The organism is Mycobacterium triplex, from assembly GCF_000689255.1.
GTDB classification, from domain to species: domain Bacteria; phylum Actinomycetota; class Actinomycetes; order Mycobacteriales; family Mycobacteriaceae; genus Mycobacterium; species Mycobacterium triplex.
In genome coordinates this window covers 1-55,366 of the sequence record NZ_HG964446.1, presented here as the reverse complement: position 1 = coordinate 55,366, position 55,366 = coordinate 1, and the positions used below count along the sequence as shown (strand labels likewise).

The following is a 55,366-nucleotide window of genomic DNA, read 5'->3' as shown; positions in this document are numbered from 1 at the left end:
GAGCTGGGCCTCGGGAAGCTGGTAGGTGCCCTCGTATTCGATCGGGTTCTGGGTGGCGGCGACGATGAACGGATCCGGCAGTGGCCGGGTTTCGCCGTCCACGCTGACCTGCCGCTCCTCCATGGCTTCGAGCAGCGCGGCCTGCGTTTTGGGTGGGGTGCGGTTGATCTCGTCTGCCAGTAGGAGATTGGTGAATACCGGGCCGGGCCGAAACGCGAACGCGGCGGTGCGCGCGTCGTACACCAATGATCCGGTGACGTCGCCGGGCATCAGGTCCGGCGTGAACTGCACCCGCTTGAATTCCAGTTGCAAAGCCGCGGACAATGCCCGGACGAGCAGCGTCTTCGCTACTCCCGGAACACCTTCCAGTAGCACGTGCCCGCGACACAACAGCGCGATCACCAGGCCGCTGATCACCCCCTCCTGTCCGACGACGGCTTTGGCGAGTTCACCGCGCAACGCCAGCAGCGCATCTCGCGCGGAGTCGGCTTGCGCGGGCTGTGTGGTGGGAGACTGTGTCACGAGTTGGTGACCTGCCTTTCGATTTCGTCGAGCGCACGAGCGAGTTGGAGCAAGTCGTTGTCGGTTCCCGGCGGTGGGCCGAACAGGTGGTAGGAAACGAATCCCGCGTCGACCCCCGTGCGTTGGGCCACGGACATCACCACCGCTTGCGGCTGCGCGCCGGTGCCCAAGCCGAGCCGGGGCAGCAGCCGCTGCAGTGTCGCGGTGCGCAGCGCGGCCGCGGCGCGATCGCGTGCCCGGCGGGATCGGTACAGCCGGCCGCGGCCCTCGACGGTCTCCGAGGCGCGCACCACGACGGGCAAATCCTCGGCCACCAGCGGACCGGGCCGGCGAGCCTTCCACAGGGCAACCAGCAGCACCACGATGCACAGTTGCCAGACGATCCAGTTCACGTTGTCGGGAATCAGATCGAAAATCGATGTGGCGGTGGTGTTTTCACCCTCGACATGATGCGGCGCGTACCAGATCAGGCGGGGCCGGGCGCCCGCGAGATTCATCGCGAGCGCGGCATTGCCCGCCTGCGCCAGGGAGCCGTTGGTCATGAAGTCACTGCTGCCGACCGCGGTGATGGTGCGCCCGTGGTCGCGGAAGCGGATCAGCACCCCGTCGTAGCAGCGGGTGATCACCCGGCTGTCTTTGACGTCGAAGGTGTCGCTCGGGCCGAATCGAACCGATCCGGCTCGAGTGGCTTCGCGCAGCGTGCAATTCGGTTCGCTGTCAAAAGGACTGGCGCCGGAGATGCGAACGCCGGGCAGCAGTGCCTCGCGGGTGCGCGCGGTCGGTTCGATCAGCAGGAAATCGCCGGGCGCCTGGTCCAGCCGCTCCAGCATGTCCTCGGACAGATACTGGCTCTGCGCCACCATGATCAGCGTGTCGGGGCGAGCCGCATGTTCGACGTCGGCGAGACTGTCGGCCACGACAACGTCGACCCCGCCGTCGCGCAGCAGGGTCACCAGCGCGTGAGCGCCGTCGGTTCCGGTGGACTCCGCGTCCATGCGGGCGCCGGGTCGCGGCGCGGTCAGGTAGGCGCCGACCCAGGCGACGAGCGCGAGCGCGACCAGGGTGAGCACTATCGCGCGCCACGATCGCCATCTTCCGGTGGTCGCGACGGCGCGCTGGGATGCGGTGGTGGCCATCACCGCACCTGCGCCCATGATTCGACCGGGGTGGAGTGCCCGGGCACCGAGGCCCCGGCCGGTGCCCGCATCCGCAAATGATCGTCCAGGTCGGCGATCATCTGATAGGCGGACTGGGTCCCGGGTACCTCGCCATAGGTGACATCGTTGAACGCCGTTGCCGCCTTGGACAATTCGTCGCTCAGATGGGGCAACACCTCGCCGGCGTCTCGGGCCAGCTCGTTGGCGGTGCGGCCGGGCGCCGGGTTCAGCACACCGGTCTCTTCGAGCTGGCGGGCGATGGCGCGCAGCCGGTGCCGAATCGCCGCGGTCCAATTCCCTTCAGCTGCATAGCGTTGGGCGGTCTCACGGTGTTGGGCCGCGGTGAGCTGGGCGGCTTCGAACAATTGATAGTCGCCACTGCGCCTGCTGCGCATGGTTCGCCGCGCGATGTGGATGGCGACGATCACGGCGACGACCAGCAGGGTGAGCAGCACCGCCGTGGTCAACCAGCCACCCGGTAGCGACGCGGTCTGCTGCAGCAGCCGGTACAGCAGCTCGTTGACCCAATCGAGCAGCTGTTGTGTCGCGGAGGCCTTGGTATAGATCGGCTTGCTGAGCTCGTCGGTTGCGGCCTGATGCGCGGCATCGCGGTCGATGTCGATGGAAGGCACTGTCGTCCCCGCTCAGCCCGCCAATGGCCGGGTCAGCCAAAGGTTGTCGGTCGAGGCGGCCGCGTACGGTCCGCTCGCCGCACCGGATTGCAGCACCAGATCGAATGCCTCGGCACGGATTCGGCGGTCGGTGTAGAGCAGCACGATGACGCCCGCGTTGAACGGTGCCGTGATGATCTGGCCGATCGCGGATCCGACGGACGTGATCACCGTGCCTACTAGCAGCATTCCGGTGGACGGCATGCCGGCCAGCATCACCTGGCCGACGATGCTGAACGGTGCGCTGATCGCGCCGGAGACCACACCCGCGACGATGAACGTCAGCACCCGGATGCCCAGCACCCGCCAGAAGCCATTACGAAGCAGCGCAAAGGATCTGGTGATCGCGTCGAAGACCGGCAGTCGCTCCAGCACGATCAGCACGGGTGCAAACAGCACGACCATGTACAGGTACACCAGCAACGCGCTCAAAGCGAAGAAGAGCGGGACACCAATCAGCACCGCCGCGGCCCCGTTGCCGATGGCCGCGATCAGCGCGATGACGACCGCGGCCAGCCCGAACAGCACGGCCACGACGGCGGCTTCCAGCAGTGCCAGCCCGAGCAACGGCAGCAGCCGCCCGCGGATCTTGGCCCAGGTTTCGCCGATCGTGATCGGGGATCCGAACACCGCCCGTCCGACGATCACGGTGAGCATTCCGGACAGCAGCATGCTGCCCAGCCAGGTGACCAGCGCGCCGACACCCACCGATCCGAACCACGCGCCGACCACTCCCCAGTTCATGACTTCCGAGGATCGATCGCTGGTGAGCCCGCCGAGCGCCGCGATCGGCCCGACGGTGGCGATCAACGAAACGATCTGCATGACCACGACGACTATCGCGGTCACCCCCAGCGTGGCCTTCGGGTTGGTGCGGATATAGCCGACCGCGCCGTTGAAGATGTCGCTGAGGCTCAACGGCCGCAGCGGGATGATTCCTGGTTTGCTCGCGCCCGGGGCCAGCTGGGGCGGCCCGTACCGCGGGCCGGCTGCTGGGCCGTAGCCGGGTGGCACGCCGAACCCGGGTGGCGGTCCGTACCCGGGTGGCGGTCCGTACCCGGGCGCCGGTCCGTACCCGGGTGGCGGTCCGTACCCGGGCGCCGGGCCGTACCCGGGTGGCGGGCCGTACCCGGGCGCCGGGCCGTACCCAGGCGGGGGGCCGTACCCAGGCGGGGGGCCATATCCGGGCGGTGGACCGGCGTAGGCGGGCGGCGGGCCATAGGCCGGCGGATAGGCGTCGGGCGGGGGCCCGCCCTGTGGAGGGCCAACCGGATAGCCAGGCGGTTGCGCGCTCACCGGGTCCAGCAGCCGTCGTCGTACGTCATGGGCTCCATCCTGTCGACGGTCGGGGCTTTTCTCAATCTCGTCCAGTTTCGGGTCCCGTCCCCGCTGGCCTGCACAGTCTCCGCGCCGTCCGGGGCGTAGCGTCTTTGAGCATGGCGGAACTCAAAGCCCGGCTGCGGGCGGACCTCACCGGGGCGATGAAGACCCAGGATAAGTTGCGGACCGCGACCCTGCGCATGTTGCTGGCCGCTATCCAAACCGAGGAAGTCTCCGGCAAGGAAGCCAGGGAACTCTCCGATGACGAAATCCTGAAGGTATTCGCCCGGGAGTCGCGCAAGCGTGGTGAGGCCGCGGAGATCTACACCCAGAACGGCCGTGGTGAGCTTGCCGCCAACGAGCACGCCGAGGCGCGGATCATCGACGAGTATCTGCCCACCCCGCTCACCGAGGCCGAGTTAGCCGACGTGGTCGACACCGCCATCGCCCAGGTTGCTGAGGCGATCGGCGAGCGCCCCAGCATGAAACAGATGGGGCAGGTCATGAAGGCGGCGACCGCGATCGCGGCCGGAAAGGCCGACGGCTCCCGACTGTCGGCGGCGGTCAAAGACCGGCTTTAGCCGTCGTTTGCGTCCTCGGGCCGGGGGTACCCGGTCTGGCATGACCAAGTTCGGCTACACCTTGATGACCGAGCAGAACGGTCCCAAAGAGCTTGTCGAGTATGGAGTTTCGGCTGAACAGTGCGGGTTCGACTTCGAGGTCTGCAGCGACCACTTCAACCCGTGGCTGATGTCGCAAGGGCACGCGCCCAACGCCTGGGCGGTGCTGGGTGCGGTGGCGCACGCGACCGAGCGGGTCGACCTCTACACCTATGTGACCTGCCCGACGATGCGGTATCACCCGGCGATCGTCGCCCAGCAGGCCGCGACCGTGCAGATTCTCGCCGACGGGCGGTTTACGCTCGGATTGGGCAGCGGAGAGAACCTCAACGAACACGTCGTCGGCAAGGGCTGGCCCACCGTCGAACGCCGCCAGGACATGCTGCGCGAAGCCATCAAAATCATTCGCGAGTTGTTCGGCGGCCGACTGGTGAACTGGCGCGGCGACTACTTCGAGGTGGCCTCCGCGCGATTATGGGATGTTCCCGACGTACCGGTCGGCCTGGGTGTGGCCATCAGCGGCCCAAAGAGTGTCGAGAAATTCGCCAAACTCGCCGACCATCTGATCGCGGTGCAGCCCGACAAGGACCTGGTGGACTCCTGGCACGCCGCCCGGCAGGCCGCCTACGGAGCCGGAGGCGGGCGAGTGGTCGGACAGATACCGGTGTGCTGGGACCCCGACCGGGACGCCGCGATCGAACGCGCGCACGACCAGTTCCGGTGGTTCGGCGGTGGCTGGGCGGTCAACGCCGACCTGCCGACGCCGGCCGGTTTCGCCGGCGCCACCCAATTCGTGCGTCCCGAAGACGTCGCCGATGCCATCCCGTGCGGGCCGGACCTGGACGCGATCGTGGACGCCGTGCGGCCCTACTGGGAAGCCGGCTTCACCGATATCGCGCTGATCCAGATCGGCGGGCAGACACAGGATCTGTTCCTCAAAGAAGCGGCCGAACCATTGCTGACCGCACTGCGGGCGGCATCGTCTTAGACACGCGTTTGATGAGTTCCGGCAAGGGTATTCGGGCGACATCACGCAAGGGAGCCGCCCAGATCGTGAAGGAGAACACGATGGCAAACGAACTGCAAGGCAAGACAATCGCCATCCTGGCGGCTGACGGCGTGGAAAAGGTAGAACTCGAGCAGCCGCGCGTGGTGCTCAAGCAAGCGGGCGCCCGCGTCGAAGTCCTCTCGTTGAAGGCCGGCGAAATCCAGGCGCGCGAACACGACCTCGAACCCGCCGGACGATTCAGCGTCGACCGTGCGGTGTCGGACGCCTCGGTGGAGGAGTTCGACGGACTGGTACTGCCGGGCGGCACGGTGAACCCCGACAAACTCCGGAACGACGCGACGGCGGTCGCGTTCGTTCGCGACTTCGTCGGATCGGGAAAGCCGGTCGCGGCGATCTGCCACGGACCGTGGACGCTGGTCGAGGCCGGGGTCGCGGCCGGGCGGACACTCACCTCCTATCCGAGCATCCGAACCGACCTGCGCAATGCCGGCGCGAACGTCGTCGACGAGGAAGTCGTCGTCGACGGTAACTTGATCACCAGTCGTTCGCCGTCGGACCTGCCGGCGTTCTGCTCGACGATCATCAAGCAATTCGCGCACGCAACAACGAGTTAAGCCTTCGCCGGGTGACGTTGGCGTTTCAACGCAATAGTTTGTGGGCATTATCCACAAACGCCGTGATCGCCACGGTGACCACCCGAAAGGCCCGCCGTTGACGAGCACGTACCCCGTTACCGCCGACGTTTTAGCTGAGCCAACTGTGTACCAGCCTCAAGAGGATTCCCGATTACTGGTCCGCGCAATGCAATACAGCGGATTGATCCCAGGTCGTCGGGTCCTGGATCTGTGTACCGGAAGCGGGTTCGCGGCGATTGCCGCGGCCGAAATGGGTTGTGCCAGTGTGACGGCATTCGATATTTGCCCGCACGCGGTGAACTCCACCCAGGGCAACGCGATCGTAGCGGGAGTCGACATCGACGTTCGGGAAGGCTCGTGGATCGGCGCCCTGAGCTGCGCGCCGTTCGAGGTGGTGGTGGCCAACCCGCCCTACGTGCCGACCCCGCCGCAGGACAACATCGACATGGTATCGCCGGGTGTGGGCCCGTCATGGGCGTGGAATGCCGGCACCGACGGCCGGCGGGTGCTGGACCCGCTTTGCGCATCGGCGTCAAACCTGTTGTGCAACGGCGGGTCCATGCTGCTGGCGCAGTCGGCCTTGGCCGGTATCTATCGTTCGCTGGACTACCTGCGATCCACCGGGTTGGACGCCGAAATCGTTGCCTCCGAACGAATCCCATTCGGCCCGGTGCTTACCCAACGGGCGAGCTGGCTGGAGGAGATCGGCCTGGTGCAGCCCGGCTGCCGGGTAGAGGAGCTGGTGGTGATCCGGGCGGACAAGCGATGACCCGAACCCGGGTGCGCGTGGTACCCAAGGGCCCCGTTCTGGTACCCGGCCCGGTGCGTATCGAGGTCGACGACGGCCGGGTGGTGGAATCCGACCGGTTCATGGTTGCCATCTGCACCTGCGGCCGGAGCAGAGAATACCCGCTGTGCGACACCAGTCACCGGCGCTGCCGGCGCGTCGAAGGCGTTGGCCCAGCGCCTAATTGAGGCTAATTGAGCGGACGCCGCAACGACGTCCGGCCCTGCTTCCAGGCCGTCATGATGTGGTCCGCCAGGCGATCCTCGACAACCGTGAGGGCGCGCATCCCAAAAATGATGTCGCGGTTCAGTTCCGGTTCGCGGGCAACCAGATCGCCGACCACGTCGAGGCGTACCACCTGTTCGTGGACCGCGTCGGCCTCGACGTGTTCGCGGTAGAACTCGACGCACGCCGCGGGCGCGCCCATCCGCTCGAGCGCCTGCGCCATGCGCCGGGAGCCCGGCGATGACGTGATTTCCGTGGCGGTGAAGTGCCCGATGGCCGCACCACGCAGCCGGCGGTGCAGCCCGAACAGCGACATCAGGTTGACCACCGCCAGCGCTTCGGCGGGCACCTCGTCGAGGTAGCCCAGATAGGTCGAGTCCAGATCGGCTGCCGTCAACAGATCCGCGAACAGCTGTTGGTGTAGTCGGTGCCCCTGCCCGGCGCCGTACTCGTCGAACTCGACCGCCACGAAGGCCGCTTTGGCGCCGCCGGTCAGCCGGGGGATGGCCCAGGCATGCGGGTCGCCCTCCTTGAGGTGGTACATCGATCGATGCACGAAGTATTCGCGCATCTGCTCCCAGGTTCCGGTATCGCGCAGGTAGTACGACGGCCCGGTGCCATCGATGGGTTCGACAGAAATCGCGTCCATCTCCGCGGCCGCGGTGCGGTTCGGCTCGATTCGGCCGACATCGCGGCGCACACCCGCCAAAAAGGCACGCTCGAGTTCGGCGCGCAGCCGCAGCAGGTCGGGGTTCCACTCCCAGGTGGGATCCACGCCCGCAAAGCCCCGGTAGTGCAGCTCGTAGCACATGCACAGAGCCAGTTGCAGGTCGAGGCCGTAGGGGTCCGAATCGCCCACGGATGCGCCGACACGCGCCAGGTGGTCCCCGGAAGGCGGCCCCGCCAACGCGCGACGCACCGCCGTCGACAACGGTCCATGTGCTGCCGGCAGGGCGGGTTCAACGCTGATCGACGCTCGAGTCACGTCGTTGTAGATACCACGAAGGGGCGCACCGCAAACGGTTTCAGCCGCATCGGCTCGGCGCTTTCTAGCGGCCACCGGACCAGTCATCGGCGCCTGCGGGTGCGGCCGGTAGCCGGAAGGTGATGTCCACGACGGTTCCGGTTGGGCTGCTGTCGATTTCCATCGCGTCGCTGATCGCGCGCATCAGGATCAGGCCACGTCCGCTGTTGCCCGGGTTGATGGCCGGCGGTTTCCAGGAGCCGCGGTCGGTGATGCGCGCGCGGACTTCGCCGTCAACGGTTTTGACCTCGAGCAGGGTTGTCCCGAGGCCGTGCCCACGATAGGCGTGTTCGACGCAGTTGGTGCACCCTTCGTTGACGACCAGCACGATGTCGTCGATGAGTTCGCCCGGGACGTCCGCGGCCCGCAGCCAGTCGGCCAGCCGATGCCGAATGCTGGCCAATTCGTCTGCGACTGCATGTGTTTCGACCCGCAACGGCACCTGCTGGTGCCGGTAGATCACCATGGCCACGTCATCGTCGTATCCCGCCGTCGGGGCCAGCTCACGAAGTACCACATCCGCGACAGCGTCCAGTGGCAACGTCCTCGTCTCTACCAAAACATCTGCGGCCCGGGATATTCCGTCGTCGAGCGACTCGTGTTTGCGTTCGACCAATCCGTCGGTGAACACCATCAGTGTGGAGCCGGACGGCAGCCGGCGGGAGACTTGCGGGCGGGGCACGTCGCGCAGGACCGCGAGTGGCACCGACCGCGCATCGCTGAGCACGGTGGTGCCCGACGGACCGGCGAGTACCGCGGGCATATGACCGGCATTGCTGTACTCCAAGATTCCGGATTCGGTGTCCAGGATCGCCAGAAAAACGGTGGTGCAGTAAGCATTCGGGATGAGCGACGCCGCCAGGTCGAGTTGCTCGAGCAACAGTGCGGGCCGGGTGCCGTTGATCAGCAGCGCGCGCGCCGAGCTGCGCAACTGACCCATGATCGCCGCGGCAGGCAGGCCCCGCCCCACACAGTCGCCGACGACGATGCCGATGCGGTGATCACCGATCCGCAGTACGTCGTACCAGTCGCCGCCGATCTCCAACGGCGGGACGGCGGGTTCGTAGCGCATCGCGAACCCCGGCGGCGGCTCGATCGGCGGCAGCATCGCGCGCTGCAATGTCAGCGATGTCTCGCGCGCACTTTCGAACTGGCGCACATGCTGCATGGCCAAACTGAGGTGACCGATGAGCACCGTGACCAGCAGCCGATCCTCCGCGCTGAGCCAGCGCGGCGCACCGAGTTCCAACCACAGGGCAAGGTCTCCGGTGCCCGAGAGCACCGCGACCAACCCCTGCGCCTTGCCGGGTTTGTTCGGCCGCTCAACGGTTTTGGCCGTCAGCGGCAGCTGCTGGCGGGCATCCTGAAAGGTGTCACGCAGCCAGGGATCCAGTCCGCGCCAGGTTGTCACGGCGGGTTCACCCGCCACCTGAACGGTCGGTTCGCCGTCGCCGCCCGGCCAGGTCACGGCGATTACCCGCTGTACGCCGATCGCCGTGCGGCATTCGTCGAGGGTGATCGCCAGCAGCTCGGCAACACTTTTGGCGACCGCGACGGCGGTGGCCAGACGTAAGACAGCACTCTCGCGAGCCGCGAATGCCCGTTCCGCGGTGACATCGCGAATCGTGCCCACGTAGACGGCTTGGGTGGCGTCGGATTCTCTGACGGCATTGATGCTCACCATCACCCAGGCAAGGTGGCCGTCGCGATGCCGAATCGGTGTTTCGTACTGGGTGCCGCCCTCACTGCGGACTCGGGATTGGTGTTCTCGCGCGGTCTTCTTGTCGACCAGCCACGGGTGCGGCCACCGGTAGGGCAAGCCCTCGGCGGGATAGCCGAGGATCTCGATGAACGCGTTGTTCATCTCGATGATCGAGCCTTCATGGTCGGCGACGAAGAAGCCCTCCTGCAACGAATTCACCAGGGCGGTACGGAATTTGTCCCGGTCGGCGAGATCGTCGGCGCGAGCGCGCTGCTCGGCGTAGCGCTTGGTGCCGTCGAGGAACCCCCGGGTCGCGACGTCGAGCGGGGCCAGCGTCTGCAGCAGGAATTCCAGTGCGACCGGTGCGTCGATCCGAATGTCCTTGGAGAGCTTGAGGACCATGTGGACGTGTTGCTCGATGATGTCGAGCATGCTGATTTGTTCCTGCAATGCGCGGCGGCCGAGCTCGTGGCCGACGGCCAGGATGTTGTCGTCGCGCGCCTCCAGATAGGTCCGCAGCGCGGCGAGATATTGGGCGTGAAAGTCGTCTGTGTCGGTCATGTCGAGGCCCCGCGGTGACGCGCTGTGAGCACCATGGCGTCGTCGGTTTCCTTCGCGTGTTTGGTCAGAATGTGGTCGGCGATCACCGTGGCCGAAGCGGCGAAATCGATATGGTCTAGATGATCCTCCGCGATGCCGTCGCTGGCTAGCACGATCAGGTCGCCGACCCGCAGTGAAACCACCTGAGCAGGCCTGATTTCCGGGATGCGATAGCCGACGATGCCGGCGGCGAGTCGCGCACTGGATCGGATGCGGACACCGGTCGCGTCCTTGGACACGAGGTTGGCTCTGACGTTTCCCACCCCGGTCCAGGTGAGTGTTCTGGCCTCGAAATCCACCCGCGCCAAGGTCATCGCGACGCCTCTGGTCCCGGCCAACACTCGGTGGCACAGCTGGATCAAGACTTCGAGCCGTTCGCCGGAGGCCCGCTGGACCGCATCGACGGCCCGCATCGCGGCGCTCGCGGCGGCAGGACCGTGACCGAGGCCGTCGATCACCCCGAACACGGCGGCGTCGTCCAGCGCGACCGCGATCTTTCGATCGCCGCTGGTGTTCTCGCCGGGCAGTGGGCGCCCCGCGTTCGCCCACTCGATCGGCCCTAGTCGACCGTTTTCACGCACGCCCCGGTACCCATTTCCACATCTCGATGACCGTTCCCTTGCCGAGTGCGGATTCCACGATCAGCCGGTCCATCAAACGGCGTGCCCCGGGCAGGCCCATACCCAGCCCGCGACCGGTGGAGTACCCGTCCTCCATCGCGCGCTCGATGTCGGCGATGCCCGGACCGTCGTCCTCGGCGCGGACGACCAGCGCCTGACGGTTCTCGCGGTCCGCGACCATGACCCGTACCGTGCCGCGGCCCGCGTAGCTGGTGATGTTTCTGGCGATCTCGGAGATGGCCGTGGAGATCATCGTTACGTCGGTCAGCGAAAACCCGAGGTCGAGTGCGAGCTGATGTCCGGCCTTGCGGGCTTCGACGATGTCGTCGGAATTATTGATGTCGACGACAACGTCAGCCGCCACCGTCGCGCCCGATCATCGGTTTCCCCACTCCCCGTTGGCGATTCAGGAGCGCAAGGCCCTCCTCAAGATCCAACGCGGTGTTCATGTCGTCGAACGCGAGACCCAGTTGAACCATCGCAAAGGCCACTTCCGGCTGCAGCCCCACGATCACGGTGTCGGCGCCGCGCAGCCGTGTCATGTGTGCGATCGTGCGCAGCGACCGGGCCGCGAACGAATCCATCACGTCGATGGCAGTGACATCCACGATGATGCCCTGCGCGCGGAATTGGCTGACCCGCTCCATCAGGTCGTAGCGCAGCCGTTCGGCGTCCGAGTCGGTGAGTGCGGCCTGCACCGAAGCGATAAGAATCGATCCCTGTTTCAGAATGGGTACTGGCATACGGCGCCCGTGCTCGTTGCGCTCACCCGGTCAGCTCGCCGGTACGCGTGACTTCGTAGCCGAGCAGCCGCTCGGCTTCTTCGATACCACCCTGCAGGTCACCGACGGCGTTCATCTTCGACAGATCCAGTCCGATCGTCACCAGCGTCAGGGCGATCTCCGAGGACAGGCCGGTGATGATCACGCTCGCACCCATCAGGCCGGACGCATCGACCGTCTGCACCAGGTGGTTGGCCACGGTGGAGTCGATGGTCGGTACACCGGTGATGTCGATGACGACGACTTTCGCGCGGTTGGCGCGGATGGCTCTCAGCAGCTGCTCGGTGACCTGCCGGGCGCGCTGGCTGTCCAGCACACCGATGATCGGCAGAATCAGCAGCTGCTCGCGCACCTGCAGCACCGGCGTGGACAGCTCGCGAATAGCCTCCTGCTGCTGGCGAATGATGCGTTCGCGTTCCTGCACGAAGCTCACGCCCACGGTGTTGGCGATGCGGTTGGCCGCGGGCTCGTAGGCGTCCAGCACCCGGTTCAGCATGTCGAACTCGGTTTGGTACTTCTCGAACAGCGAGCGCGCCAGCACGTCACGCAGCAGCAGCACGATGCCGAGCACCTCATCGGTTTCCACACCCCGCGGGATGATGCGTTCGGACAGGTCGCGAGCGTAGTCCTGCAGCGCCTCGACGCTACCGGTCTCGAGCACCTCGACGTAGTTGTCGTACACCGCGGTCGCCTCGGAGAAAATCTCCTCGGGCGTCATCGCGGTCAGCAGCTCCGCCTCGGTGATGCGGCGGGCCCATTCCTCGCGCAGGTTGGTGCGATTCTGCCGGAGATGCTGCACCAACTGCGGAAGCAGACCTTCGCTCGAGATGCTTGCCGTGGTGCCGGTGCTGCTGGAATCTGACATCTGGCCTCCCGGGTGCCGAGTCGCGCTCCGCAGTGCGCAGGGTCTATGGGGAGACTAGCGTGATTGGACGCGGGGCAGGTATTGAGGTCTTCTTCTTCTCGCAGTTCGCAAGGCAGGTTAGGCTTGCACCACACTTAAGACCCGGACGAAGGATCGCCATTGTCAGCTCCTGATTCGATTACCACGTTGGTTGCGGACCACGATGGGGTCTCCGTGGTCAGTGTCAGCGGTGAAATCGATTTGGTCACCGCTCCGGCCCTGGAGCAAGCCATTGGTGCAGTCGTTGCGGAAGGGCCGACGGCGCTAGTCATCGACCTGTCCGCGGTGGAGTTCCTCGGCTCGGTCGGGCTGAAGATCCTGGCGGCGACGTACGAGAAACTCGGCAAGACCGCGGAGTTCGGCGTGGTCGCGCGGGGTCCGGCGACCAGACGCCCGATTCACCTGACCGGTCTGGACAAGACGTTCCCGCTGTACCCGACGCTGGATGACGCGTTGACCGCCGTGCGAGACGGCAAGCTCAACAGCTGACGTCGCGCGATCGCCGCACATGGATGTCGACCACCCGGAAGACGACCAGCGATGGGACCGCGATACGCGCGGCGAGAGCGAAACCGAGCGGCTGGACCGCAACTGGAACAGCCTGTTGCAGGAACTGCGCGTGGTGCAGACCGGCGTCCAACTGCTGACCGGTTTCCTGCTGACGCTGCCGTTCCAACAACGCTTCGACGTTCTCAGTAGCGAGATGCGGGCGGTGTTTCTGGCGACGGTGGGCTGTTCGGTGGGCGCAACGGTGCTGCTGATCACTCCCGTCGGCATTCATCGCCTGCTGTTCCGGCGACATCGCCTGCAGGTACTGGTGTCGGCCGCACACCGGTGTGCCTATGCGGGGCTGGCGCTGCTCGGGCTGGCGCTGACCGGGGTGACGGTCATCGTCTTCGTCGCGGTGGCCGGGACCACGGCGGGGCTGATCGCGGGAGCCTGTGCGCTCGCGCTGTTCACCTGCTTTTGGTAGCTGCTGCCGCTTTCGCTGCGCACCCACGGCGATTAGTCAGCGACCGGGCGCCAGCGTGCCGATGCGGGTGGACTCCAGCTGATCGAGCAGGCCCTGCGGGTCGGCGAAGATCGGAGACGCGCCGGCCGCTTGCAGTTCGGCATCGGCGATGCCGCCGCTGCACACCCCGATGCATGGCACTTCAGCAGCCTTGGCGGCGTGGGCATCCCAGACGCTGTCGCCGACGAATACCGCGTCCCCCGACGTCACCCCCGCTCGATCCAGTGCTACTTGCACGATGCCCGGCTCGGGTTTGGCGGTGTCGACGTCGCGCGACGACGTCGTTGCCGCGATCACGTCGTCACACTCGAGCACCTTACGCAGCATCTCGAGTTCGTCCTCGGGCGCCGAACTGGCCAGGACTACCTGCAGGCCCAGATCGGCGACGCGGTGCAGCAACTCCCGGGCACCCGGTAGCGGCGCCAGCAGGGGCGAGGTCTCCCGGTAGTAGCGGCTGTGCGCATCGCTGAGCCGGTCCCGGAACTCCTCAGGGGCGTCGCCGGAAAGGGTGCGCACCAATTTTGAGCCGTCCATACCGATGCAGCGATGGATCTTCCATGCCGCGACCGCGATGTCTTCGGCGTCAAAGGCTCGTTGCCACGCATACACGTGCAGATAGTTCGAATCGACCAGGGTTCCGTCCACGTCGAACAGGACAGCGGGAGCATTCATCGCTGCGGCATACCCGTCCGCCGGCCGCCTGACACGGCGTCGGGCGGTTACCCGTGTGCTGCCGGTTTGCCCGGCTTTGAACCAGGGGCACCCTGGCGCCGTGAATAGTTTTAATACTCAACACGTTTCGTGAGGAGTCGAGATGAATTACCCGGTTGACCATGCCCGCACCACGCGTCAGCACGCTGGCGAAACGCTGAAAAACACCGCGAATATCCCCGGCTTGATCGCGGTCGTGGTCGGGGTTGTTGCACTCGGCGTCGGCGTGTACGAGTTGGCCGCGGGCGACGTACGCATCGGCTTGGTCGCGGCGATTCTTGCAGCCGGCTCCGGCGTTGCGGGCCTGGGCTGGCTGAACTTCGCGCATCGCCGGGTCCGTCAGGCGGAACTGCAGCTCGTAGCGATGGGCTCGAAGGCTCCAGCGCCGCCGCCGAGCAGCTGATCGTGTTCGCTCGGCCGCTGCAGACACCGAATTGTCGTACGTGCAATTTTCTTAGGTTTGACACGGTGTGGGGCGTCGCAGAACGGGGTACCGCCTGTGCCACGGGGGAGTACATCGGACGTGCGTCATCCCGCCACTTCTGCAGGAAGGTATGCCCATGAAGACCGCAAGCGATTACGACGCACGTCGCATGTCCGACGGCGAAAGCCAGGACCCGGCCGAGTTGCGCGAGCTGGACCCGAGTTTGCCGGGGGCGTCCACGGCCGTCGTCGACGAGGACCCCAACGACGTGCACTTCTTCGAGCTGCCCGGCGCGGACCTGTCCGGAGAGGAATTGGCCGTGACGGTGATCCCGCAACAGTCCGACGAGTTCACCTGCTCGAGTTGCTTCCTGGTTCAGCACCGACACCGAATGGTGCTGTCCAGCTCGGGGCGTCCAATTTGCACCGATTGTGCGTAGCGCGGCGGGAAATACAATCGAAGGATGCACGGCGTCCTAGTCTTCGACGGCCGGTGCGGGGTGTGCACTCGGGCGGTCAACGCGTTGGTTCGGTGGGATCGGACGGGGATGCTCCGCATCGAACCGATGCAGAGCCCCGGGATGGCCGATCGGCTCGGCGTCACCGACGACCGAATGCTCGAATCCGCTTGGTGGGTCGATTCTTCCGGCGCGATCTTGGCCGGGGCGCACGCAATGAATGCCGCGCTGTCCGCGGCGCTGGGCACCCGTGTCCCGCTGTGGATCTATCGGATCCCCGGCGTCGGCGCCGCGCAGAACGCCATCTACCGCTGGGTGGCGGCGCATCGCTACCGCTTCCGCGGTGCGACGCCGCTGTGCGAGGCCGAGCCCGAGCGTTGCTCCTAGCCGAAATACATTCTGGGCGCTGGGTTTTCGATCCGATGCGGTCCGTAATCTAATTCTGTGCCCATTCCCGACCGCAGACGCGGCACTGTCGGGTGACCGTCGACCACTCCGGCTCGCCCTCGACGGGCTGACGAACAAGATGGGTGGACTCGTCGCCGCAGCCGGGGCAGGCGCAGTGCGCGAGATACGGCTCGACGGGTTGGCCGTTCATCAGGTACAGGTTTTCCGCCCGCGCGAACGGCACGATCGCCAGCTGTTCCGGGCGGGGGCCGGCTTGGGGAGTGTCGAACCACAAGAGGCCACAGACCACCATCGCCACCGCCCCGAAGATGGCCACGATGACCAGCGGGATGTTCCACGGCCAGTTCGGCGGGATCGGGCTGAGCGCGAAAAACAGCGTCACCGCCGAGACCAGGAAGCTGATGATGGTGCCGGGTTTGGCGAATCCGTAGCCGCCGACCTGCAGCGCCTCCCAGACGTCGAGTTCCTGTTGCCGTTGCGCGATCTCTAAAAGAGTTGGGTGGTAAGGGAATTCGTTGTTCGCGTGCTGACGGATCCCATGCTGCCCGGAGATCGGCCTGACCGACGCCATGCGCGCCAAGTTTAGTGCGCGGTGCGTTCCCCGGCGAGGCGACGATCGCTGAACCCGGCCGACGGCCATGCTTGAGCGAGCCGATCGTGACCCGCCGTGTTAGCCGGACCGATCGACCCCGTGACTGCTGCGGAATGACCCGAGCAAACACCCGAAATCATCAGCACGCACGCCGGGGAACGCTCTGGCGGAAAACTATCGGCTGATACAGGCCGTATTCCAATAATTCCTCAGCGCTGACTCAGCGACGAATCTGTAGCCTCGGGCGCCGTGAGCAACACCGATTAGTACCGCTGATTGACGACGATTTTCCCTCTCCGCGGAGCCGGATCGATTCGCGACGGTCCGCTCGGTGGCCGGCACAACGACCCGTGTGAAGCACCCGCCGACGCGGCCGCAGGCGCGCGCTTCACGACATCCAGTACGGAGACCGCTGATGAACCCAATGCACACTGACCGTTGCGCCGCTGTCTTTCAGGGCGGCGATACCGGTGCCCGGTCATTCCCACACCCGTCCGACGCCACCACCCTCCGTAAGTCGGCGAGGGAACCATGCTGAATTTCGCGGCGTTACCGCCGGAAGTCAATTCGGCCAGAATGTATTCCGGCCCCGGGTCGGGACCATTGCTGGCGGCTGCCGCCACCTGGTACGCGCTGGCCGCCGAAATGCGATTGGCAGCAACAGCTTACGGCTCGGTGATCGGGGACCTGATCAGCGCAGGCTGGTGCGGTCCGTCATCGACGTCGATGTTCGCTGCGGCCGCGCCCTATATCGCGTGGCTCAACACCACTGCCGCGCAGGCCGAGCAGACCGGCATGCAGGCCAACGCGGCCGCGACGGCTTTCGAGGCTGCGTTCGCGATGACCGTGCCCCCGCCTGTCGTGGCGGCCAACCGCACTTTGCTGGCGAACTTGGTGGCTACCAACATCTTCGGCCAAAACACGCCGGCGATCGCGGCCGCCGAAGCCCAGTACGCCGAAATGTGGGCCCAGGATGCCGGAGCGATGAATGGCTACGCCATGGCGTCGAACTCCGCGGCACAGCTGACGCCGTTCACTTCGCCGCGGACCACCACCACCCCCGACGCGGTGGCCGAACAAAATGAGGCCGTCTCGCATGCGGTCAACGCGGCGGCCGCGGCACCCCAAGGATCTTTGACTGACTACCTGACGGGTCTGTTGGACGGGTCGAACAGCAGCGCGCTGGGAAGCTTTCTGGGGAGCACCTTTCTCAGCAACTCGGTCATCACCGGTTCGCTTGGCGGCGGTCCGTTCAACCCGCAAACCATCCTGGCATCGGCGGTGGGTGTGGGTGCTTTGGGTTCGAGCGCCACCATCATGTCGGGACTGGAGGAGTTCGGCTTCGGCGCCGAAGGCGCCGGGACTGCCGCCCTGGCATCCAACACCGTCTCGTTGGCCGGCGGGTCCGGCGCATCGGCCCGGGTAGGGAACGCGCATCTGGTGGGGTCGATGTCGGTGCCCCCGAGCTGGGTCACCGCCTCCAACATCACTGCAGCTCAAGCGGCGGCGCCGGTCACCGGGCTCAGTGACATCGGATCGTCCGCGGCGGGCGGGCCGGGCGGTGTCGCAGGACCGTTGGGCGCCGGCGGCCGCCGGTTACGCCGCTCCATCCCCAGGTACGGGATTCGACCCGTCGTCATCCCGCGTCCGCCGGCGGCCGGTTAATTCAGGAGAAATGTGATGTTGAATTTTGGGGCGTTACCGCCGGAAGTCAACTCGGCGAAGATGTACGCCGGCCCTGGGGCGGGATCAATGCTGGCGGCCGCGGCCGCATGGAATGCCATGGCTACTGAATTGCGTTCCGCGGCAACCAGTTACGATGCAGTAATCAACTCGCTGGTTAGTGAGGGCTGGCTGGGCCCGGCTTCGGTGAAGATGGCGGCGGCGGTCCAACCCTATGTCGAGTGGCTGGAGACCACCGCGGCGGCGGCTGAGCAAGCCGGCGCGCAGGCCAACGCGGCGGCCGCCGCATATGAGGCGGCGATTGCCGCGACAGTGCCCCCGCCGGTCGTCGCGGCCAACCGCAGCTTGCAGGCAAACCTGGTGGCGAGCAACATCTTCGGTCAAAACACCGGGGCGATCGCGACCACCGAAGCCCAGTATGGCGAGATGTGGGCACAGGATGCCTCGGCAATGACCAGCTACAGCAGCGCGTCGCGCGCCGCCAGCGAGATGACGCCGTTCAGCCAACCGCAGTCCGACACCACCGTGGGCGGGAGGGCCCGGCAGGCCGAGGCGGTCGACAACGCCCTGGCGGCGCCTGCTGCGACTCAGGCGACCAGTATCTGGGATTGGCTTGGCCTTTCGCCCAATTCGAATACGTCCACCGAGGGCCTTGCCGGCATTATGAACCTTTTCAGCAACTCCAACGAGAATCTGATCGGGGCCTTCCTCAACAACGCCTCCGTCTCGGGCCTGTCCAACGCTTTCACCACCAACGGGATCCTGAACCCGACGGCATTTGTCGATTCATGGGTGACGATCAACGGCCTGGGTGCAGTCGGCGCAAGCACGTCGGGGCTGGAGGACTTGGCCGCGGGTCTTGCCAGTGCACCCGCGCTGGCGTCCGCGACGACGAGTTTGCCCGGCGCGGGAGCATCGGCGGCCTTGGGCCAGGCCAGCTTGGTGGGAACCCTTTCCGCCCCGGCGAGTTGGGCCGGCGCCGGCGGTACGGTCAGCACGGTTGCCACGACGACTCGGATCGGGGCCGGGGCATACCACGGCTTTGGCGCCGCCACCCCGATGGTGATGGAAGAGGTAGGGGCAGTGGGCATGCCCGGGGTCCCGCTGGCCGGCATTCCCGGTCCTCACGAAGACGAATTCGCCGACCCCATCTACGGGTTCCGCCCCCGCGTCATCGGGCGCCCTCCGGCCGCAGGTTAGGGGACAGATGAAAGCCGTACCGCGTCTGGTAACCGTCGTCGCCGTGGTCGGCCTGGCCGCACCCGCTCACGCCGACTCGTCTGACGATGCGTTTCTCGCCGCGCTCAGCAACGCGGGCATCACCTATCAGAGCCCGGACCGTGCGATCAAGGCGGGCCAAAAGGTTTGCGATTTGGCTAGCTCAGGGACCGCGCAGCTCGACATCGTCCGGGACATCAAAGATCTCAACCCGGCCTTCACCATGGCCAAAGCCGCTCGGTTCGCCCACGCTGCCGCTAGTGCTTACTGCCCCGAACTTCTCGACACCGGCGGCAGCGGAAATTAGGCAGCGGACCCTGATAGCTCGGTCAGCTGGTGCGGGGACCGGCATCGCGCGAGGCCTCGTCGACCGCGTCCGATTCCGTCGCCTCGGCGTCTTGCTCCGCGCCGGGATGCTGGCCCGGCCGCTGCGGCAGCACGATCAGCAGGACGATGATGACGCCGGCGAGCACCGCAGAGGCCAGCGGGCGGCTCAGGTTGAGGCCGCCGTGGTCGACGGGTTTGTCGAGGAAATCGCCGACGGTCGCGCCGAGGGGCCGAGTCAGGATGAAAGCCAGCCAGAACAGGGTGACGCGCGAAATGCTCGTCCAGAAGTACAGGCCCGCGACCACGAGCAACGCGACGCCGAACACCAGTGCCCCGCCCTCGTAGCCGAGGCCGCCGTCGTCGGCGAGCCAATCGCCGAGCGCCGTGCCCAGGGTCTGGGAAAAGGTGATGGTGGCCCAGTAGAACGCTTCGACTTTCGGCGTCGAGACGGTATTCACCGACACCGATCCCTGCGACCAATACCAGAGCCCGAGGGTGGCCAGCAGGAAGAACAGCAGTAGCAGCGATCCGCCCGCGTAGCCGATCCCGAGCGAGCGGTCGGCGAAGTCGGCCAGCACGGTGCCGAACGTCGTCGACGCGACAATGGTGAGCCAGTACAGGATTGCGTGATAGCGCCTGGCCAAAATCTGCGCGACGACCAGCGCCACCAGCGTGCCGCCGAACAGCGCCACACCGGCCAGATATCCCCAATCCAGCGTCATCGTGACGGTGTCGCCGCCCGTCTCGCCCAGCGTCGTCGCCAACACCTTGATGACCCAAAAGCCAAGGGTGACCGCCGGAACCTTGCTCAACGCATGCTTCGTCATCTCGCTCATGGGTGATCACCTGTCGATGTGCGGACCGTGTCTGCCGCGCGGCGTCTGCCGGCGCTGTATTCATCCTCGCCCAGCCGAGTTGAGAGGACGCTGAGAGCGCGATCCTAAGCGCTTTCTCAGCGTTCTTTTGCCACCGTGGTCCGATGGGGCTCGACCAGGCGCAAGATGATTGCCAGGGGTCTTGTGGCCTAGCGCCGACAAAGAAGGAGTCGAGCGGGTGAAGGTGCTGGTCGTCGAGGACGAGCCGCGGCTGGCGGCGACGCTGACGATGGGTTTGCGCGCCGAGGGATGTGTGGTGACGACTGCCGACAACGGCCACGATGGGCTGTGGGAGGCTACCGAGAACCGTTTTGACGCAATCATTTTGGACATCATGCTGCCGGGTATCAGCGGCTACGAGGTGGTGCGCCGGATGCGTGCGGCGCAGGTGTGGACACCGGTGTTGATGTTGTCTGCCAAAGACGGCGACTATGAGCAGGCGGACGCGTTCGACTTGGGCGCCGACGACTATCTGACCAAACCGTTTTCGTTCATCGTGCTGGTCGCGCGGCTGCGGGCGCTGGTTCGCCGCGGCGCCCCGCACCGTCCGGTCGTGTTGACCGCGGGCACCTTGTCGCTGGATCCGGCGCGGCGCATCGTGCGCCGCAACGACGACTTGATCGCGTTGACACCGCGCGAGTACGGGCTGCTGCACTATCTGATGCGCAACAAGGGCACCGTGGTGAGTAAGACCGATATCTTGCACAACGTCTGGGACCCGCACTTCTCCGGTGACGACAACCTCGTCGAGGTCTACGTCTTCTATGTGCGGCGCAAGATCGATTTCCCGTTCGGCACCAACACAATTGCGACAGTACGGGGCGTCGGCTACCGGCTGGACGCCGAGGACGACGCCGGCGTCGAGGCGTCCAGCGGGAGCTGAACGATCACCGCGGTGCCGCCGCCGGGACGGTCGTCGATCCGCACGCTACCGCCGTGCGCGGCCACGATTTCGAACACGATGGCCAGTCCGAGTCCCGTGCCCCCGCCGCTGCGGGAGCGGTCGGCGTCCAGTCGCACGAACCGCTCGAACACCCTTTGCCGGTCGGCCGGTGCGATCCCGGGGCCGTCGTCGGCCACGGTCAGGCAGGCTTGACCGGCCTCGGGTCGCACGGTCACCTCCACCCGCGACGTCGCATGTCGCGCCGCATTGTCGAGAAGGTTGCGCAGCACGCGCGCCAGCGCGCCCGCGTCACCGACTAGCCGCGTCGGGGCGAGTTCGGCGTGCACGTCCAGCGCCGTCTCGCGCCGCAGCCGGGTGACCTCGGTGACGACCAGATCGTCGATGTCGGTGTCCGCGTGACGAAGCGCCAATCCTCGTTCGTCGGCGCGGGCCAACAACAACAGGTCTTCCACCAGGGTCTGCATCCGTCGCGCTTCCGGCAGCAGGGTGTCGACAGCGAGTGAATCGTCGAGCAGTTCGGGGTGAGCGACGCCGACCTCGAGCGCCGAGATCACGGTGGACAGCGGGCTGCGCAGCTCATGGGAGGCGTCGGCGATGAACCGGCGCTGGGCGGCTTGGCTGGATTCGAGACGGGAAAGCATCTGGTTCATTGTCGTTGCCAGCGTGAAGATTTCGTCACGCTGGGGTGGTTCTGGCACCCGCTCCGCAAGGTCGGAAGCGCTGATGTCGGCAACGCGGGAGCGAATCGCCTCCACCGACCTCAGCGACCGTCGCACCAGCAGGTAGGTGGCCACGCCCGCCGCCGCGATCACCAACGGCGCGGCCGCGGCCAGGCCGATCGCCACCGCGAACACGGTGGTCTCCACGTCCTCGGTGCCGGCGCCGACAAGCACGAGGTAACGTCCGGTCGGCGTGTCGAGCGCCTGCCCCGATACCCGGACCTCGCGCATCCGCACCGCGGCGCCCGTGATCCCGATCCGGGGAGTGCTTCCGAGCGCGTCGAGTGCCACCATCGGGGGCTCCGGTGTGGAACTCGACGAGGCCACCGAATGGCCGGCCCCGTCGAGAATTTGCACGGCGACGATGCGTTGGTCGGTGGCCAGCAGCGGCGGATCGATATCGGGCGTGGTCTCCGACTGCAGCGTCTTGGCGATGTCGCGAAGGCGACTCGCCGCGGCGTCGTCGGCGGCCGAAATCAACGCGAAGTACAGCACCAACAGCAGGATCGCGCCGGCCACGGCCAACGCCACCAGGATGACGGTCGCCGAGACCAATGCCGAGCGCGCCGAGATGCTCCACGCGCGTGGGTGCAACAGCGTCGGCTTCCGGCCTGAATGTGCCATCAGCACGGACCGTACTACCGCAGGGCCGTCAACAACGCGGTCAGCTGCTGTGTCTCGATGGCCGGGTTCGGGGTGCGGGCCCGCACGGCGGCCAGCACGCCATCGATCTGCTTGTCGAGGGTGTGCCACGCGTTTCGGTCCATCGGCTTCAACTTCGACTCGTCGTCATCCCACGCCGTTTCCAGGTCGGTGATGCGGGTCTGCGCGCCGCCCTGATCGCCGGCCTGCAACTTGGAAAGCGTGTCCTGGGTGATGGATCGGAATCTGGCGACCTCGGCCGGCGGGAAGGCCGCCGTGAGTTGTCCGGGCGCGGCGGGGGCGGTGATCGCGGGAGCTGCGTCCGATTCCTCGTCGCCTTCCTCGGCGCCGGAATGACCCTGGCCGCCCCAGATCAGCACCGCACCGGTGACGACTGCCACCATCGCGTAGTAACCGAGCATCAGCCGCTCGCGTACGGGTGTCGTGGTGACAGTCGTTGCGCGGGTTGGGAGTTCGCTGCCGATGACGTCGGTGCGGCTGACCATCAGATACCCGACCGTGGCGAGGATCGCGGCCAAAAAGATGGCGCTGGTGATCGTGGTTCCCCAGCCCAGACCGTGGTTGGCCGGGGAGGAGGCCAGCCAGTCGCCGAGGTTGGCGCCCAGCGGACGGGTCAGAATGTAGGCCAGCCAGAAGGACAGCACCGGGTTGGCGCCCGCCCGCCAGCCGATCGCAATCGATGCGATGAGGCCAGCCGGCAGCAGCACCGAGGTGCCCGGCCCCCAACCGGTGAGCTGCAGCGTCCAGTCGCCCACGGCAGTGCCCAGGGCGAACGTGACCAGCACGGCCAGCCAGTAGAACAACTCCCGCGGTGTGGTGACGATGCTGTGGATGGACAGGGTGTGCTCCCGCATGTACCAGATCGCGAAGACAACGGCCAACGCCGCCGCGAACACGGCCGTGCTCACCGCCAGCGGTATATGGAGCTCGTCGGTCAGCAGGTCGGTGTACAGCGTGCCCGTGATGCTCAGCACGACAACCGCCAGCCAGTAGACGGTCGGCAGGTAGCGGTCGAGCACCAACTGGAAGCCGAGGACGACCCCGAGGGCGACGGTGAAGATCAGCGCGGTGACGTTAAGGCCAAGTCCCACAGTGGTACTGATCCAATCGGCGAAGCTCTCGCCGACGGTCGTGCAGAGGATCTTGATGATCCAGAACCACACCGTGACCTCAGGAACCTTGCTGAGCATCACGCGGGGAGTTTTAACGGCAGGGGAAGGCATTGTCTGACTCATGGCGCCCGAAGGTACAGACGAGTCGCTGAGTCAACGCTTAGGAATTGCCAGCCGACTCCTTCGATCAGCGCCGCCAAATCCGTGCCACAGGGGCTTGCGCGTCCTAAGATTGCTGAAACGGCATCAGAATAATTGGTGAAGTTGCTAACGATCTGTTCAAACATCGAGGAAACAGTAAATTGGCCAGGTTGCAATCAATGAGACTTAGTCACGTAAGTCTTGGAGCGCCCGCCGCCGAGCGGGATATTGAAAAAGGACTCGAAGAGTACTTCGTCGAAAGCGAAGCATATCGACGTGTGGCTGACCGCACAAAAACGATAATTATCGGCAATAGAGGTGCGGGCAAGAGCGCGATATTTCAGATCCTGGCTAAAAAGGCCAAATCTCAAGCGACAATTGTTATTGATCTCGCACCGGAAGACTACTCCTATGAGCTACTCCAAGAGCTTATGGCAAGCGAGCGCGAAGGTTCCTGGGCCAAGCATGGCGCTTACTCAGTTGCATGGAAATATCTAATCTATGTCTCTGTTATGAAAAGTATTGCGACGAACACTAGCGGCGTAACGAAGAAAAGCTCGCTCGGGGCGATTACTCGATATATTCGCGATAACCATAGCGGGGGCCAGCCGAGCAAGCTATCGTCGCTAATTTCGTACTTGAAGCGCATCGAAGGTGTGAAGATCGGCAAGTACGAAGCCGCTCTGCAAACACGAGAACTCGAGAAGTTGTATAAGTTGGAGGAGATTAACAATCTACTTCCCGCCTTGAAGGAGGTCCTGGCTTCGAAGCGTGTCATAGTATTCGTAGACGAACTGGACCGCGGATGGGACGCAAGCGAAGATGCACAAGCGTTTGTAGCGGGACTCTTTCAGGCCTGCCTGTCGATCAATCAGCTCTCAACCAACCTGACTGTGTATATGAGCTTAAGGCAGGAACTATACGAGAATATCCCTGCTCTATACGAAGATGCGCAGAAGTATCGGGACTTAATCGAGTACATTAGGTGGGATGAGGACGGCCTTCGGAAGCTTATCTGCGCTCGCTTGCGTTATAGCTTGGTTAGAAGGTATCCAAAGAATTATTGGAATCCTTTGCCATCCGATGACTTCCTATGGGCGCAATTCTTTACCGATGTCCTAAACTACAGACAGAGTAAGTCCTTTAACTATCTAGTTGACCGCACTCTATATCGGCCCCGTGAGATAATACAGTTCTGTAGCCAAGTGACTGATGCGGCCAGGGAGGCTGGGCAGGAGCTTCCCCTAGGTTATGGATTAATTTCTATTGCTGAACCAATCTACTCGGAAGATCGCGCAAAGGATATCGCGGCAGAGTTTCGCCTGCAATATCCGGACTTATTAAAAGTGTTTGAAGCCTTCCGTGGGCTGCCGCACACTCTAGATCGCGAGACGTTGGAAGAGCTCTGTATGGAGCTAATTCTTCAAGATCGTTCTGCTTCTGACTCTCTACGATGGCTCAATGAAATGGAGCCCCACGCTCTCATCGACGTTCTTTGGCGAATAGGTTTCCTACGTGCGCAGGCCGTGGGCGGAATTAAAGGTCATGTCCGGAGCGGGAGCACTTACTTGGGTGCCTATCAGGTGGCCACTCTGAATCTAAGCCCCATCAAGCGCTTCCAGGTGCATCCGATGTTTCGGACCTATCTCGGCACTCGTGAAGCGAAAGGCTGATGCTGCACCGGCGTAGCCGAGTCGAGTTCCCGTCACATCAGTCCCTCCACAACAGGCGTAATGCTGACTAGTGCGACCCCGTCTCTCTGCCTTTGCTCTTTCGCCGAGCCGCATATCGCCCCTCTCAACCCAGCCAGCGGTTCGATGGCGCAATGCAAGCGCGTGTCGAGGAAGACGATAATCGCTGACATCTGGCACCGTTACAGGGATGAGCGACTGGACCCTGAAGCTGTGTGTCGCCATCATCGCGGCAAGCGGAGTGATAGTTTCCGCCCTAATAGGTCTCTGGAAAGATCGTAAAAGTCGTAGAGAAATCCTTCTTCAAGACCTCGCGATTTTAGAAAAGCTGCCGTGCCCGTCACTTGTTCACATCTCCTTAGCGCATTACGTGGACAAGCGTGCGCTTTTCCTATCCGTAGAAGACAAGATCGGACTTTATATATTCTCCGGTGGGGTATTGATCATAGTAATCATAATTTTGACAATTACCATCGTCCTGGGTATCACGACAAAGCATCTGATATGGCCCTTTGCGGCAGCTGCCGTTGCCTTGACGATGGCAATCGTGGCAGTTGTCTACCGATACTCTGTAGTAAAGCTAACTGACTGGTTGAAAAATAGAATTGAAACGAGCAGTCGTGCAACAGCGATCAATTTAGTACGTGACAGCGTCGCTGAATCCATCCACAACGAAGTGCTTGAAGATTTGTATAGCAAATTCCCTGAGCCTTATCGTAAAACGGTGAAAGATAGACTGGGATCAGCTACCGATATTCAGATTGCTGAAATGGTCGAGCGCGGAGTTGACAGCTTTCTCTCTGGCAATCGTTATTCAGATTGGTCTCCTGACCCGAAATCGGCGCCCACAGGAAGCAAGCTTGAACTGCCGATCAAGTTACGTTTATTGCTCGCAATTTTGAAAGTATTTAACGTCCTCGCGCAGTGGGCCGGCAAGGGGAATAAAGACGCGCCACCTCCAATCGTAGAAGCAGAAGAACCATCTCAGGCCGCGCGGTAGGCGCCACTGACAGTCTTCTGGCGACTGCCTGAGGACCGGTTGCGGCTCACTCAAGGCATCCGGCCTGGCCGGTCACTGGTGGCGCTCATTCGCTGCAGCGTAATGGCCGGCGGGATCGCACAGGCCTGTAGACCCGCCGAGGGAATGGTCGGCCTTCTCGGGCCTTCCAGAGCGATCGAGCGCCGACTGGAGCTTGAGCATCGGAGCGGAGGGCGGGCCGAAATACCTAAACCACCACGATTTCCGCGACCCATAACACCGGACCAAAGCTGGAAAGAATTCCCAACTTGCCAGCCACAAAACTGGTCGGGGTGGCGGGATTTGAACCCACGGCCTCTTCGTCCCGAACGAAGCGCGCTACCAAGCTGCGCCACACCCCGCTTGAAGCCTCGACAGCCTATCGCACCGGCCCGCCGACTGCCCAAACCGCTGGCTGGGGGCCTCCGAGCGCTAGGTCCAGCGGCAGTTGCGCTCGAATTCGACGAGCGCGGCGGCCGGGCCGGCCAGATCGAGCCCTTGGTCGGCGACCCACTCGTCGCTGAAATAGGTGTCTGCGTAGCGGTCGCCGCTGTCGGCGATCAGCGTGACCACCGAGCCGCTGCGACCGGCGGCGACCATCTCTGCGAGCAGACCGAAGGCACCCCACAGATTGGTTCCCGTCGACGGCCCCACCCGCCGCCCCAGCACGGCACTGACGTGGCGGGCGGCGGCAACGGACGCGGCGTCGGGCACCGCGACCATGCGGTCGACCACGTCGGGCAGAAACGACGGTTCGACCCGGGGCCGCCCGACCCCCTCGATCCGCGACGACGTCGGCATCACGAGGTCGTAGCGCTGCTGCGCGTAGGCGGGGAAGAACGCGGAGTTCTCCGGGTCGACGACGCACAGCCCGGTGGCGTGGCGCCGGTAGCGGATGTAGCGGCCGATCGTCGCGCTGGTTCCGCCGGTGCCCGCGCCGACGACAATCCACTCCGGGATCGGGTACTTCTCGTCGCGCAGCTGCGCGAAGATCGACTCGGCGATGTTGTTGTTGCCGCGCCAGTCGGTGGCCCGCTCGGCGTTGGTGAACTGGTCCATGTAGTGGCCGCCGGTCTCCCGCGCGACGCGCTGCGCCTCGGCGTACACCTCGCTGGAGTTCTGCACGAAATGGCAACGGCCGCCTTGTGATTCGATCAGCGCAACCTTGGACGCGCTGGTGCTCTCCGTCATCACGGCGACGAACGGCAGCCCCAGCAGGGACGCGAAGTACGCCTCGGAGATCGCCGTGGACCCCGACGACGCCTCGACGACCGTGGTGCCCTCACCGATCCAGCCGTTGCACAGCGCATAGAGGAACAACGAGCGCGCCAGCCGGTGCTTGAGGCTGCCGGTGATATGCGTCGACTCGTCCTTGAGGTACAGCGCGATGTCGACGTCGGTGCACCAGGCCGACGGCAGCGGGTAGCGCAACAGGTGCGTGTCGGCACTGCGACGGGCGTCCGCCTCGATCAGCCGGATCGCATTGTCCGTCCAGCTGCGGGACAGACTGCGGACCGCGAGCCGGGTTCGATCGCTCAACGCAGGGATGCCGCCGGCTGCGAGCGGCCCAAGTTACTGCTGGAGTCCCGTCCGCCCATCGGGGCGGCGATCAACGTCAGCAGGGTCGCTTCGGGGCGGCAGCAGAACCGCACCGGCGCGAACGGGGAGGTGCCCAGTCCCGCGGAGACATGCAACTGCATGTTCGCGCCCCAGCGCGACGGCCCCTTGGCGCGGGTGCGGTCCAGCCCGCAGTTGGTCACCAGCGCGCCGTAGAACGGCAGGCACAGTTGCCCGCCGTGCGTGTGTCCGGCCATCACCAGCTGGTAGCCGTCGGCGGCGAAACGATCCAGCACACGCGGCTCGGGGGAGTGCACCAATCCCAGCCGCAGATTCGCCGCCGGACTGGCCGGGCCCGCGATCGTCTCGTAGCGGTCGCGGTCGATGTGCGGGTCGTCCACACCCGCCGCGGCCAGGTGCAGGCCGGCCACCTCGAACTCGCGGCGAGTGTGGGTCAGGTCAAGCCAGCCACGCTCGGTGAACGCCGCCCGCAGGTCCTGCCAGGGCAGCGGTTCGCCCTTGGCCCGGTGTGACGGATGGGTCAGGTAGTTCAGCGGGTTTTTCAGGCGCGGCCCGAAGTAGTCGTTGCTGCCGAAGACGAAGACGCCGGGACGTGACAGCAGATCGCCCAGCGCCTGAATGACCGCGGGGACCGCTTTGGGGTGGGCCAGGTTGTCGCCGGTGTTGACGACCAGGTCGGGCTCCCAGCCGGACAGCTCGCGCAGCCAGGCCTGCTTCCGGCGCTGGTTGGGCATCATGTGCAGGTCGCTGATATGCAGTACGCGCAGCGGCGTGGAACCCGGCGACAACACGGGCATGGTTATCTCGCGCAGGACGAAGGCGTTGCGCTCAACGACTGCGGCGTAACCGATCCCGGCGACGGTCGAACCGAGCGCGACAGCGCCGGTGCGGATCAGGGAGGGCAAAACATCAGCCATGCACGCAGCCTACTGCCGGTTGCGGACTCAGGAGCGTGTTGCGCGCCTATGGCGGTGGCTGTCCGGGTGGCGGCGGCGGCGCCAGCAGCGGAATGGTGATCGGCGGTAACCCGGGGATTTCCACGACCTGTGAGCCGATCGGCAGCGGCGCACCTTCCGGTGGCGGAGGCGGAGCCGGCGGGATGCCGTTGCTGACTTGAATGGTGACGACCGAGCCGGGGATCGTATTGCCCGACGGCGAGGTTCCCACCACCTCGCCCAGCTTCGCGGTGCTGTTGACCGAGTTGGTCTGGTCGGCGACCTGGAAGCCGGCCTCCCGCAGGCGCGAGCGCGCGGCGTCGATGTCCATGCCCGCGACGCTGGGCACCCGTGAGCCCGGTGAGCCCTCGACGTAGCGGGGATCGGTCGGCGGCAGTTTGATGTCGCCGAAGCTGGTGGCGATCGGCTTCATGGCGGTGAACCAGGTCCGCGCGGGCTCGTTACCGCCGTACAGGTCGCCCTCGCCGCAGTGCCGCAACGGGGCCGAGCACAGGTCCGTCGGCGAGGTGGAGTCGTCATAGATGTAGTTGGCCGCGGCGTAGCGGCTGGTGAACCCGACGAACCCGGACGAGCGGTGCGCCTCGGTGGTGCCCGTCTTTCCGGACATCGGCAGGTCCCACCCCGCGGCGCCGGCCGAGCCGGCCGCGGTCCCGCCGCCCGTCGCGTCCTTGCTCATCGCATTGGCCAGGGTGTTGGCCAACCCTTCGGGCACCACCTGGTCGCAGGTCTGGGTGGTCACGGCGACTTCGTTGCCGTTGCGGTCGATCAGCTTGTCGATCGGGTTGGGCGGGCACCACACCCCGCCGGAGGCCAACGTGGCCGCGACGTTCGACAGCTCCAGCGCGTTCACCTCGATCGGGCCCAACGTGAACGACCCGATGTTCTGGCGCTTGACGAAGTCGGCCAGGCTCTCGTTGCTGTCGGGGTTGTAGTCGCGGGCCGTGCCGGGATCGACGTAGGACCGCAGCCCGAGCTTGACCGCCATGTCCACCGTGCGCGTCACCCCGACCTGCGAGATCAGCTTGGCGAATGCCGTGTTGGGCGAGGTGGCCAACGCCTCGGTCACGTTCATCGACCCGCGGTAGTTACCGGCGTTGACCACACACCAGGTGTCCTTGGGACAGCCCTTGGCCCCACCGCTACCCAGTCCCTTGGCCTGGAACCGCGGCGGCACATCGAGGGTGGCGTTGATGCCCATCCCCATGTCCAGTGCGGCGGCGGTGGTGAAGATCTTGAACACCGACCCCGCGCCGTCGCCGACGAGCGAGAAAGGCTGCGGGCGCATGGTCTGGCCGGCGTCGACGTCAAGGCCGTAGGTCCGGTTGCTGGCCATGGCCATCACCTTGTGCGCATCCTTGCCGGGCCGGATCACGCTCATCACGCTCGAGATGCCGGGCAGGGTAGGACTGGCGAACTTGTCGATGGCCGATTTGACCGGGATCTGCACGTCGGGATCCAGCGTGGTGCGGATCAGGTAGCCGCCCCGGGCCACCTGTTCCTTACTGATCCCGGCGCGGGACAGGTACTCCTGGACGTAGTCGCAGAAGAAGGCGCGGTCCCCGGCGGCGATGCAGCCCCGAGGCAGTTCGTTGGGCTGCGGCAGGATCCCCAGCGGCGTCGCCTTGGCGGCCCGCAGCGCGTCGGCCTCCTGGGGCAGGTTCTCGATCATCGTGTCGAGCACCAGGTTCCGCCGGGCCAGCGCGCCGTCGGGGTTGGTGTACGGGTTGAGCGTGCTGGTCGACTGGACCATGCCCGCCAGCAGCGCCGCCTGCTGCCAGTTCAGATCCGACGCGTTGATACCGAAGTAGGTCTGCGCGGCGTCCTGCACCCCGAACGAGCCGTTACCGAACGAGACGAGGTTCAGGTAACGGGTCAGGATCTCCGGCTTGGTGAACGTCTTGTCGAGCGTGAGCGCCATCCGGATCTCGCGCAGCTTGCGCGCCGGGGTGGTTTCGACGGCCGCGCGCTTTTCGGCGTCTGTCTTCGCGGTCACCAAGAGTTGGTAGTTCTTGACGTACTGCTGTTCGATAGTCGAACCGCCTCGGGTGTCGACGTCGCCGGATGCGTAACCCGCCAGCCCGGTCAATGTCCCCTTCCAGTCCACCCCATTGTGTTCGGCGAAGCGCTTGTCCTCGATCGAGACGATCGCCAGCTTCATCGTGTTGGCGATCTTGTCGGTGGGCACCTCGAAGCGGCGCTGCTCGTACAGCCACGCGATCGTGTTGCCCTTGGCGTCGACCATGGTGGAGACGGCGGGCACTTGCCCCTCGAGCAGCTGGGCCGAGCCATTGGCGACCACCTCGGAGGCCCGGTTGGACATCAGCCCCAACCCGCCGGCCATCGGGAACATCAGCGCGGTGGCGACCACACTGGCCAGCAGACAGCAGCCGGCAAGCTTAAGAATTGTGAGAGTTGCCGGGGGGCGGTCTGACATGCGTACTACAGTAACCGCCCCCTGTCGCGCGACGCGCCGTTGATCCGCACGGCGGATCTAGATCGTGTGACCTGCAGCTTTGCCGCCAACGGGTTGGGATGTTCCCGATCGCGTCACATATCAGCTACCAAAAAGGGGTACCCAATCTCATGATCCCCTCTACGCTCAAGGACAAGACGGCACGCCCGTCCCAAAAAAAGCGTTATCAGACTGTTGCGCAATTGGCTCCTGACCACCTAACTTATACAGACGGTGAGATTCAGGTAACACCGATCAGCACAGTGTGGTGTAGATCGCAACGATGATCTGCTACCCGAGGAGGGCGGTCGTAAAGGCGACCGGGAGGAAGGGAACAGCTCGTGTCAGGAACACGACCGGCGGCACGCCGAACCAACATTGCAGCGGCGCAGGGGGTGCTGCGCAGTGTTGATGCTGAAGAACGAATTGCCTGGGTGTCCCAAGCATTATGCCGGACCACTGACCCCGATGAACTCTTCGTTCGGGGTGCCGCCCAGCGTAAGGCCGCGGTGATTTGCCGGCACTGCCCGGTGATGCAGGAATGCGGAGCCGACGCGCTGGACAACAAGGTCGAGTTCGGCGTCTGGGGCGGTATGACCGAGCGGCAACGCCGCGCACTGCTCAAGCAGCACCCCGAGGTCGTTTCGTGGTCCGATTTCTTCGACAAGCGCCGCAACCGCGGCGTCAGCTGACGCTTTGAGAGCGGGTGCGCCGCACTGTCGCGGCGCACTGTTAGGCCGAAACTTATTATTACAGAACTGTTACAGGGCGCGTTGGATTTAGCGCATGTGCAATAGGAACTCTAACTCGAAGTAGCTTGTGCGAGATCGCAATTCGCCGATTTTGCTGATTCTGTGTGAAACCGCCACCAGTCGCCCGAATTTTTGGCAACCGCTCAGCGCCCTGTTGAACAAGCTTCGTCGCCCCTGCTGAGCAGCCAGGATCGCCCCCGAGGGGGCGTTCTTTTTTTGACGCGTGTTCAGCGGTCGGCGGCGCGGGCCGCATCGTCGCCGACCGAAGTGATCTGATCGGCCAGCGCACGCAGGGCTTCCAGGTCCGATACGTCGAACGGCAACGACGGGACGCCCACCACCGGCACGTGCGGGTTGGCCCCGGTGAATCGTGACAGCAGCCGGATCTCGCGCTTGGCGGTCTGGCCCCGCTCGGCATGAATCTTCAGCACGACCGTGGCCAACGATGAGGCATCGGAGTCCGCGTCAGACTTCAGCGACTCGATGCCGTCGATCGCCCGCTCGACCGGCAGTGCGCACAACAGGGGATGAGTGCGGTTCAAAATCAGTCCCGCCAGCGGCATGCTCTCTTGCGACAGCCGGTCGACGAAGAAGGAAGCCTCGCGCAGCGCATCGGGTTCGGCCGCCGACACCACGACGAACTGGGTGCCGCGCCTTTTCAACAGCGAATACGTGCGGTCCGCCTTTTCGCGGAAGCCGCCGAAGGTGGCGTCCAGCGACTGCACGAACGCCGCCGCGTCGCCCAGCATCTGCGATCCCAGCACCGTCGAGAGCGCCTTCATCGCCAAACCCATTGCGCCGGTGACCAATTTGCCGATGCCCCGCCCCGGCGCGAGCAGCAACCGCCACAGTCGGCTATCCATGAAGCTGCCCAGGCGTTTGGGTGCGTCCAAGAAGTCCAGCGCATTGCGCGACGGCGGAGTATCCACCACCACCAGGTCCCAGCGGTCCTCGCTCAGCAACTGGCCGAGTTTCTCCATTGCCATGTACTCCTGCGTACCGGCCAGGGACGTGGCGACCGTCTGATAGAACTGGTTGTCCAAGATCGCTTGTGCGCGAGCGGCTCCGGAGTACTGGATCACCATTTCGTCGAACGTGCGGCGCATGTCGAGCATCATCGCGTGCAGCTCGCCGGAGACCTCCGGTGCCAGCGGTACCCGCTGCGGCGTATTGCCGAGGTCGTTGACTCCCAGCGCCTGTGCGAGCCGTTTGGCCGGATCGATCGTCAAAACGCATACGGTACGGCCATATTCGGCCGCGCGCAGGGCCATAGCGGCCGCAGTGGTTGTCTTGCCCACGCCGCCGGCGCCGCAACACACCACCACGCGGTTGGCCCGGTCGGCCAGAATTGCCGCCATGTCCAGGGTTTTCGGTGTGACGCTCATCGAACTCCCTGCTGTGCAAGCGATTCCGACAGCTCGTACAGGCTGCCGAGGTCGACACCGTCGGAGATCGCGGGCAACTCCAGCCGCGGCACCTGCAGCGCGTCGAGCTGTTGCGCGGTCTCGGCCCGCGCGGTGATCCGGGTCGCGTGCTGAATGGTCTCGGTCAACAACCCGGCAAAGTCGTTGTCGCCCAGCTCGATTCCGGCTGTCTTCAAACCGGCGCGCACCGCGTCGGCGTCGACGTCGCCCTCCGCGGCCTTGGCCAGGTCACGGGGCTCGAGGTACGCTGGAATGTTGCGGTTCACGATCACGCTGCCGATCGGCAGCTGCATCTCGGCAAGCTCCTCGATGGCTTCCATCGTCTCCTGCACCGGCAGCGCTTCGAGCAGCGTGACCAAGTGGATAGCGGTCTGATCGGAGTGCAGCAGCTTGACCACGCCCTCGCTTTGCGAGTGCACCGGCCCGCCCTTGGCCAGATCCGACACCGCTTTGGTGACGTCCAGGAAGCGGGCGATGCGCCCGGTCGGTGGTGCGTCGACGACGATCGCGTCGTACACGGGCAGCTTGTTCTTGTCCTTGCGGACTACGGTTTCCTTGATCTTGCCGGTGAGCAGCACGTCACGCAGGCCCGGCGCGATCGTCGTCGCGAACTCGATCGCACCGATACGTCGCATCGCCCGTCCCGCGATGCCGAGGTTGTAGAACATGTCGAGGTATTCCAGAAACGCGGCCTCGATGTCGATCGCCAGGGCGTTGACCTGGCCGCCGCGCTCGGCGGTGGCGATCTTGAGCTCTTGGTAGGGCAGTGGCGGAACGTCGAAGAGTTGTGCAATCCCTTGGCGACCCTCCACTTCCACCAGCAGCACTTTGCGTCCGCCCGCCGCCAGCGTCAGTGCCAGCGCGGCCGCGATCGTCGATTTGCCCGTCCCGCCTTTGCCGGTGACGAAGTGCAAGCGGGCCTTCGACAGTCGTGCCGGCCAGCCGACGGCAGCGCTGCCGCTAGAAGTGGTTGCCACCATCGCATGCTAGCCCGAGCCGTTCGAGGCCCCCGCAAATCGGGTAGCTACCGCCGATCGCGGTCCACCGGGCTGACCCATGCGGTTCACGCCCGACCGATAAGCTCGCGTCATGAGCCAACCGACCCCATGGGAATACGCCACGGTCCCGTTGTTGACGCACGCCACCAAGCAGATCCTCGATCAATGGGGCGCCGACGGCTGGGAGCTGGTGGCCGTGCTGCCCGGGCCCACCGGCGAACAACACGTCGCCTACCTGAAGCGCCCTAAATAAGAGGACTCACCACAGATGAACGCTTCGGCCCGGCTCGAGCAGCTCGGCATCGCGCTTCCGGAGTTGGTTGCGCCGCTGGCCGCTTACGTTCCGGCGGTGCGCACCGGCAATCTGGTCTACACCTCGGGCCAGTTGCCGATGGTGGAGGGAAGGCTGGCCGGCACCGGCAAGGTGGCCGCCGAAGTGAACCCCGAGGACGCCAAGGTGCTGGCGCGGCTGTGCGCGCTCAACGCGCTGGCGGCGGTGAACTCGTTGGTGGGTATCGACGCGGTGACCCGGGTGGTCAAGGTCGTCGGGTTCGTCGCCTCGGCTCCCGGTTTCAACGGTCAGCCCGGCGTCGTCAACGGGGCCTCCGAACTGCTCGGTGAGGTGTTCGGCGACCAAGGCGCGCATGCACGTTCGGCGGTGGGCGTATCCGAGCTGCCGCTGGATGCGCCGGTCGAAGTCGAGTTGATCGTGGAGGTCGGTTAACGGCCGTGACCGAGACAGTTGAGCCGCTGACTCATCCCGCATACGGAAGTTTGCGGGCGGTCACCGCCACTGCTTCGGTCCTGCTGGCCGACAACCCCGGCCTGCTGACGCTGGAGGGCACCAACACCTGGGTGTTGCGCGGTCCACGCAGCGACGAGCTGGTCATCGTGGATCCCGGGCCCGATGACAACGAGCACATCGCCCGGATCGCCTCGCTGGGCCGCATCGCGTTGGTGCTGATCAGTCACCGGCACGGTGACCACACCGATGGAATCGACAAGTTGGTCGAGCTCACCGGCGCGACCGTGCGCTCGGCGGGCAGCGGATTCCTGCGCGGCCTGGGCGGTGAGCTGGTCGACGGCGAGGTCATCGATGCCGCCGGCCTGAAGATCAAAGTGATGGCGACACCGGGGCACACCGCCGATTCGCTGTCATTCCTGCTCGACGACGCGGTATTGACCGCGGACAGCGTGCTCGGCCGCGGCACCACCGTCATCGACAACGAAGACGGCAGCCTGGCCGATTACCTGGAGTCATTGCGGCGGCTGCGCGGTCTGGGCCGTCGCACCGTGTTGCCCGGGCACGGGCCCGACCTGGCCGACCTGGAACACGTCACCACGGGCTATCTGACGCACCGCCACGAGCGGCTCGAGCAGGTGCGCTCCGCGCTGTGGGACCTCGGCGGCGACGCCACCGCCCGCGAGATCGTCGAACACGTCTATGTCGACGTCGACGAAAAGCTGTGGGACGCCGCCGAATGGTCCGTGCAGGCGCAGTTGGACTATCTCAAGCGAGAGTGAACCAGCGCCGAGATCGGCGCCCGCGCCGAGCCTGAAGTTCCGCAGGACAAGTGCGAGTACAGGCCTGCAAAATTACAGGCTCGGCGAGAACTAGCGCGCTTACCTCGCTCGGCGGGCCAGTCGCTCGGAGTCCGAGATCAGCACGCTCTTGCCCTCCAAACGGATCCAGCCGCGGTGGGCGAAGTCGGCGAGCGCCTTGTTGACCGTTTCCCGGGACGCGCCCACCAGCTGGGCGATTTCCTCTTGGGTCAGGTCGTGGGTGACCCGCATCGCGCCACCCTCCTGGGTGCCGAAACGCTGGGCGAGCTGCAGCAGCTGCTTGGCCACCCGGCCGGGCACGTCGGTGAAGATGAGGTCGGCCAGGTTGTTGTTGGTGCGGCGCAGCCGTCGGGCCAGCACCCGCAGCAGCTGTTCGGCGATTTCGGGCCGATCCGCGATCCACGCCCGCAGCGCGTCGCGGTCCATCGACACCGCGCGCACCTCGGTGATCGTCGTGGCGCTCGACGTGCGGGGTCCCGGGTCGAAGATCGACAACTCGCCGAACATGTCCGACGGGCCCATGATCGTCAGCAGATTCTCCCGGCCATCGGGTGATCGGCGACCGATCTTGACCTTCCCCGAGACGATGATGTACAGCCGATCGCCTGGTTCCCCTTCCGCGAAAACGGTGTGTCCACGCGGGAAGTCGACGGGTTGTAATTGCTTGGTCAGTGCGGTGACTGCGCCGGGTTCAACCCCTTGGAAGATTCCTGCCCTTGCCAGGATCTCGTCCACTTTGCCTCTTCAGCTTTCCAACGAAGTGATATGGATACCTACCTAGCCCGGGTTACGAGTCTAGAGGTAGGCCAACGTGCCAACGCTACACACGATTGACGTGTCTAGTCGCCTCATATTGCGGATTTGCGCCTGAATGCGCGTGTATTCGCATCGGTAATGCGCGCTCGGGGGGATCGGTGAAGGCGGTCGCGAGCAGCGATTCCGCGCGATGCCGGCCGCCGGGCGGCGGAGACAGCGCAAGTTGCTGGGCCTGTCGTCGATGCAGGTATTCCAGCGCCTCGGGCATCCCTTCCCGGGCCAGTGTGTGCATATCCATGGCCTCGGCCTGCTCGAGGAACTCGTCGACATCGGTCGACGTAATCGACTCGCGGGCAAGCTCCTTTTCGAGCCGCCCAAGGCCGAGCGCGGCGAGCATCAGCAGCCCCGGCACGCACGCCACCAGCAACCATGACACAAGGAGAGTAAACATGGCCAAGGTCTCAGAGAGATCACGAAATCAGTACTCTGTCGTAGGTGACAGTGGCAAGGCCGTCTCGGCGCTCGAAAACGACGGCGGCCCCCCGTGATTCCAAGCCTGACTCTTCACTTGCCCGGCGCTGGTCTTCCGAAACTCGCGTGGGTTTGGTGCGGCGCGCACGCCGGATGAATCGCACACTGGCACAAGCATTTCCGGCCGCGCATTGCGAGCTGGATTTCAGGACGCCGCTGGAACTGACGGTGGCTACCATTCTTTCGGCGCAGAGCACGGACAAACGGGTGAACCTGACAACGCCGGCGTTGTTCGCGCGATATAAGTCGGCACTGGATTATGCGAAAGCCGATCGCGACGAACTGGAAAACCTCATCCGCCCCACTGGCTTCTTCCGCAACAAGGCGACCTCGTTGATCGGGCTGGGGCAAGCCTTGGTCGAGCGGTTCGACGGCGAGGTGCCCCCGACGATGGACGAGTTGGTGACACTGCCCGGGGTGGGACGCAAAACCGCCAACGTCGTCCTGGGAAACGCCTTCGGCATCCCCGGGATCACCGTGGACACTCACTTTCAGCGGCTGGTGGCCAGATGGCGCTGGACCGACGAAAAGGACCCGGTCAAGATCGAGCACGCCGTCGGCGAGCTGGTCGAACGCAAGGAATGGACCCTGCTCAGCCACCGCGTAATCTTCCACGGCCGCCGGGTGTGCCATGCCCGCAAACCGGCCTGCGGGGTCTGCGTGCTGGCCAAAGATTGCCCGTCGTTCGGCCTCGGCCCCACCGAACCGGCGCTGGCCGCGCCTCTGGTGCAGGGCCCCGAAGCCGAGCATCTGCTCTCCCTGGTCGGGCTGTAACACGGCCAGGACGTTGACTCCGAAAACTCGTTGGACCATCGCGATCTTGGCGGTGGTGGTAGCGCTGGCTGCAGCGCTGGTCGCGCAGCTGCGCGACGACTCCCCGCCCGTCGCGACCACCGCGCCCGCAATCTCGAGGCCCAATCGCGAACACCGCGACGCCGACACGCCGGAAGCCCTGGCCGGGCCCCGGGCGCGGGCGAACCTGCCGCCGTGTCCCGCCGCGGGTAACGGCCCCGGCCCCGCGGCCCTGCGCGGTGTGCTGGTCGAATGCGCGGCCGACGGATCCACCGTCGACGTCGCTCGCGCGCTGGCCGGACGCCGGGTGGTCGTCAATCTGTGGGCGTACTGGTGCGCGCCGTGCGCCGCCGAGCTGCCCGCGATGGCCGAATATCAGCGACGCGCCGGGCCCGGCGTCATGGTGGTGACCGTGCACCAGGACGAGAACGAGACCGCCGCCTTGTTGCGGCTGACCGAGCTGGGCGTTCGGCTCCCGACGTTGCAGGATGGGCGTCGGCTGATTGCTGCGGCACTCAAGGTCGCAAACGTGGTGCCCGCGACGGTGGTACTGCGCCCGGACGGTAGCGTTGCGCAGACGCTGCTGCGCGATTTCGCGAGTGCCGACGAGATCGCAGCCGCGGTCGGAAACGACGGATGACCGAGCTTGGCGGTCCGAACTCAGCTGGGCAGGTGGACCCGAGAAGGAGGCGCCGGTGAGTGCTGGGGGTGCCGCCCGCGCACAGGGGACGGTTCCCCTCACGCCCGACGCCTGTCCGTCCTGGCTGCGTCCGTTGGTCGACAACGTGGGTCAGATGCCGGAGGCCTATCGGCGCCGGTTGCCACCCGATGTGCTGGCGATGGTGACCGCGGCCAGGCAGGCATCGACGCACGACGACCGCGAGGCCGCTGTGCTGGTTCTGTTTTCGGGCCCCGAGTCCGGGCCGGAGGACGGCGGCGTGCCCGACGACGCCGACCTGTTACTCACCGTGCGGGCGTCGTCGCTGCGGCACCACGCCGGCCAGGCGGCGTTTCCCGGCGGCGCGGCCGATCCCGGCGATCGCGGGCCGGTCGCCACCGCGCTGCGAGAAGCACACGAAGAGACCGGAATCGACGTCGCCCGCCTGCATCCGCTGATCACGATGGAAAAGACGTTCATCGCTCCGTCGCAGTTCCACGTCGTGCCGGTGCTGGCCTACTCGCCGGACCCCGGACCGGTCGCCGTGGTCAACGAGGCAGAGACCGCGATCGTGTCGCGGGTTCCGGTGCGCGCGTTCATCAATCCGGAGAACCGGCTGATGGTCTACCGCGGCGACCTCGGCAATCGTTGGGCCGGTCCGGCGTTTCTGCTGAACCAAATGCTGGTTTGGGGATTCACTGGCCAGGTGATTTCCGCCGTTCTCGACGTCGCCGGCTGGGCAAAGCCCTGGGACACCGACGACGTGCGTGAACTCGACGACGCGATGGTGCTGGTCGGCCAGCAGGGCGGCGCGCGATGAACTCGATGACGCCGTCGCAGTGGCTGGATATCGCCGTTCTGGCCGTCGCTTTCATCGCGGCCATCTCGGGCTGGCGGTCGGGCGCGGTGGGTTCGCTGTTCTCGTTCGTCGGCGTGCTGCTGGGGGCCATCGCCGGCGTGCTGCTGGCACCCCACATCGTCAGTCACATCGCGGCGCCGCGAGCCAAGCTGTTCGGCGCGCTGTTCCTGATTCTCGCGCTGGTCGTCGTCGGTGAGGTCGCCGGCGTGGTGCTGGGGCGGGCGGTGCGCGGCGCAATCCACAGTCGCACAATCCGAACCGCCGACTCGGTCATCGGGGTCGGGGTACAGGTCGTCGTGGTGCTCACCGCCGCGTGGCTGCTGGCGACACCGCTGACCCAGTCGAAAGACCAACCCGAGCTGGCCGCGGCGGTCCGCGGCTCGCGGGTGCTTGCCGAGGTCAACGACATCGCACCGCCGTGGTTGAAGACTGTGCCCAAACGACTCTCGGCGTTGCTGAACACCTCGGGGCTGCCCGCGGTGCTGGAGCCGTTCAGCCGCACACCGGTGATCCCGGTCGAATCACCGGATCCCGCGCTGGCCACCAACCCGGTGGTCACGGCCGCCGCACCCAGCGTGGTGAAGGTACGCAGTCTGGCGCCCAGCTGCCAGAAAGTGTTGGAGGGCACCGGATTTGTCATCGCGCCCGATCGGGTGATGACCAACGCCCACGTGGTGGCCGGATCCAGCAGCGTCCAGATCTATGCCAGCGGAAATCCGTTGGACGCCACCGTCGTTTCCTACGACCCGTCGGTCGACATCGCCATTCTTGCCATTCCGAACTTGCCGCCGCCGCCGCTGGCCTTCAGCGACACCGAGGCCAAAACCGGCACCAACGTGGTGGTGTTGGGCTACCCCGGCGGCGGCAACTTCACCGCGACTCCGGCCAGGATTCGCGAGGCCATCAGACTCAGCGGCCCTGACATCTACCGCGACCCACAGCCGGTCACCCGCGACGTCTACACCATCAGAGCCAATGTGGAGCAAGGCAATTCGGGTGGACCTTTGATCGACCTGAGCGGTCACGTGCTCGGTGTGGTGTTCGGCGCCGCCGTCGACGACCCCGACACCGGATTCGTGTTGACCGCCGGCGAGGTGGCCGGCCAGATGACCAAGATCGGTGACACCCAACAGGTGGGCACCGGGACCTGCGTCAGCTGATCCCGCCTCAGTGCACCTGCTCGAAAAACCTCATCAGGTGTCTGTTGATTTCATCGGGCATCTCTTCGTGGCTGTAATGTCCTGCGCCGGTGACGGATACGTAGCGGCCCTGCGTCGCGTAGCGCTGGCTGTGGTCGACCGGATCGGCCAGCACGTAGGGATCGGCGTCGCCGCGCAGGTGTAGCAGCGGCACGCCCAGCTGGCGTGACATCGCCTTCATGAAGCGCCGGCCCTCACCGCGCAGCTGGCTGCGCACCGCCCAGCGCTGATATTCGAGTGCGCAGTGCGCTGCCCCGGGAATCTGGATAGCCGTGCGCAAATAACCGATGGTCTGTGAGAAGTCCTCGGAAGCAACCCATTTGGCGGAGCTACGAGCTTTGACCAGACGTTCGATCTCGGCGCCGTTGTCGCGGGTCAGTAGGCGCTCGGGCCACAGCGGCAGCTGATAGCGCAGCAGGGACGGCAGCAGCGCGGAGCCCTGATCGCGGCGCATCAACGCCGATCGCCGCAACGCCGCCGGGTGCGGGGAGCTGATCAGCGCGATGCCGCGCACCAGCCGTGAATGCAGCAGCGCGGTGGTCCAGCAGCACAGCCCGCCGTCTGCGTGGCCGACCAGCGTCGCCGACGAATGCCCAAGCGCGCGAACAAGTCCGGCCGTGTCGCCGGCCAGCGTCCAGCCGTCATAACCGCGCGGCGGCTTGTCGCTGCCGCCGTAGCCGCGCAGGTCGACCGCGACCACTCGGGCATCGGTGAGCCCGCGCAGCTGATGGCGCCAGGACCACCAAAACGAACCGAAACCGTGCAGCAGCATCACCAGCGGTCGTGCGGTCGCCGCCGCGGGGACGCCCGGGCCGGGCGGCAGCGCCTCGACGACGTGAAATCGAATGCCGTTGGCGTGCACGTCCAAATGCCGCCACGGCCCGTCGATGCGAACCACCGACGGATCTGGTACTGCCATCTACCAACCTGAGGGGTCGCTGGGATTGCCGTTCTCGGGCTTGGCGTGCTTACCGGGCTCGTCGGTGAGCTGCTTGGGCGCAGCGACGGTGGCCTTGTCGTGGCCGGGGGTGAGCGCGGTTCGCGTCTCCTTGACCGACTCGATGGTGTCCCGCGGTCCGCGGATCCGGCGCACCTTCAAATAACCCAGCAGCGCCAGCACGGCCCCCACCACGACCATGATCGCGAACACGATCAGGAAGGCCACCCATCGCCACAGCCAGCTGTCGAGCAGCTCGGCGAGGAAGAAGAAGAAAAAGAACGTGGAGTAGAACAGCACCACCAGTGCGGCGATGAAGAAGACGCTGCCGGTGAGGCCCTTCTTGATGTCGCGGACGATTTCGGCGCGGGCCAGCTCGACTTCGGCCCGAACCAGGGTGGACGCCTGAGTCGTCGCGTCTTTGATCAGGTCACCGATCGACGGTTCGCCGTGACTGGCATGCGGGTCGGCCAACGGAATCGTGGTCAGCGTGCTCGGCACACCGTTTTTGCGATCGACTTTGCTCACAGACGGTCCTCTCCGTTGAACTGCCCGGCTCGCTCGTCACCGGGCCCGTTCGCTGTCGTCGCGGTTCATGTTGCCATGCGCCGCGATGCCAGACGAGGCCAGCCGAGGGCCGCGGTGCCGGCGACCAACGGGCCCGGTCACCGCCGTTCGCACAGCAAGAGGGGCACGGGGGTGATCATCTAGACTGGCGCAGCTGTTCTCCGACATCCGGCCCGCTGATGGGAGTTATCGCATTGCAGATGGCACATCGGTGCTTTGTGGCGGTGCTGGCGGCCGCGCTGCTCATCCAGCCGGGGTTGCCTGCAAACGTCGCGGCCGCCGACGACCGTGTCCCGATGGGTGGCGGTGCGGGCATCGTCATCAACGGGGACACGATGTGCACCCTGACGACCATCGGCGGCGATGCCGCCGGTGAGCTGATCGGTTTCACGTCCGCGCACTGCGGCGGCCCGGGCGCGCAGGTCGCCGCCGAGGCCGCCGAAGGCCGGGGCACGCTGGGAACGATGGTTGCGGGCAACGACGCCCTCGACTACGCGGTGATCAAATTCGATCCCGCCAAGGTGGTGCCGGTGGCCAACTACGGCGGCTTCATCATCAACGGCATCGGCCCGGAACCGGTGTTCGGTCAGGTCGCCTGCAAGCAGGGCCGTACCACCGGCAATTCGTGCGGCGTCACCTGGGGGCCGGGCCAGGACCCGGGGACCATCGTCATGCAGGTCTGCGGCCGCCCCGGTGACTCCGGAGGGCCGGTGACCGTCGACAACCTGCTGGTCGGGATGATCCACGGCGCGTTCAGCGACAACCTGCCGACCTGCATCATCAAATACATCCCGCTGCACACCCCGGCGGTGGTGATGTCGTTCAACGCGATCCTGGCCGACATCAACGCCAAACATCGGCCCGGCGCGGGCTTCGTTCCGATACCGGCCTAAGCGATGCGCCTCACTTGGCCGCTCTGATCGCGTCGAACACACCCGGGTCGAGCAACGTCGACGTATCACCGAGCTCGCGGTTCTCGGCAACGTCGCGCAGCAACCTGCGCATGATCTTGCCGCTGCGGGTCTTCGGCAGCTCCGGCACCACATGGATCTCGCGCGGCTTCGCGATCGGCGAGATCTCGGCGGCCACCTGGGTGCGCAGCTCGTCGATGGTCGCGTCGTGGGCGTCGTAGCCTGCGCAGAGGACGACGAACGCGCAGATGGCTTGGCCGGTGGTGTCGTCGGTGACGCCGACCACCGCGGCCTCGGCGACCCCGGAGTGGCCGACGAGCGCCGACTCCACCTCCGCGGTGGAGATCCGGTGCCCGGACACGTTCATCACGTCGTCGATGCGGCCCAGCACCCAGATCGCACCGTCGGGATCGAAACGGGCGCCGTCACCGGCGAAGTAGAAGCCCTGGTCGGCGAATTTTGACCAATAGGTGTCCCGGTAGCGGTCGGGGTCACCCCAAATGCCGCGCAGCATCGACGGCCACGGCTTGTCCAGGACGAGATACCCGGTGACGTTCTTGGCGGCCTCGGGGTCGGGCTGCAGCGGATCGCCGTGATCGTCGACGATCTTGGCCGAGATCCCCGGCAGCGGCGTCATCGCCGAACCCGGTTTGGCCGCAGCGATTCCCGGCAGCGGCGAGATCATCGCCGAGCCGGTCTCGGTCTGCCACCAGGTGTCGACGACCGGGAGGGTGTCCGCGCCGAACACCTCGCGGTACCAGCGCCAGGCTTCGGGGTTGATCGGCTCGCCGACCGAGCCCAGCAGCCGCAGGCTGGACAGGTTGTGCGCGTCGGGGATCTCGCGGCCCCACTTCATGAACGTCCGGATCAGGGTGGGCGCCGTGTAATAGATTGTGACGCCGTACTTTTCGATGATCTGGAAATGCCGGTTGCGGTCCGGGCTGTCGGGCGTGCCCTCGTAGAGAACCTCGGTGATGCCGTTGGACAGCGGCCCGTAGACGCCGTACGTGTGGCCGGTGACCCAGCCGATATCGGCCGTGCACCAGAACACGTCGCTTTCCGGCTTGACGTCGAAGATGGTGTGGACCGTGTAGCAGCACTGGGTCAGGTAGCCGCCGCTGGTGTGCACGATGCCCTTGGGCTTGCCGGTGGTGCCCGAGGTGTACAGCAGGAACAACGGGTGCTCGGCGTCGAAGGGCTGCGGAATGTGTTCGGGCGACGCGGAATCGACGACGTCGTGCCACCACACGTCGCGGTCGTCGTCCCAGGACACGTCAATCCCGGTGCGCCGCACCACCAGAACCTTCTCGACGGGACTTCCGCCGTCGGGTCCGGCCGCGACGGCTTCGTCGGCGTTGTCCTTCAGCGGTGCCGGCTTACCGCGCCGGAACTGCCCGTCGGCGGTGATCAGCACCTTGGCCTCGGCGTCGGCGATGCGGGCCCGCAGCGCCTTCGAGGTGAAACCGCCGAACACCACGCTGTGCATGACGCCGAGTCGTGCACAGGCCAGCATCGCGATCACGGCTTCCGGGATCAACGGCAGGTAGATGGCGACTCGATCGCCGGCGACCAGGCCGAGGTCGGTCAGCGCGTTGGCGGCCTTGCAGACCTCGGTCTGCAGGTCGGCATAGGTCAGGTCACGGCTGTCGCCGACCGGCTCACCCTCCCAGTGAATCGCCACCCGATCGCCGAGGCCGGCCTCGACGTGGCGGTCCACGCAGTTGTAGGCGACGTTGAGCTGGCCATCGGAAAACCACTTGGCGAAGGGCGGCTGCCAGTCCAATACCTCGGTGAACGGCGTCGCCCAGGTCAGCCGGTTGGCCTGCTTGGCCCAGAACGCCAGCCGGTCTTCCTCGGCTTCGCGGTACAGGTCCTCACGGGCGTTGGCCTGCTCGGCGAACTGCGCCGGCGGCGGGTACGACGACGGGCCTTCGATGTGTGTGGCGGGCACTGGCTTCTCTCCTATGAAAAGGGCCGGGGTTCGAGCGCGTCAACCGTTGTGAGCGTAGACCCGCCAGTCGAACCTGTGGAATTCAATCCGGGGGTAAAGCGGGTTGTCATCGCGCATAATCACCGTTGTGCCGGAATCTTGCGGGGTGCGTGTTCGTTGTCTGCTCGTCAGCTTTGCCGCGGCCGCAACGAGTTACGTGATGGCCGCCGTGCTGGGACCGCCCGCGTCGGCGGTGCCGGTCGGCGATCAGGCGGCGCCGTGCCGCTCGGAGCAGGTCGCCGTGACCCCCTCCCCGACGCAAGCGGCAGTGGGTCACCGCTCGCTGACCCTGACGTTCAGCCTCGCCGGCGGCGCCGAGCCGTGCACATTGACCGGCTATCCCGCGATCGAGACGGGCGCCGGCGGGCCCGACATTCATGCCAAGCCCACGCTGCGCGGGTACATGGGCGGTTTGCCGCGGGACGTCGATGTGCCGCCGACGGTCACCCTGTCGCTGGCCGGTCAGGGGCAGGCGATCGTCGAGGGCATGGCCGTCGACGGCAAGGGCAACCCGTGCCCCAACTACACCGAGCTGCGGGTCAATCCGCCCGACACGATCATCCTGCTCACAGTGCCGGCCACCATCGACGTCTGCGAAATGCAGGTGCACCCCGTCACCGTCGTGCAGCAGTAGCCCCACCGGCGGTCCTTCCGTGGCCGACGCGGTCGCAGGCCCTAGGGTCGCTGTCATGCGTTGGATGCGGGGCTGGCCGGCTTTGGCTGCCGTCGCGGTGCTGACGGTCGCGTCGCTGGCCGGCTGCGGTGGCGGTGCGCTGAGCCCCGAACTGGTCGTGGTCAACGGCGGCGAACCGCCGAACCCGCTGATTCCGACCGGCACCAACGACAGCCTCGGCGACCGGATCCTGAGTCGGCTGTTCGCCGGCTTGGTGTCCTACGACGCCCAGGGCAAACCGTCGCTGGAGGTGGCACAGTCGATCGAGACCACCGACAACGTCAACTACCGGATCATTCTCAAACCGGGCTGGAAGTTCACCGACGGCTCGGCGGTGACGGCGCATTCGTTCGTCGACGCGTGGAATTACGGAGCCCTGAGCACCAATGCTCAACTGCAGCAGAACTTTTTCAGCCCGATCGCCGGGTTCGACGACGTGGCCGGTCCGCCGGGTGACGGCAAGCCGACCACGATGTCCGGGCTACGGGTGGTCAACGATCTCGAGTTCACGGTGCGCCTGCGGGCGCCGACCGTCGACTTCACCTTGCGTCTGGGCCACAACGCGTTCTATCCGTTGCCGGCCGTAGCCTTTCGCGACATGGCGGCGTTCGGTCGCGACCCGGTGGGCAACGGACCCTATATGCTGGCCGACAGTCCCGACGGCCCGGCCTGGGAGCACAACGTCAAGATCGACCTGAAACCCAATCCGGATTACCACGGCAACCGCAAACCCCGTAACAAGGGCCTGAGGTTCGAGTTCTACGGCAACCTGGATACCGCCTATGCCGACTTGCTGTCCGGCAATCTCGATGTCCTGGACACGATTCCGTCCAGCGCGCTGACGATCTACCGGCGCGACTTGGGCGACAACGCCGCCAGCGCACCCGTCGCGGTCAGCCAATCGCTCGACACACCGTTGCGGCTACCGCATTTCGGCGGTGAGGAGGGCCGGCTGCGACGGTTGGCCCTGTCGGCGGCCATCAACCGCCCGCAGATTTGTCAGCAGATCTTCAACGGCACCCGCAGCCCGGCCCGCGATTTCACTGCCCGCTCCCTGCCGGGGTTCGACCCGAACATCCCGGGCAACGACGCCTTGGACTTCAATCCCGAACGGGCGCGGAAACTCTGGGCGCAGGCCAACGCGATCTCGCCGTGGAGCGGGCGGTATGCCATCGCCTACAACGCCGACAGCGGCCATCAGGAGTGGGTGGACGCGGTGGCCAACAGCATCAAGAACGTGCTCGGCATCGACGCCGTCGGCGCGCCGCAGCCCACCTTCGCCGGGTTCCGCACCCAGATCACGAACCGCACCATCGACACCGCGTTCCGCGCCGGCTGGATCGGTGACTATCCGTCGACGATCGAGTTCCTCGCCCCGTTGTACGCCACCGGCGCGGGATCCAACGACGTCGGATACTCTAGCCCGCCGTTCGACGCCGGCCTGGCCGCCGCCGAGGCCGCGCCGAATCTGCAGCAGGCCGACCTGCTGGCCAACATCGCGCAGCGAATCCTGTTGCACGACATGCCCGCTGTCCCGCTCTGGTACTACATCGGCGTGATCGGGTGGTCGCCGGAGGTCAGCAATGTCAAGGTGACGTGGAACGGGCTGCCCGACTACGAGAACATCGTCAAGGCCTAAGACATGGGGTGGTACATCGCGCGCCGGATTGCCGTCATGGTGCCGGTATTCCTGGGTGCCACCTTGCTGATCTACGGCATGGTCTTCCTGTTGCCCGGCGACCCGCTGGCCGCGATCGCCGGGGACCGGCCGCTGACTCCGGCGGTGGCCGCGCAGCTGCGGGCGCGCTACCACCTCGACGATCCCTTTCTGCTGCAGTACCTGCGCTATCTGGGCGGTGTTCTGCAAGGCGACCTGGGCCGCGCCTATTCCGGCCTGCCGGTCAGTGCCGTTCTGGCACATGCCTTTCCGGTCACGCTCCGGCTGGCGCTGATCGCGCTGGTCGTGGAGGCGGTGCTGGGAATCGGGTTCGGTGTGATATCCGGGCTGCGCACCGGTGGGCTGTTCGACTCGACGGTGCTGATCACCGGATTGATCATCATCGCGATCCCGATCTTCGTGCTGGGCTTTCTGGCCCAATTCGTGTTCGGTGTCCGGCTGGGCATCGCGCCGGTCACCGTCGGCGAGCGGGCGACGTTCGCACGCCTGCTGCTACCCGGAATAGTGCTGGGCTCGGTGTCATTCGCCTACATCGTGCGGTTGACCCGATCGGCGGTGGCCGCCAACGCGCATGCCGACTATGTCCGCACCGCTACCGCCAAGGGGCTGTCGCGACCGCGGGTGGTGACCGTGCACATCCTGCGCAACTCGCTGGTCCCGGTGGTGACCTTCCTGGGCGCCGACGTGGGCGCGCTGATGGGCGGAGCCATTGTCACCGAAGGCATCTTCAACATTCACGGCGTCGGCGGCGTGCTGTATCAGGCCGTCACCCGGCAGGAGGCGCCGACCGTGGTGTCGATCGTGACGGTGCTGGTGCTGATCTATCTGATCACCAACCTGCTGGTCGACTTGCTCTATGCGGCACTGGACCCGAGGATCCGCTATGGCTGAGCACTCCGGCTTTTGGGGCGAGACCTGGCGGAAGTTGCACCGGCGCCCCAAGTTCGTCGTCGCCGCGCTGCTGATTTTGCTGATCCTTCTGGTCGCGCTGTTCCCGGCGCTGTTCACCGATGCCGACCCCAGCTACGCCGATCCCAGCCAAAGCCTGCTCGATCCCTCGGCGGCGCACTGGTTCGGCACGGATCTGCAGGGCCACGACATCTACGCGCGCACCGTCTACGGGGCGCGGGCCTCGGTGACGGTTGGGTTGGGCGCCACGCTGCTGGTGTTCGTCGTCGGCGGGGCCGTGGGCGCACTGGCCGGGTTTTACGGCGGCTGGATCGACGCGGTGGTCTCGCGCATCGCCGACGTGTTCTTCGGGCTGCCGCTGTTGCTGGCCGCAATCGTGCTGATGCAGGTGCTGCACCACCGCACGGTGTGGACGGTGATCGCCATCCTGGCGTTGTTCGGCTGGCCGCAGGTGGCCAGGATCGCCCGCGGCGCAGTGCTGGAGGTCCGGGCCAGCGACTACGTGCTGGCAGCGAAAGCCTTGGGGTTGAGCAGGTTTCAAACCCTGTTGCGGCATGCGCTGCCCAACGCCGCGGGCCCGGTGATCGCGGTGTCGACGATTGCGCTGGGCGCGTTCATCGTCACCGAGGCCACGCTGTCCTACCTCGGCGTCGGACTGCCGACTTCGGTGGTCTCGTGGGGCGGCGACATCAACCTGGCGCAGACGCGGCTGCGGGCCGGTTCGCCGATCTTGTTCTATCCGGCCGGCGCGCTGGCGATTACGGTGCTGGCGTTCATGATGATGGGTGACGCCCTGCGCGACGCCCTGGATCCGGCCTCGCGGGCGCAGCGCGCATGAGCACCGCGTTGTTGACGGTCGAGGGCTTGGAAGTCCGGTTCGGCGACCACGCCCCCGCGGTGCGCGGCGTCGACCTGAGTGTCATGCGCGGGCAGACGGTCGCCGTGGTCGGCGAATCGGGATCTGGAAAATCCACCACGGCCGCCGCGATCCTGGGGCTGCTGCCACCCGGGGGCCGAATCACGGCCGGCCGCATCACTTTTGACGGGCAGGACATCACCTCTGCTGACCGTCGTCTGCTGCGCTCGATCAGGGGCCGCCGCATCGGCTACGTGCCCCAAGACCCGATGACCAATCTCAACCCGGTCTGGAAGGTCGGCTTCCAAATTTCAGAAGCGTTGCGGGCCAACACCAATGGCCGCCACGCCCGCCGACGGGCGGTGGAGCTGCTCGCCCAGGCCGGTATGCCGAATCCGGAGAAGCAAGCGGGCAAGTACCCGCACCAGCTGTCCGGCGGCATGTGCCAGCGCGCACTGATCGCCATCGGGCTGGCGGGTCACCCGCAGCTGCTGATCGCCGACGAGCCGACGTCCGCGCTGGACGTCACGGTGCAACGGCAAGTGCTCGACCATCTGCAGCGTCTCACCGACGAGCTGGGCACCGCGCTGTTGCTGATCACCCACGATCTGGCGCTGGCCGCCGAACGAGCCGAGCGCGTGGTCGTCGTCCACCGCGGCGTGGTGGTGGAATCCGGTGCCGCGCAGTCGATCCTGCGCGACCCGCAACACGAGTACACCCGCCGGCTGGTGGCCGCGGCTCCGTCGCTGACGATCCGGAGTGCGGCACCGGCACGTCCGCCGGCAAACGCTCGGGCCGACGACATCCTCATCGCCTCGGAGCTGACCAAGGTCTATCGCGAGTCGCACGGTGCACCGTGGCGCCGGACGCAGTTCCGCGCCGTCGACGCGGTGTCCTTCGCGCTGCGCCGGGCCAGCACGCTGGCCATCGTCGGCGAATCGGGTTCGGGTAAGTCGACGGTGGCCCGGATGGCGTTGGGCTTACTCCAACCCACCTCGGGCACAGTTGTTTTCGACGGTACCGAGATCTCCGACGCGTTGGACCGCGACGCGATGATGGCCTTTCGCCGGCGCGTGCAGCCGGTGTTCCAGAACCCCTACAGCAGCCTGGATCCGATGTATTCGGTGTTCCGCGCCATCGAGGAGCCGCTGCGGATCCACCGCGTCGGCGACCGCGGCCAGCGCGAAAAAGCGGTGCGCGAGCTCGTCGACCAGGTGGCCCTCCCGTCGTCGGTGCTGGGCAGGTTGCCGCGCGAGCTCTCCGGCGGCCAGCGCCAACGCGTCGCGATCGCGCGAGCGTTGGCACTGCGGCCCGAGGTGCTGGTGTGCGACGAGGCGGTGTCGGCGCTCGACGTGCTGGTGCAGGCACAGATACTGGACCTGCTGGCCGCGCTGCAGGCCGAACTCGGCCTGGCCTATCTGTTCATCAGCCACGACCTGGCGGTGATCCGGCAGATCGCCGACGACGTGCTGGTGATGCGCGCCGGGCGGATCGTGGAGCATGCCGCCACCGAAGAGCTGTTCAGCAGGCCCGGCCACGACTACACCCGCCAATTGCTGGAGGCCATTCCCGGGGCGTCCATGCCGCCCCGATAGGTTGGCAACCTGTGACGGCCGACCCGCTGGCTCCGCTGATCGAGCTCCCCGGCGTTGCCGAGGCCAGTGACCGGGCCCGCGACGCGTTGGGCCGCGCGCACCGGCATCGGGCCAATCTGCGCGGCTGGCCGGTGACAGCGGCCGAGGCCGCGTTGCGGGCGGCGCGCGCTTCCTCGGTGCTCGACGGCGGCCCGGTGCGGTTCGAGGACTTGGCGGACAGCTCGGGGGTGAGCGATCCGGTGTTCGGCGGAGCGCTGCGGGTAGCTCAGGCGCTGGAGGGCGGCGGCGGGACGCTGATCGGCGTGTGGCAGCGCTCGCCGTTGCAGGCGTTGGCCCGGCTGCACATGCTCGCCGCGGCCGACCAGGTCGACGACGAACAGTTGGGCCGGCCGCGAGCCGACCCCGAGATCGGGCCGCGCCTCGAGCTACTCGTCGAGTTGGTGACCGGTCGCACGCAGGTACCGGCACCCGTGGTCGCCGCCGTCGCGCACGGAGAACTGCTGACGCTCAAGCCCTTTGGCAGCGCAGACGGCGTGGTCGCGCGCGCGGTGTCGCGCCTGGTGACGATTGCCAGCGGGCTGGATCCGCACGGACTCGGTGTGCCCGAAGTGAGCTGGATGCGCAAACCCGGTGACTATCGCGCTGCCGCAAGCGGATTCGCCGAAGGCACACCGGCCGGCGTCGGGGCGTGGTTGGTGCTGTGCTGCCGGGCGCTGCAGGCCGGTGCGCAGGAGGCGTTGTCGATCGCCGAGTCGTTGCCCGGAAAAGGTTGAGCCACCCCCGAGAGATGGGTCCAGACATGTAGAGCGGGCGGCGTTCCGAGATATCTCGGTCCGCCGCCCGCTAGCACGGAACTCGGTTACCAAGCGTGCATTTTTTGGGATGCGTGGGTGGCCTCGGCGATCTTGCGACGCTTCAAATCACAACCCCACCCAAAGGGCTGTTCATACTTTCTGCTTTTCGCAATTACGCAGGCCCGCAACACTACTGCCATTATCGCGGCTATGACTCCGCGTGGGTGCCGAGTACCGTGCTGGGCGCCCGGGTTGGGAGAACGAACCTTCTCTTCCGGATCGACCTAGGCCTTACCGGGCTTCCGTGGTTCCTTTGTACTACTGGAGCCTTAGCACAGCAAGGCCCAATTCGGCAAACGTTGCGAATTCACAGGAATCTGGCCGCGCGGCGGGTTTGCTGACAGGCGCGCCTAGAGCGCGAAGCGGCGCAGCAGCGAGTAGGTCACGGCACCGGCGGCCAGCGCGGTGATACTCACCGCGGCCGTGGTGGCGATCGCGGCCCCCGACGGCGCCGGAATCCGGTCTCGCAGCGAGACCGGTCGCGAGAAACTCAGCACGGGCCAACCGCGTTCGGTCGCTTCCTTGCGCAAACCGCGGTCGGGGTTGACCACGCTGGGATGCCCGACCGACTCGAGCATCGGCAGGTCGGTGATCGAGTCCGAGTAGGCGTAGCAGTGTTCCAGCGGATAGCCCTCGCGGGCGGCCAGCTCGCGGATCGCCTGGACCTTGCCCTCGCCGTAGCAATAGAAGGCGACGTCGCCGGTGTACTTGCCATCCTCGACGACCATGCGGGTCGCCATGGCATGCGTGGCACCCAGCGCCCGGGCGATCGGCGCGACGATTTCCTCGCCGGAGGCGGACACCACCACGACGTCTCGGCCGCACAACTTGTGCGCCGCGATCAGATCCGCGGCCTCGGCGAACACCAGCGGAGTCACGATGTCGTGCAGGGTTTCGTCGATGATCGACTTGACCTGAGCGACATCCCAACCGGTGCACATGTTGGTCATGTGGGTGCGCAGTCGGTCCATCTGGTCATGATCGGCACCAGAGAGCAGAAAAATGAATTGGGCGTAGCTGGACTTCAGTACGGCCCGCCGGTTGAGCAGACCCTGGTTGAAGAACGGTTTGCTGAAAGCCAGGGTGCTGGACTTGGCGATGATCGTCTTATCCAGGTCGAAAAAGGCCGCGGTTTTGGCGTGCGGAGTGCCCGGCGAGGGGGCCTGCGCCAAGGTTTGCTGATGCGCTTCCGGGTCGGAGACGGTCACCGACTCAGCATAGGTCGGTCGGCCGGCGTGTCCGGGGGAGTGCCGGCAAATTCCGTACTCGACAGTTGTAACGGACGAGGCCAACGGTGTTTTTGCGGCTCAAAGTTGCTTTCCGCTAAAAACAGCTACTTGCGTCAATCCGCACTGTCGTGTGTATAGTAAGCATTACTCGGCCTGAGCCGAGGGTGTATCAGCCCGACCCCCCGGGGCTGATGCACGACGACCTCCGCCTCCTCCCCCCCTGGCGGGGGTCGTCCCTTTTCTGGGGTAATTTTCTCGACAATCCGGCCGTCTTGTACACCCTTCGGCGGTTGCGGGCACAGTGTTATCCGTCGGGCGGGCCAGCGCCGAACCGCGAACTTTGTGCACACTCTCGTATCTCTCCACAAATCCAAGTTTGGGACTGGTGTGCCATCCTGAGCTGCCCGCACGGTGGTGGGGTGACGATCGCTACCGGCTCCGAAGCGAGGCATTCCGCGGGTGTACTGGCGGTGTTGACCGACCCGATCTTGCGCGACGAGCTGGATCGGGTGGCCGCCGCGGTCGGCGTTCGAGTGGTGCATGCCGGCGAGTCGGCGGTGGGTCGCAAAACGTGGTCTGCGGCCGCGGCGGTGGTGCTCGATGCCGCGGGTGCGGACCGTTGCGGGCGCGCTGCTCTGCCGCGCCGCGTCCACGTCACCGTGCTGTGCGCCGCCGAACCCGCGCCGCCCACCTGGGCGGCCGCCATTGCGGTCGGAGCTCAGCACGTGCTGAGCCTGCCCGAGCAGGAACACGAGTTGATCCGCGAGCTCGCGGAATCCGCTGAATCGATCCGGGACGATGGGTTGCGTGGCGGCGCCGTCGCGGTGATCGGCGGTTGCGGCGGGGCCGGGGCGTCGTTGTTCGCGGCCGCAGTGGCGCGGGCCGCGAATCACGCACTGCTGCTTGATCTTGATCCCTGGGGCGGCGGCGTGGATTTGTTGCTCGGCGGGGAGACCACACCCGGGTTGCGCTGGCCCGACTTGGCGTTGCAGGGCGGCCGGCTCAACTGGCCGGCGGTGCGCGAAGCGCTGCCGCGCCTGCACGGCGTCAGCGTGCTGTCGGGTACGCGGCGCGGCTACGAGCTGGACGCCGGGCCGGTAGACGCGGTCATCGATGCGGGCCGCCGCGGGGGAGTCACGGTGGTGTGCGATCTGCCCCGGCGTCTGACCGAGGCAACCCAGGCAGGGCTGGTTGCCGCCGACCTCGTCGTCGTCATCAGCCCATGCGACGTGCGGTCCTGTGCGGCGACGGCGGCGATGACGCCGGTACTGGCCACGATCAACCCCAACCTCGGTTTGGTGGTCCGGGGTCCGTCGCCGGGCGGATTGCGCGCGACGGAAGTCGCCGACATCACCAGCCTGCCGCTGCTGGCGTCGATGAAAGCTCAGCCGCAGCTGGCCGAGCAGCTCGAACACGGCGGCTTGCGGCTCGGGCGACGATCGGCGCTGACGGCGGCGGCTCGACGGGTCCTGGCGATATTGCCGCGCGGACCGAAGGCCAGGGCGGCGTGAGCGGATCGCTTATCGAGCGGGTGCGCGAGCGCCTGGCGGCGGAATCGATTCCGCCGGGATCTTCGTTACGGCCCAATGTGGTGGCCGCCGCCATTCGGGCCGAATCCGGTGGGATGCTCGGCGACACCGAGGTCCTGGCCAACCTCCGGGTGTTACAGACCGAGCTGACCGGCGCCGGAATTCTCGAGCCGTTGCTGTGCGCGGACGGCACCACCGACGTGCTGGTCACCGCGCCGGACGCGGTGTGGGTCGACGATGGAAACGGATTGCGACGCAGCCACATCCGTTTTGCCGACGAAGCGGCGGTGCGACGGCTGGCCCAGCGGCTGGCGTTGGCGGCCGGCCGCCGTCTGGATGACGCGCAGCCCTGGGTCGACGGCCAGTTGTCCGGTATCGGCGTCGGCGGGTTCGCGGTCCGGTTGCACGCGGTGTTGCCGCCGGTGGCTGCCGGCGGCACCTGCTTGTCACTGCGGGTGTTGCGCCCGGCCACGCAGGATCTGGCCGCCCTGACCGCGGCGGGCGCGATCGAGCCGGCGGCGGCCGCGTTGGTCGCCGACATCATCGCGGCCCGGATGGCCTTCCTGGTGTGCGGCGGCACCGGCGCC

At 66.0% G+C, this 55,366-nt stretch carries 59 protein-coding genes and 1 tRNA gene (1 of these 60 cut by a window edge); 33 read left to right on the top strand and 27 right to left on the bottom strand.

Translation table 11 applies throughout. From position 1 onward, the window contains the following. The 4 genes in view from BN973_RS00285 to BN973_RS00270 are tightly spaced (at most 12 nt apart) and all read right to left on the bottom strand, a layout consistent with a single transcriptional unit that may run on beyond the window. Positions 1-522 carry the 5' portion of an AAA family ATPase gene (locus BN973_RS00285; RefSeq protein WP_036465189.1) on the bottom strand. Its footprint begins 456 nt before the window's first position, so the window shows 522 of its 978 coding nt (coding positions 1-522); its start codon is at positions 520-522; its stop codon lies beyond the left edge, outside the window. Next, positions 519-1,658: a DUF4350 domain-containing protein gene (locus BN973_RS00280; RefSeq protein ID WP_036471870.1), complete on the bottom strand. Its 1,140-nt coding sequence runs from the start codon at positions 1,656-1,658 to the stop codon at positions 519-521. The genes BN973_RS00285 and BN973_RS00280 overlap by 4 nt, the downstream gene beginning before the upstream one ends. Beyond that, positions 1,658-2,311 (bottom strand): DUF4129 domain-containing protein, encoded by a 654-nt coding sequence (locus BN973_RS00275; protein WP_036465188.1) that lies wholly within the window; start codon positions 2,309-2,311, stop codon positions 1,658-1,660. Before BN973_RS00275 ends, BN973_RS00280 begins: the two co-directional genes overlap by 1 nt. 12 nt (positions 2,312-2,323) lie before the next feature. Then, the gene (locus tag BN973_RS00270; protein ID WP_198048966.1) at positions 2,324-3,721 is read right to left on the bottom strand and encodes a hypothetical protein; all 1,398 of its coding nucleotides are present in this window, start codon (positions 3,719-3,721) and stop codon (positions 2,324-2,326) included. 65 nt (positions 3,722-3,786) lie between these two features. Between BN973_RS00270 and BN973_RS00265 the strand changes: the two genes are divergently transcribed. From BN973_RS00265 to BN973_RS30210, 5 genes are all read left to right on the top strand, one after another. Then, a complete protein-coding gene (locus BN973_RS00265) occupies positions 3,787-4,251 on the top strand; it encodes a GatB/YqeY domain-containing protein (RefSeq protein WP_036465186.1) in 465 nt (154 codons plus the stop codon). 40 nt (positions 4,252-4,291) lie between these two features. Then, positions 4,292-5,278, top strand: coding sequence for an LLM class F420-dependent oxidoreductase (locus BN973_RS00260; protein WP_036465185.1), 987 nt, complete (start codon positions 4,292-4,294; stop codon positions 5,276-5,278). Between the two features lie 80 nt (positions 5,279-5,358). Next, positions 5,359-5,913 (top strand): type 1 glutamine amidotransferase domain-containing protein, encoded by a 555-nt coding sequence (locus BN973_RS00255; protein WP_036471869.1) that lies wholly within the window; start codon positions 5,359-5,361, stop codon positions 5,911-5,913. A gap of 97 nt (positions 5,914-6,010) precedes the next feature. Further along, positions 6,011-6,703, top strand: coding sequence for a HemK2/MTQ2 family protein methyltransferase (locus BN973_RS00250; RefSeq protein WP_036471868.1), 693 nt, complete (start codon positions 6,011-6,013; stop codon positions 6,701-6,703). Then, entirely contained in the window at positions 6,700-6,909 is a 210-nt protein-coding gene (locus BN973_RS30210) for a CDGSH iron-sulfur domain-containing protein (protein WP_084163241.1), read from the top strand. The genes BN973_RS00250 and BN973_RS30210 overlap by 4 nt, the downstream gene beginning before the upstream one ends. A 2-nt stretch (positions 6,910-6,911) precedes the next feature. Here BN973_RS30210 and BN973_RS00245 read toward each other — a convergent pair whose 3' ends face one another. The 6 genes from BN973_RS00245 to BN973_RS00220 all read right to left on the bottom strand — a co-directional run bounded on the left by BN973_RS00245 (position 6,912) and on the right by BN973_RS00220 (position 12,539). Further along, positions 6,912-7,931 carry an iron-containing redox enzyme family protein gene (locus BN973_RS00245; RefSeq protein ID WP_036465184.1) on the bottom strand — a complete coding sequence of 340 codons (1,020 nt, stop codon included), beginning with the start codon at positions 7,929-7,931 and terminating at the stop codon, positions 6,912-6,914. Between the two features lie 64 nt (positions 7,932-7,995). Beyond that, positions 7,996-10,233, bottom strand: a complete 2,238-nt coding sequence (locus BN973_RS00240) for a SpoIIE family protein phosphatase (protein ID WP_036465183.1) — start codon at positions 10,231-10,233, stop codon at positions 7,996-7,998. After that, positions 10,230-10,853 carry a SpoIIE family protein phosphatase gene (locus BN973_RS00235; RefSeq protein WP_036465181.1) on the bottom strand — a complete coding sequence of 208 codons (624 nt, stop codon included), beginning with the start codon at positions 10,851-10,853 and terminating at the stop codon, positions 10,230-10,232. Before BN973_RS00235 ends, BN973_RS00240 begins: the two co-directional genes overlap by 4 nt. Next, positions 10,846-11,256 carry an anti-sigma regulatory factor gene (locus BN973_RS00230; protein WP_036465179.1) on the bottom strand — a complete coding sequence of 137 codons (411 nt, stop codon included), beginning with the start codon at positions 11,254-11,256 and terminating at the stop codon, positions 10,846-10,848. Before BN973_RS00230 ends, BN973_RS00235 begins: the two co-directional genes overlap by 8 nt. Beyond that, positions 11,246-11,635: an STAS domain-containing protein gene (locus BN973_RS00225; protein WP_036465177.1), complete on the bottom strand. Its 390-nt coding sequence runs from the start codon at positions 11,633-11,635 to the stop codon at positions 11,246-11,248. The genes BN973_RS00230 and BN973_RS00225 overlap by 11 nt, the downstream gene beginning before the upstream one ends. Positions 11,636-11,657: 22 nt before the next feature. Further along, on the bottom strand, positions 11,658-12,539 hold the full coding sequence (locus BN973_RS00220; protein ID WP_036465176.1) for an STAS domain-containing protein: 882 nt from the start codon (positions 12,537-12,539) through the stop codon (positions 11,658-11,660). Between the two features lie 159 nt (positions 12,540-12,698). Between BN973_RS00220 and BN973_RS00215 the strand changes: the two genes are divergently transcribed. Both BN973_RS00215 and BN973_RS00210 read left to right on the top strand, forming a co-directional pair. Beyond that, complete coding sequence (locus BN973_RS00215; RefSeq protein ID WP_232232001.1) at positions 12,699-13,067, top strand: STAS domain-containing protein; 369 nt, start codon at positions 12,699-12,701, stop codon at positions 13,065-13,067. A gap of 19 nt (positions 13,068-13,086) precedes the next feature. Then, the gene (locus BN973_RS00210) at positions 13,087-13,551 is read left to right on the top strand and encodes a DUF6328 family protein (protein WP_036471867.1); all 465 of its coding nucleotides are present in this window, start codon (positions 13,087-13,089) and stop codon (positions 13,549-13,551) included. Between the two features lie 36 nt (positions 13,552-13,587). Here BN973_RS00210 and BN973_RS00205 read toward each other — a convergent pair whose 3' ends face one another. Beyond that, on the bottom strand, positions 13,588-14,262 hold the full coding sequence (locus BN973_RS00205) for an HAD family hydrolase (RefSeq protein ID WP_036465172.1): 675 nt from the start codon (positions 14,260-14,262) through the stop codon (positions 13,588-13,590). A gap of 142 nt (positions 14,263-14,404) precedes the next feature. Between BN973_RS00205 and BN973_RS00200 the strand changes: the two genes are divergently transcribed. The 3 genes from BN973_RS00200 to BN973_RS00190 all read left to right on the top strand — a co-directional run bounded on the left by BN973_RS00200 (position 14,405) and on the right by BN973_RS00190 (position 15,569). Beyond that, positions 14,405-14,704: a hypothetical protein gene (locus tag BN973_RS00200; protein WP_036465170.1), complete on the top strand. Its 300-nt coding sequence runs from the start codon at positions 14,405-14,407 to the stop codon at positions 14,702-14,704. A 157-nt stretch (positions 14,705-14,861) separates the two neighbouring features. Then, the gene (locus BN973_RS00195) at positions 14,862-15,164 is read left to right on the top strand and encodes a DUF4193 domain-containing protein (RefSeq protein ID WP_036471866.1); all 303 of its coding nucleotides are present in this window, start codon (positions 14,862-14,864) and stop codon (positions 15,162-15,164) included. Positions 15,165-15,188: 24 nt separating this feature from the next. Next, complete coding sequence (locus BN973_RS00190) at positions 15,189-15,569, top strand: thiol-disulfide oxidoreductase DCC family protein (RefSeq protein ID WP_036465168.1); 381 nt, start codon at positions 15,189-15,191, stop codon at positions 15,567-15,569. Positions 15,570-15,618: 49 nt separating this feature from the next. On the opposite strand, the gene BN973_RS00185 is transcribed toward BN973_RS00190, so the two are convergent. Continuing rightward, positions 15,619-16,161, bottom strand: coding sequence for a hypothetical protein (locus tag BN973_RS00185; protein WP_036465166.1), 543 nt, complete (start codon positions 16,159-16,161; stop codon positions 15,619-15,621). A gap of 552 nt (positions 16,162-16,713) precedes the next feature. Between BN973_RS00185 and BN973_RS00180 the strand changes: the two genes are divergently transcribed. From BN973_RS00180 to BN973_RS00170, 3 genes are read left to right on the top strand one after another with little or no spacing between them, the layout of a single operon-like run. Continuing rightward, the gene (locus BN973_RS00180; RefSeq protein ID WP_036465164.1) at positions 16,714-17,847 is read left to right on the top strand and encodes a PPE family protein; all 1,134 of its coding nucleotides are present in this window, start codon (positions 16,714-16,716) and stop codon (positions 17,845-17,847) included. Between the two features lie 15 nt (positions 17,848-17,862). Further along, positions 17,863-19,065: a PPE family protein gene (locus BN973_RS00175; protein WP_036465162.1), complete on the top strand. Its 1,203-nt coding sequence runs from the start codon at positions 17,863-17,865 to the stop codon at positions 19,063-19,065. Positions 19,066-19,072: 7 nt separating this feature from the next. After that, positions 19,073-19,390, top strand: coding sequence for a DUF732 domain-containing protein (locus BN973_RS00170; RefSeq protein ID WP_036465160.1), 318 nt, complete (start codon positions 19,073-19,075; stop codon positions 19,388-19,390). A 22-nt stretch (positions 19,391-19,412) separates the two neighbouring features. On the opposite strand, the gene BN973_RS00165 is transcribed toward BN973_RS00170, so the two are convergent. Next, complete coding sequence (locus tag BN973_RS00165) at positions 19,413-20,246, bottom strand: COG4705 family protein (protein ID WP_051641041.1); 834 nt, start codon at positions 20,244-20,246, stop codon at positions 19,413-19,415. Positions 20,247-20,463: 217 nt separating this feature from the next. Here BN973_RS00165 and BN973_RS00160 point away from each other — a divergent pair, with 217 nt between their 5' ends. After that, entirely contained in the window at positions 20,464-21,168 is a 705-nt protein-coding gene (locus tag BN973_RS00160; RefSeq protein WP_036465158.1) for a response regulator transcription factor, read from the top strand. On the opposite strand, the gene BN973_RS00155 is transcribed toward BN973_RS00160, so the two are convergent. Next, positions 21,114-22,532, bottom strand: coding sequence for a sensor histidine kinase (locus BN973_RS00155; protein ID WP_051641511.1), 1,419 nt, complete (start codon positions 22,530-22,532; stop codon positions 21,114-21,116). The two genes, BN973_RS00160 and BN973_RS00155, sit on opposite strands and share 55 nt — an antisense overlap. 14 nt (positions 22,533-22,546) lie before the next feature. Then, positions 22,547-23,761 (bottom strand): COG4705 family protein, encoded by a 1,215-nt coding sequence (locus BN973_RS00150; RefSeq protein WP_232232161.1) that lies wholly within the window; start codon positions 23,759-23,761, stop codon positions 22,547-22,549. A gap of 242 nt (positions 23,762-24,003) precedes the next feature. On the opposite strand from BN973_RS00150, the gene BN973_RS00145 reads away from it, so the two are divergent. After that, the gene (locus BN973_RS00145; RefSeq protein WP_036465154.1) at positions 24,004-25,497 is read left to right on the top strand and encodes a P-loop ATPase, Sll1717 family; all 1,494 of its coding nucleotides are present in this window, start codon (positions 24,004-24,006) and stop codon (positions 25,495-25,497) included. 208 nt (positions 25,498-25,705) lie between these two features. Further along, positions 25,706-26,515, top strand: coding sequence for a hypothetical protein (locus BN973_RS30890; RefSeq protein ID WP_139830090.1), 810 nt, complete (start codon positions 25,706-25,708; stop codon positions 26,513-26,515). Positions 26,516-26,818: 303 nt separating this feature from the next. On the opposite strand, the gene BN973_RS00140 is transcribed toward BN973_RS30890, so the two are convergent. From BN973_RS00140 to ponA2, 4 genes are all read right to left on the bottom strand, one after another. Further along, positions 26,819-26,895: transfer RNA gene (locus BN973_RS00140), tRNA-Pro, on the bottom strand. A 70-nt stretch (positions 26,896-26,965) separates the two neighbouring features. Beyond that, the gene (cds1, locus tag BN973_RS00135; protein WP_036465152.1) at positions 26,966-28,072 is read right to left on the bottom strand and encodes an L-cysteine desulfhydrase Cds1; all 1,107 of its coding nucleotides are present in this window, start codon (positions 28,070-28,072) and stop codon (positions 26,966-26,968) included. Then, positions 28,069-29,028, bottom strand: coding sequence for a metallophosphoesterase (locus BN973_RS00130; RefSeq protein WP_036465151.1), 960 nt, complete (start codon positions 29,026-29,028; stop codon positions 28,069-28,071). Before BN973_RS00130 ends, cds1 begins: the two co-directional genes overlap by 4 nt. A 46-nt stretch (positions 29,029-29,074) precedes the next feature. Then, complete coding sequence (ponA2, locus tag BN973_RS00125) at positions 29,075-31,501, bottom strand: transglycosylase/D,D-transpeptidase PonA2 (RefSeq protein WP_036465149.1); 2,427 nt, start codon at positions 31,499-31,501, stop codon at positions 29,075-29,077. 359 nt (positions 31,502-31,860) lie between these two features. Between ponA2 and BN973_RS00120 the strand changes: the two genes are divergently transcribed. Continuing rightward, a complete protein-coding gene (locus BN973_RS00120; protein WP_025736346.1) occupies positions 31,861-32,211 on the top strand; it encodes a WhiB family transcriptional regulator in 351 nt (116 codons plus the stop codon). Positions 32,212-32,498: 287 nt separating this feature from the next. Here the strand turns inward: BN973_RS00120 and BN973_RS00115 are convergent, their stop codons facing one another. Together BN973_RS00115 and BN973_RS00110 are read right to left on the bottom strand one after the other, a co-directional pair. Further along, on the bottom strand, positions 32,499-33,656 hold the full coding sequence (locus tag BN973_RS00115) for an ArsA family ATPase (RefSeq protein WP_036465145.1): 1,158 nt from the start codon (positions 33,654-33,656) through the stop codon (positions 32,499-32,501). Continuing rightward, positions 33,653-34,675, bottom strand: coding sequence for an ArsA-related P-loop ATPase (locus BN973_RS00110; protein ID WP_036465144.1), 1,023 nt, complete (start codon positions 34,673-34,675; stop codon positions 33,653-33,655). Before BN973_RS00110 ends, BN973_RS00115 begins: the two co-directional genes overlap by 4 nt. 109 nt (positions 34,676-34,784) lie before the next feature. On the opposite strand from BN973_RS00110, the gene BN973_RS30885 reads away from it, so the two are divergent. The 3 genes from BN973_RS30885 to BN973_RS00100 are packed head-to-tail and all read left to right on the top strand — an operon-like array spanning position 34,785 to position 36,217. After that, a complete protein-coding gene (locus BN973_RS30885; protein WP_090607515.1) occupies positions 34,785-34,946 on the top strand; it encodes a DUF4177 domain-containing protein in 162 nt (53 codons plus the stop codon). 15 nt (positions 34,947-34,961) lie between these two features. Further along, complete coding sequence (locus BN973_RS00105; protein ID WP_036465143.1) at positions 34,962-35,417, top strand: RidA family protein; 456 nt, start codon at positions 34,962-34,964, stop codon at positions 35,415-35,417. 5 nt (positions 35,418-35,422) lie between these two features. Continuing rightward, positions 35,423-36,217, top strand: coding sequence for an MBL fold metallo-hydrolase (locus BN973_RS00100; protein WP_036465142.1), 795 nt, complete (start codon positions 35,423-35,425; stop codon positions 36,215-36,217). A 99-nt stretch (positions 36,218-36,316) separates the two neighbouring features. On the opposite strand, the gene crp is transcribed toward BN973_RS00100, so the two are convergent. Both crp and BN973_RS00090 read right to left on the bottom strand, forming a co-directional pair. Next, the gene (gene crp, locus BN973_RS00095; RefSeq protein WP_036465140.1) at positions 36,317-36,991 is read right to left on the bottom strand and encodes a cAMP-activated global transcriptional regulator CRP; all 675 of its coding nucleotides are present in this window, start codon (positions 36,989-36,991) and stop codon (positions 36,317-36,319) included. A gap of 85 nt (positions 36,992-37,076) precedes the next feature. Next, positions 37,077-37,463 carry a hypothetical protein gene (locus BN973_RS00090; RefSeq protein WP_036465139.1) on the bottom strand — a complete coding sequence of 129 codons (387 nt, stop codon included), beginning with the start codon at positions 37,461-37,463 and terminating at the stop codon, positions 37,077-37,079. Between the two features lie 173 nt (positions 37,464-37,636). Between BN973_RS00090 and nth the strand changes: the two genes are divergently transcribed. Genes nth through marP form a run of 4 tightly spaced genes read left to right on the top strand, consistent with a single transcriptional unit; the run spans position 37,637 to position 41,012 of the window. Beyond that, a complete protein-coding gene (nth, locus tag BN973_RS00085; RefSeq protein ID WP_036465138.1) occupies positions 37,637-38,317 on the top strand; it encodes an endonuclease III in 681 nt (226 codons plus the stop codon). Positions 38,318-38,330: 13 nt separating this feature from the next. After that, the gene (locus tag BN973_RS00080; RefSeq protein WP_036465137.1) at positions 38,331-38,975 is read left to right on the top strand and encodes a TlpA family protein disulfide reductase; all 645 of its coding nucleotides are present in this window, start codon (positions 38,331-38,333) and stop codon (positions 38,973-38,975) included. A 55-nt stretch (positions 38,976-39,030) separates the two neighbouring features. After that, positions 39,031-39,813, top strand: coding sequence for an NUDIX hydrolase (locus BN973_RS00075; protein WP_036465136.1), 783 nt, complete (start codon positions 39,031-39,033; stop codon positions 39,811-39,813). Between the two features lie 5 nt (positions 39,814-39,818). Beyond that, positions 39,819-41,012, top strand: coding sequence for an acid resistance serine protease MarP (gene marP / locus BN973_RS00070; RefSeq protein ID WP_139830098.1), 1,194 nt, complete (start codon positions 39,819-39,821; stop codon positions 41,010-41,012). A 7-nt stretch (positions 41,013-41,019) separates the two neighbouring features. Here the strand turns inward: marP and BN973_RS00065 are convergent, their stop codons facing one another. Then, complete coding sequence (locus BN973_RS00065) at positions 41,020-41,970, bottom strand: alpha/beta fold hydrolase (RefSeq protein ID WP_036465132.1); 951 nt, start codon at positions 41,968-41,970, stop codon at positions 41,020-41,022. Continuing rightward, positions 41,971-42,516 carry a phage holin family protein gene (locus BN973_RS00060; RefSeq protein ID WP_036465131.1) on the bottom strand — a complete coding sequence of 182 codons (546 nt, stop codon included), beginning with the start codon at positions 42,514-42,516 and terminating at the stop codon, positions 41,971-41,973. Positions 42,517-42,749: 233 nt separating this feature from the next. Between BN973_RS00060 and BN973_RS00055 the strand changes: the two genes are divergently transcribed. After that, positions 42,750-43,448 carry a S1 family peptidase gene (locus BN973_RS00055; RefSeq protein ID WP_036471863.1) on the top strand — a complete coding sequence of 233 codons (699 nt, stop codon included), beginning with the start codon at positions 42,750-42,752 and terminating at the stop codon, positions 43,446-43,448. A 10-nt stretch (positions 43,449-43,458) separates the two neighbouring features. Here BN973_RS00055 and acs read toward each other — a convergent pair whose 3' ends face one another. After that, positions 43,459-45,417: an acetate--CoA ligase gene (gene acs, locus BN973_RS00050; RefSeq protein WP_036465129.1), complete on the bottom strand. Its 1,959-nt coding sequence runs from the start codon at positions 45,415-45,417 to the stop codon at positions 43,459-43,461. Between the two features lie 199 nt (positions 45,418-45,616). Here acs and BN973_RS00045 point away from each other — a divergent pair, with 199 nt between their 5' ends. Genes BN973_RS00045 through BN973_RS00020 form a run of 6 tightly spaced genes read left to right on the top strand, consistent with a single transcriptional unit; the run spans position 45,617 to position 51,940 of the window. Beyond that, complete coding sequence (locus BN973_RS00045) at positions 45,617-46,090, top strand: DUF4232 domain-containing protein (protein ID WP_084163239.1); 474 nt, start codon at positions 45,617-45,619, stop codon at positions 46,088-46,090. 55 nt (positions 46,091-46,145) lie between these two features. After that, positions 46,146-47,768, top strand: a complete 1,623-nt coding sequence (locus tag BN973_RS00040; protein WP_051641040.1) for a peptide ABC transporter substrate-binding protein — start codon at positions 46,146-46,148, stop codon at positions 47,766-47,768. Between the two features lie 3 nt (positions 47,769-47,771). Beyond that, positions 47,772-48,698, top strand: coding sequence for an ABC transporter permease (locus BN973_RS00035; protein WP_036465126.1), 927 nt, complete (start codon positions 47,772-47,774; stop codon positions 48,696-48,698). Next, the gene (locus BN973_RS00030) at positions 48,691-49,554 is read left to right on the top strand and encodes an ABC transporter permease (protein ID WP_036465125.1); all 864 of its coding nucleotides are present in this window, start codon (positions 48,691-48,693) and stop codon (positions 49,552-49,554) included. Before BN973_RS00035 ends, BN973_RS00030 begins: the two co-directional genes overlap by 8 nt. Beyond that, complete coding sequence (locus BN973_RS00025; protein WP_036465124.1) at positions 49,551-51,167, top strand: dipeptide ABC transporter ATP-binding protein; 1,617 nt, start codon at positions 49,551-49,553, stop codon at positions 51,165-51,167. Before BN973_RS00030 ends, BN973_RS00025 begins: the two co-directional genes overlap by 4 nt. 11 nt (positions 51,168-51,178) lie before the next feature. Continuing rightward, positions 51,179-51,940, top strand: coding sequence for a hypothetical protein (locus BN973_RS00020; protein WP_036465123.1), 762 nt, complete (start codon positions 51,179-51,181; stop codon positions 51,938-51,940). Positions 51,941-52,371: 431 nt separating this feature from the next. On the opposite strand, the gene BN973_RS00015 is transcribed toward BN973_RS00020, so the two are convergent. Continuing rightward, entirely contained in the window at positions 52,372-53,229 is an 858-nt protein-coding gene (locus tag BN973_RS00015; RefSeq protein WP_036465122.1) for an HAD-IB family hydrolase, read from the bottom strand. Positions 53,230-53,720: 491 nt separating this feature from the next. Here BN973_RS00015 and ssd point away from each other — a divergent pair, with 491 nt between their 5' ends. Next, on the top strand, positions 53,721-54,761 hold the full coding sequence (gene ssd, locus BN973_RS00010; RefSeq protein WP_036471861.1) for a septum site-determining protein Ssd: 1,041 nt from the start codon (positions 53,721-53,723) through the stop codon (positions 54,759-54,761). After that, positions 54,758-55,366 (top strand): ATPase, T2SS/T4P/T4SS family (locus tag BN973_RS00005; protein WP_036465121.1); only part of this gene is annotated, 609 nt, incomplete at its 3' end. The genes ssd and BN973_RS00005, both read left to right, overlap by 4 nt.

What these genes read in the sequence shown, in the direction of transcription:
- BN973_RS00280 (WP_036471870.1), bottom strand. Translation starts at nt 1,658, where the DNA reads ATGGCCACCACCGCATCCCAGCGCGCCGTCGCGACCACCGGAAGATGG.
- BN973_RS00265 (WP_036465186.1), top strand. Translation starts at nt 3,787, where the DNA reads ATGGCGGAACTCAAAGCCCGGCTGCGGGCGGACCTCACCGGGGCGATG.
- BN973_RS00260 (WP_036465185.1), top strand. Translation starts at nt 4,292, where the DNA reads ATGACCAAGTTCGGCTACACCTTGATGACCGAGCAGAACGGTCCCAAA.
- BN973_RS00255 (WP_036471869.1), top strand. Translation starts at nt 5,359, where the DNA reads ATGGCAAACGAACTGCAAGGCAAGACAATCGCCATCCTGGCGGCTGAC.
- BN973_RS30210 (WP_084163241.1), top strand. Translation starts at nt 6,700, where the DNA reads ATGACCCGAACCCGGGTGCGCGTGGTACCCAAGGGCCCCGTTCTGGTA.
- BN973_RS00240 (WP_036465183.1), bottom strand. Translation starts at nt 10,233, where the DNA reads ATGACCGACACAGACGACTTTCACGCCCAATATCTCGCCGCGCTGCGG.
- BN973_RS00225 (WP_036465177.1), bottom strand. Translation starts at nt 11,635, where the DNA reads ATGCCAGTACCCATTCTGAAACAGGGATCGATTCTTATCGCTTCGGTG.
- BN973_RS00220 (WP_036465176.1), bottom strand. Translation starts at nt 12,539, where the DNA reads ATGTCAGATTCCAGCAGCACCGGCACCACGGCAAGCATCTCGAGCGAA.
- BN973_RS00210 (WP_036471867.1), top strand. Translation starts at nt 13,087, where the DNA reads ATGGATGTCGACCACCCGGAAGACGACCAGCGATGGGACCGCGATACG.
- BN973_RS00205 (WP_036465172.1), bottom strand. Translation starts at nt 14,262, where the DNA reads ATGAATGCTCCCGCTGTCCTGTTCGACGTGGACGGAACCCTGGTCGAT.
- BN973_RS00200 (WP_036465170.1), top strand. Translation starts at nt 14,405, where the DNA reads ATGAATTACCCGGTTGACCATGCCCGCACCACGCGTCAGCACGCTGGC.
- BN973_RS00195 (WP_036471866.1), top strand. Translation starts at nt 14,862, where the DNA reads ATGAAGACCGCAAGCGATTACGACGCACGTCGCATGTCCGACGGCGAA.
- BN973_RS00190 (WP_036465168.1), top strand. Translation starts at nt 15,189, where the DNA reads ATGCACGGCGTCCTAGTCTTCGACGGCCGGTGCGGGGTGTGCACTCGG.
- BN973_RS00185 (WP_036465166.1), bottom strand. Translation starts at nt 16,161, where the DNA reads ATGGCGTCGGTCAGGCCGATCTCCGGGCAGCATGGGATCCGTCAGCAC.
- BN973_RS00180 (WP_036465164.1), top strand. Translation starts at nt 16,714, where the DNA reads ATGCTGAATTTCGCGGCGTTACCGCCGGAAGTCAATTCGGCCAGAATG.
- BN973_RS00175 (WP_036465162.1), top strand. Translation starts at nt 17,863, where the DNA reads ATGTTGAATTTTGGGGCGTTACCGCCGGAAGTCAACTCGGCGAAGATG.
- BN973_RS00170 (WP_036465160.1), top strand. Translation starts at nt 19,073, where the DNA reads ATGAAAGCCGTACCGCGTCTGGTAACCGTCGTCGCCGTGGTCGGCCTG.
- BN973_RS00165 (WP_051641041.1), bottom strand. Translation starts at nt 20,246, where the DNA reads ATGAGCGAGATGACGAAGCATGCGTTGAGCAAGGTTCCGGCGGTCACC.
- BN973_RS00155 (WP_051641511.1), bottom strand. Translation starts at nt 22,532, where the DNA reads ATGGCACATTCAGGCCGGAAGCCGACGCTGTTGCACCCACGCGCGTGG.
- BN973_RS00150 (WP_232232161.1), bottom strand. Translation starts at nt 23,761, where the DNA reads ATGCTCAGCAAGGTTCCTGAGGTCACGGTGTGGTTCTGGATCATCAAG.
- BN973_RS00145 (WP_036465154.1), top strand. Translation starts at nt 24,004, where the DNA reads ATGAGACTTAGTCACGTAAGTCTTGGAGCGCCCGCCGCCGAGCGGGAT.
- BN973_RS30890 (WP_139830090.1), top strand. Translation starts at nt 25,706, where the DNA reads ATGAGCGACTGGACCCTGAAGCTGTGTGTCGCCATCATCGCGGCAAGC.
- BN973_RS00130 (WP_036465151.1), bottom strand. Translation starts at nt 29,028, where the DNA reads ATGGCTGATGTTTTGCCCTCCCTGATCCGCACCGGCGCTGTCGCGCTC.
- ponA2 (WP_036465149.1), bottom strand. Translation starts at nt 31,501, where the DNA reads ATGTCAGACCGCCCCCCGGCAACTCTCACAATTCTTAAGCTTGCCGGC.
- BN973_RS00115 (WP_036465145.1), bottom strand. Translation starts at nt 33,656, where the DNA reads ATGAGCGTCACACCGAAAACCCTGGACATGGCGGCAATTCTGGCCGAC.
- BN973_RS00110 (WP_036465144.1), bottom strand. Translation starts at nt 34,675, where the DNA reads ATGGTGGCAACCACTTCTAGCGGCAGCGCTGCCGTCGGCTGGCCGGCA.
- BN973_RS30885 (WP_090607515.1), top strand. Translation starts at nt 34,785, where the DNA reads ATGAGCCAACCGACCCCATGGGAATACGCCACGGTCCCGTTGTTGACG.
- BN973_RS00105 (WP_036465143.1), top strand. Translation starts at nt 34,962, where the DNA reads ATGAACGCTTCGGCCCGGCTCGAGCAGCTCGGCATCGCGCTTCCGGAG.
- BN973_RS00090 (WP_036465139.1), bottom strand. Translation starts at nt 37,463, where the DNA reads ATGTTTACTCTCCTTGTGTCATGGTTGCTGGTGGCGTGCGTGCCGGGG.
- nth (WP_036465138.1), top strand. Translation starts at nt 37,637, where the DNA reads ATGAATCGCACACTGGCACAAGCATTTCCGGCCGCGCATTGCGAGCTG.
- marP (WP_139830098.1), top strand. Translation starts at nt 39,819, where the DNA reads ATGACGCCGTCGCAGTGGCTGGATATCGCCGTTCTGGCCGTCGCTTTC.
- BN973_RS00065 (WP_036465132.1), bottom strand. Translation starts at nt 41,970, where the DNA reads ATGGCAGTACCAGATCCGTCGGTGGTTCGCATCGACGGGCCGTGGCGG.
- BN973_RS00045 (WP_084163239.1), top strand. Translation starts at nt 45,617, where the DNA reads ATGGCCGCCGTGCTGGGACCGCCCGCGTCGGCGGTGCCGGTCGGCGAT.
- BN973_RS00040 (WP_051641040.1), top strand. Translation starts at nt 46,146, where the DNA reads ATGCGTTGGATGCGGGGCTGGCCGGCTTTGGCTGCCGTCGCGGTGCTG.
- BN973_RS00035 (WP_036465126.1), top strand. Translation starts at nt 47,772, where the DNA reads ATGGGGTGGTACATCGCGCGCCGGATTGCCGTCATGGTGCCGGTATTC.
- BN973_RS00030 (WP_036465125.1), top strand. Translation starts at nt 48,691, where the DNA reads ATGGCTGAGCACTCCGGCTTTTGGGGCGAGACCTGGCGGAAGTTGCAC.
- BN973_RS00025 (WP_036465124.1), top strand. Translation starts at nt 49,551, where the DNA reads ATGAGCACCGCGTTGTTGACGGTCGAGGGCTTGGAAGTCCGGTTCGGC.